The organism is Streptomyces sp. Wb2n-11 (assembly GCF_001049855.1).
Taxonomy (GTDB): Bacteria; Actinomycetota; Actinomycetes; order Streptomycetales; family Streptomycetaceae; genus Streptomyces; species Streptomyces altiplanensis.
Window position 1 is genome coordinate 1324656 of record NZ_CVPB01000001.1, and the last position, 56839, is coordinate 1381494.

52 protein-coding genes and 1 pseudogene (2 of these 53 only partly in view) are annotated in these 56839 nt (G+C 72.6%); 30 read left to right on the plus strand and 23 right to left on the minus strand.

The genetic code is table 11. From position 1 onward, the window contains the following. On the plus strand, positions 1-953 hold the 3' portion of the coding sequence (locus BN1555_RS05850; protein ID WP_093798389.1) for an ArsB/NhaD family transporter. 346 nt of this gene lie to the left of the window's left edge; only the last 953 of its 1299 coding nucleotides appear in the window; the start codon falls outside the window, past its left edge; the stop codon is at positions 951-953. Positions 954-1119: 166 nt separating this feature from the next. Continuing rightward, complete coding sequence (locus tag BN1555_RS05855) at positions 1120-1608, plus strand: CBS domain-containing protein (RefSeq protein ID WP_093798390.1); 489 nt, start codon at positions 1120-1122, stop codon at positions 1606-1608. 330 nt (positions 1609-1938) lie between these two features. Here the strand turns inward: BN1555_RS05855 and BN1555_RS41545 are convergent, their stop codons facing one another. The 9 genes from BN1555_RS41545 to BN1555_RS05905 all read right to left on the minus strand — a co-directional run bounded on the left by BN1555_RS41545 (position 1939) and on the right by BN1555_RS05905 (position 12500). Further along, the gene (locus tag BN1555_RS41545; RefSeq protein WP_176709966.1) at positions 1939-2949 is read right to left on the minus strand and encodes a helix-turn-helix transcriptional regulator; all 1011 of its coding nucleotides are present in this window, start codon (positions 2947-2949) and stop codon (positions 1939-1941) included. Between the two features lie 309 nt (positions 2950-3258). Continuing rightward, positions 3259-3438, minus strand: coding sequence for a hypothetical protein (locus BN1555_RS05870; RefSeq protein WP_093798392.1), 180 nt, complete (start codon positions 3436-3438; stop codon positions 3259-3261). Positions 3439-3946: 508 nt separating this feature from the next. Continuing rightward, positions 3947-5185, minus strand: a complete 1239-nt coding sequence (locus BN1555_RS05875; RefSeq protein WP_093798393.1) for a glycoside hydrolase family 6 protein — start codon at positions 5183-5185, stop codon at positions 3947-3949. A gap of 55 nt (positions 5186-5240) precedes the next feature. Further along, positions 5241-5651, minus strand: coding sequence for a ribosomal maturation YjgA family protein (locus BN1555_RS05880; protein WP_255305900.1), 411 nt, complete (start codon positions 5649-5651; stop codon positions 5241-5243). Between the two features lie 27 nt (positions 5652-5678). Continuing rightward, entirely contained in the window at positions 5679-6848 is a 1170-nt protein-coding gene (locus tag BN1555_RS05885) for an XdhC family protein (protein ID WP_093798394.1), read from the minus strand. A gap of 38 nt (positions 6849-6886) precedes the next feature. Then, positions 6887-8365 (minus strand): NCS2 family permease, encoded by a 1479-nt coding sequence (locus tag BN1555_RS05890; protein ID WP_093798395.1) that lies wholly within the window; start codon positions 8363-8365, stop codon positions 6887-6889. 258 nt (positions 8366-8623) lie between these two features. Beyond that, the gene (locus BN1555_RS05895; protein WP_093798396.1) at positions 8624-11008 is read right to left on the minus strand and encodes a xanthine dehydrogenase family protein molybdopterin-binding subunit; all 2385 of its coding nucleotides are present in this window, start codon (positions 11006-11008) and stop codon (positions 8624-8626) included. A 2-nt stretch (positions 11009-11010) separates the two neighbouring features. Next, entirely contained in the window at positions 11011-11607 is a 597-nt protein-coding gene (locus BN1555_RS05900; protein WP_093798397.1) for a (2Fe-2S)-binding protein, read from the minus strand. Positions 11608-11609: 2 nt separating this feature from the next. Next, positions 11610-12500, minus strand: coding sequence for an FAD binding domain-containing protein (locus BN1555_RS05905; protein WP_093798398.1), 891 nt, complete (start codon positions 12498-12500; stop codon positions 11610-11612). Between the two features lie 330 nt (positions 12501-12830). Between BN1555_RS05905 and BN1555_RS05910 the strand changes: the two genes are divergently transcribed. From BN1555_RS05910 to BN1555_RS05920, 3 genes are all read left to right on the plus strand, one after another. Next, complete coding sequence (locus BN1555_RS05910; protein ID WP_093798399.1) at positions 12831-14585, plus strand: PucR family transcriptional regulator ligand-binding domain-containing protein; 1755 nt, start codon at positions 12831-12833, stop codon at positions 14583-14585. Between the two features lie 277 nt (positions 14586-14862). Further along, entirely contained in the window at positions 14863-15636 is a 774-nt protein-coding gene (locus BN1555_RS05915) for a hypothetical protein (RefSeq protein WP_176709967.1), read from the plus strand. A gap of 167 nt (positions 15637-15803) precedes the next feature. Further along, entirely contained in the window at positions 15804-16847 is a 1044-nt protein-coding gene (locus tag BN1555_RS05920) for an NAD(P)-dependent alcohol dehydrogenase (RefSeq protein WP_093798400.1), read from the plus strand. Positions 16848-16860: 13 nt separating this feature from the next. On the opposite strand, the gene BN1555_RS05925 is transcribed toward BN1555_RS05920, so the two are convergent. After that, entirely contained in the window at positions 16861-17595 is a 735-nt protein-coding gene (locus BN1555_RS05925) for a GntR family transcriptional regulator (protein ID WP_093798401.1), read from the minus strand. Between the two features lie 122 nt (positions 17596-17717). Between BN1555_RS05925 and BN1555_RS05930 the strand changes: the two genes are divergently transcribed. Together BN1555_RS05930 and BN1555_RS05935 are read left to right on the plus strand one after the other, a co-directional pair. Next, a complete protein-coding gene (locus BN1555_RS05930) occupies positions 17718-18599 on the plus strand; it encodes a (2Fe-2S)-binding protein (RefSeq protein WP_093798402.1) in 882 nt (293 codons plus the stop codon). A 193-nt stretch (positions 18600-18792) separates the two neighbouring features. Next, positions 18793-19845 (plus strand): DUF2637 domain-containing protein, encoded by a 1053-nt coding sequence (locus BN1555_RS05935; RefSeq protein WP_093798403.1) that lies wholly within the window; start codon positions 18793-18795, stop codon positions 19843-19845. A gap of 22 nt (positions 19846-19867) precedes the next feature. Here BN1555_RS05935 and BN1555_RS05940 read toward each other — a convergent pair whose 3' ends face one another. The 4 genes from BN1555_RS05940 to BN1555_RS05950 all read right to left on the minus strand — a co-directional run bounded on the left by BN1555_RS05940 (position 19868) and on the right by BN1555_RS05950 (position 22948). Next, on the minus strand, positions 19868-20293 hold the full coding sequence (locus BN1555_RS05940; RefSeq protein ID WP_255306370.1) for an ATP-binding protein: 426 nt from the start codon (positions 20291-20293) through the stop codon (positions 19868-19870). A gap of 222 nt (positions 20294-20515) precedes the next feature. Then, on the minus strand, positions 20516-21385 hold the full coding sequence (locus BN1555_RS40165) for a protein phosphatase 2C domain-containing protein (protein WP_255305901.1): 870 nt from the start codon (positions 21383-21385) through the stop codon (positions 20516-20518). A 1201-nt stretch (positions 21386-22586) separates the two neighbouring features. After that, on the minus strand, positions 22587-22715 hold the full coding sequence (locus tag BN1555_RS40170; protein ID WP_255305902.1) for a hypothetical protein: 129 nt from the start codon (positions 22713-22715) through the stop codon (positions 22587-22589). Continuing rightward, on the minus strand, positions 22712-22948 hold the full coding sequence (locus tag BN1555_RS05950; protein ID WP_141662812.1) for a hypothetical protein: 237 nt from the start codon (positions 22946-22948) through the stop codon (positions 22712-22714). Before BN1555_RS05950 ends, BN1555_RS40170 begins: the two co-directional genes overlap by 4 nt. A 203-nt stretch (positions 22949-23151) precedes the next feature. Between BN1555_RS05950 and BN1555_RS05955 the strand changes: the two genes are divergently transcribed. From BN1555_RS05955 to BN1555_RS05970, 4 genes and pseudogenes are all read left to right on the plus strand, one after another. Beyond that, on the plus strand, positions 23152-24135 hold the full coding sequence (locus tag BN1555_RS05955) for a helix-turn-helix domain-containing protein (RefSeq protein ID WP_093798406.1): 984 nt from the start codon (positions 23152-23154) through the stop codon (positions 24133-24135). A 74-nt stretch (positions 24136-24209) separates the two neighbouring features. Then, a complete protein-coding gene (locus tag BN1555_RS05960; RefSeq protein WP_093798407.1) occupies positions 24210-24692 on the plus strand; it encodes a DUF456 domain-containing protein in 483 nt (160 codons plus the stop codon). Between the two features lie 408 nt (positions 24693-25100). Beyond that, a complete protein-coding gene (locus tag BN1555_RS05965) occupies positions 25101-25547 on the plus strand; it encodes a MarR family winged helix-turn-helix transcriptional regulator (protein WP_093798408.1) in 447 nt (148 codons plus the stop codon). Between the two features lie 42 nt (positions 25548-25589). Next, a pseudogene (locus BN1555_RS05970) lies at positions 25590-26836 on the plus strand (epoxide hydrolase family protein). A 207-nt stretch (positions 26837-27043) separates the two neighbouring features. Here the strand turns inward: BN1555_RS05970 and BN1555_RS05975 are convergent. From BN1555_RS05975 to BN1555_RS06000, 5 genes are all read right to left on the minus strand, one after another. Continuing rightward, positions 27044-28417: a DNA-3-methyladenine glycosylase 2 family protein gene (locus BN1555_RS05975; protein ID WP_093803219.1), complete on the minus strand. Its 1374-nt coding sequence runs from the start codon at positions 28415-28417 to the stop codon at positions 27044-27046. Between the two features lie 167 nt (positions 28418-28584). Further along, entirely contained in the window at positions 28585-29715 is a 1131-nt protein-coding gene (rsgA, locus tag BN1555_RS05980; RefSeq protein WP_093798409.1) for a ribosome small subunit-dependent GTPase A, read from the minus strand. Positions 29716-29972: 257 nt separating this feature from the next. Beyond that, entirely contained in the window at positions 29973-30695 is a 723-nt protein-coding gene (locus BN1555_RS05985; protein ID WP_093798410.1) for a class I SAM-dependent methyltransferase, read from the minus strand. A 128-nt stretch (positions 30696-30823) separates the two neighbouring features. After that, positions 30824-33292, minus strand: coding sequence for an ATP-binding SpoIIE family protein phosphatase (locus BN1555_RS05990; RefSeq protein WP_093798411.1), 2469 nt, complete (start codon positions 33290-33292; stop codon positions 30824-30826). Positions 33293-33883: 591 nt separating this feature from the next. Beyond that, positions 33884-34930, minus strand: a complete 1047-nt coding sequence (locus BN1555_RS06000) for an enoyl-CoA hydratase/isomerase family protein (protein ID WP_093803220.1) — start codon at positions 34928-34930, stop codon at positions 33884-33886. 243 nt (positions 34931-35173) lie between these two features. Here BN1555_RS06000 and tdh point away from each other — a divergent pair, with 243 nt between their 5' ends. The 3 genes from tdh (at position 35174) to BN1555_RS06015 (ending at position 38369) form a co-directional block, all read left to right on the plus strand. Then, positions 35174-36202, plus strand: coding sequence for an L-threonine 3-dehydrogenase (gene tdh, locus BN1555_RS06005; protein ID WP_093798412.1), 1029 nt, complete (start codon positions 35174-35176; stop codon positions 36200-36202). Between the two features lie 62 nt (positions 36203-36264). Further along, positions 36265-37446, plus strand: a complete 1182-nt coding sequence (locus BN1555_RS06010; RefSeq protein WP_093798413.1) for a glycine C-acetyltransferase — start codon at positions 36265-36267, stop codon at positions 37444-37446. After that, the gene (locus BN1555_RS06015; protein WP_093798414.1) at positions 37443-38369 is read left to right on the plus strand and encodes a LysR family transcriptional regulator; all 927 of its coding nucleotides are present in this window, start codon (positions 37443-37445) and stop codon (positions 38367-38369) included. Before BN1555_RS06010 ends, BN1555_RS06015 begins: the two co-directional genes overlap by 4 nt. 107 nt (positions 38370-38476) lie before the next feature. Here BN1555_RS06015 and BN1555_RS06020 read toward each other — a convergent pair whose 3' ends face one another. After that, positions 38477-39415 (minus strand): slipin family protein, encoded by a 939-nt coding sequence (locus BN1555_RS06020; protein ID WP_093803221.1) that lies wholly within the window; start codon positions 39413-39415, stop codon positions 38477-38479. Between the two features lie 166 nt (positions 39416-39581). Between BN1555_RS06020 and rpmF the strand changes: the two genes are divergently transcribed. Then, positions 39582-39752: a 50S ribosomal protein L32 gene (gene rpmF, locus BN1555_RS06025; protein ID WP_093798415.1), complete on the plus strand. Its 171-nt coding sequence runs from the start codon at positions 39582-39584 to the stop codon at positions 39750-39752. A gap of 250 nt (positions 39753-40002) precedes the next feature. Next, positions 40003-40398, plus strand: a complete 396-nt coding sequence (locus BN1555_RS06030; RefSeq protein WP_093803223.1) for a VOC family protein — start codon at positions 40003-40005, stop codon at positions 40396-40398. Here the strand turns inward: BN1555_RS06030 and BN1555_RS06035 are convergent. Together BN1555_RS06035 and BN1555_RS06040 are read right to left on the minus strand one after the other, a co-directional pair. Continuing rightward, positions 40338-41090, minus strand: a complete 753-nt coding sequence (locus BN1555_RS06035; protein ID WP_176709968.1) for a helix-turn-helix domain-containing protein — start codon at positions 41088-41090, stop codon at positions 40338-40340. The two genes, BN1555_RS06030 and BN1555_RS06035, sit on opposite strands and share 61 nt — an antisense overlap. Before the next feature lie 60 nt (positions 41091-41150). Continuing rightward, positions 41151-42401 carry a YihY/virulence factor BrkB family protein gene (locus BN1555_RS06040; protein ID WP_093798417.1) on the minus strand — a complete coding sequence of 417 codons (1251 nt, stop codon included), beginning with the start codon at positions 42399-42401 and terminating at the stop codon, positions 41151-41153. A gap of 17 nt (positions 42402-42418) precedes the next feature. Here BN1555_RS06040 and BN1555_RS06045 point away from each other — a divergent pair, with 17 nt between their 5' ends. The 14 genes from BN1555_RS06045 (at position 42419) to BN1555_RS06105 (ending at position 55937) form a co-directional block, all read left to right on the plus strand. Then, complete coding sequence (locus tag BN1555_RS06045; protein WP_093798418.1) at positions 42419-44053, plus strand: acyl-CoA dehydrogenase family protein; 1635 nt, start codon at positions 42419-42421, stop codon at positions 44051-44053. Positions 44054-44369: 316 nt separating this feature from the next. After that, a complete protein-coding gene (locus BN1555_RS06050) occupies positions 44370-45602 on the plus strand; it encodes a helix-turn-helix domain-containing protein (protein ID WP_255306372.1) in 1233 nt (410 codons plus the stop codon). A gap of 112 nt (positions 45603-45714) precedes the next feature. After that, positions 45715-46284, plus strand: coding sequence for a GNAT family N-acetyltransferase (locus BN1555_RS06055; RefSeq protein WP_093798420.1), 570 nt, complete (start codon positions 45715-45717; stop codon positions 46282-46284). A gap of 119 nt (positions 46285-46403) precedes the next feature. Then, a complete protein-coding gene (locus BN1555_RS41550) occupies positions 46404-46487 on the plus strand; it encodes a putative leader peptide (RefSeq protein WP_355250053.1) in 84 nt (27 codons plus the stop codon). A gap of 191 nt (positions 46488-46678) precedes the next feature. Beyond that, positions 46679-48376: a nitrite/sulfite reductase gene (locus BN1555_RS06060; RefSeq protein ID WP_093798421.1), complete on the plus strand. Its 1698-nt coding sequence runs from the start codon at positions 46679-46681 to the stop codon at positions 48374-48376. After that, the gene (locus tag BN1555_RS06065) at positions 48373-48552 is read left to right on the plus strand and encodes a hypothetical protein (protein ID WP_093798422.1); all 180 of its coding nucleotides are present in this window, start codon (positions 48373-48375) and stop codon (positions 48550-48552) included. The genes BN1555_RS06060 and BN1555_RS06065 overlap by 4 nt, the downstream gene beginning before the upstream one ends. Further along, on the plus strand, positions 48549-49244 hold the full coding sequence (locus BN1555_RS06070) for a phosphoadenylyl-sulfate reductase (RefSeq protein WP_093798423.1): 696 nt from the start codon (positions 48549-48551) through the stop codon (positions 49242-49244). Before BN1555_RS06065 ends, BN1555_RS06070 begins: the two co-directional genes overlap by 4 nt. Further along, on the plus strand, positions 49226-49807 hold the full coding sequence (gene cysC, locus BN1555_RS06075; RefSeq protein ID WP_176709969.1) for an adenylyl-sulfate kinase: 582 nt from the start codon (positions 49226-49228) through the stop codon (positions 49805-49807). Before BN1555_RS06070 ends, cysC begins: the two co-directional genes overlap by 19 nt. Further along, positions 49807-50745 carry a sulfate adenylyltransferase subunit CysD gene (gene cysD / locus BN1555_RS06080; protein WP_093798425.1) on the plus strand — a complete coding sequence of 313 codons (939 nt, stop codon included), beginning with the start codon at positions 49807-49809 and terminating at the stop codon, positions 50743-50745. Before cysC ends, cysD begins: the two co-directional genes overlap by 1 nt. Positions 50746-50747: 2 nt before the next feature. Continuing rightward, a complete protein-coding gene (locus BN1555_RS06085; RefSeq protein WP_093798426.1) occupies positions 50748-52085 on the plus strand; it encodes a sulfate adenylyltransferase subunit 1 in 1338 nt (445 codons plus the stop codon). Between the two features lie 233 nt (positions 52086-52318). Beyond that, positions 52319-53431, plus strand: a complete 1113-nt coding sequence (locus BN1555_RS06090) for an aliphatic sulfonate ABC transporter substrate-binding protein (RefSeq protein ID WP_093798427.1) — start codon at positions 52319-52321, stop codon at positions 53429-53431. A gap of 52 nt (positions 53432-53483) precedes the next feature. Next, positions 53484-54278 carry an ABC transporter ATP-binding protein gene (locus BN1555_RS06095; protein ID WP_093798428.1) on the plus strand — a complete coding sequence of 265 codons (795 nt, stop codon included), beginning with the start codon at positions 53484-53486 and terminating at the stop codon, positions 54276-54278. Further along, on the plus strand, positions 54265-55167 hold the full coding sequence (locus BN1555_RS06100) for an ABC transporter permease (RefSeq protein ID WP_093798429.1): 903 nt from the start codon (positions 54265-54267) through the stop codon (positions 55165-55167). The genes BN1555_RS06095 and BN1555_RS06100 overlap by 14 nt, the downstream gene beginning before the upstream one ends. Further along, complete coding sequence (locus BN1555_RS06105) at positions 55167-55937, plus strand: sirohydrochlorin chelatase (protein ID WP_093803225.1); 771 nt, start codon at positions 55167-55169, stop codon at positions 55935-55937. The genes BN1555_RS06100 and BN1555_RS06105 overlap by 1 nt, the downstream gene beginning before the upstream one ends. Positions 55938-56016: 79 nt before the next feature. Here the strand turns inward: BN1555_RS06105 and BN1555_RS06110 are convergent, their stop codons facing one another. Further along, on the minus strand, positions 56017-56839 hold the 3' portion of the coding sequence (locus BN1555_RS06110; protein ID WP_093798430.1) for a ketopantoate reductase family protein. It continues 182 nt past the right edge of the window; 823 of the gene's 1005 nt are visible here — the last part of the coding sequence; its start codon lies off the right edge, out of view; the stop codon is at positions 56017-56019.

Genomic DNA, 56839 nt, shown 5'->3' on the forward strand with positions numbered 1-56839 from the left:
ACGTCACCACCGTGCTGCTCGTCGCCCCGGTGACGCTGCTGGTCTGCGAGCGGCTCGGGCTGCCGGTGGCGCCCTTTCTGATCGCCGAGGTGCTGGCGTCCAACATCGGCGGCATGGCCACGCTGGTCGGTGATCCGCCGAACATCATCATCGCCAGCCGGGCCGGTCTGACCTTCAATGACTTCCTCGTCCATCTCGCCCCGCTGTCCGCGCTGTTGCTCCTGGTCCTGATCGCGCTGTGCCGGTGGCTGTTCCGCAGGTCGTTCGTGTACGACGAGGAGCGCGCGGCCGAGGTGATGTCGCTGGAGGAACGCGAGGCCATCCGCGACCCCCGCCTCCTCGTCCAGGGCCTGGCCGTCCTCGCGCTCGTCATGGCCGGGTTCGTCCTGCACCCCGTACTGCACTACGAGCCCAGCGTCGTCGCCCTGCTCGGCGCCGGGCTGCTCGTCGCCGTCTCCAGCGTGCGGACCGGTGACGTGCTCGGTGAGGTCGAGTGGCCCACGCTCGCCTTCTTCGCGGGGCTCTTCGTGATGATCGGCGGGCTGATCGAGACCGGTGTGATCGGCCAGGTGTCCAAGGCACTCGCGGACGCCATCGGCGGAAACGAACTGGGCGGCTCCATGCTGCTGCTGACGGCCTCCGCCGTGCTCTCCGGCATCGTCGACAACATCCCGTACGTCGCCACCATGGCGCCCATCACCAGCGACCTCGTCGAGTCGGTCGGCGGCTCCGGCGACCACGTCATGTGGTGGGCCCTGGCCATCGGGGCGGACCTCGGCGGCAACGCCACCGCGATCGGAGCCAGCGCCAACGTCGTCGTCCTCGGCATCGCCGAACGCAACCGCACTCCCATCTCGTTCTGGCAGTTCACCAAGTACGGGCTCGTGGTCACCTTCATCACCGTGGCGATCGCGGCGGCGTACGTCTGGCTGCGCTACTTCACCCTGGCCTGAGGGGCGCGTGGCGCGGCTGATGCGGCTGATACGACTGATGCGGTGATTTTCTCCGTATGTTTCGCATCAATGGCCTGGTCAGAATCCGGGATGTGAATGAGGCTGGGACCAAGAGGAAAAAAGGCACAAGAGCCTTGAGCCTTCTCCGAGAAGACGGGAGCCGGCCGTGCGCGCGCGTGACCTGGCAGAGGAGTACGAAGCCGTGAGCATCGACAGCGATGCTCTGGAGGCCGCCCGGCTGATGTCCGAGCACCGGCTTCCCGGGCTGCTGGTGCTCGACGGGCGGGGCGAGCCGAAGGCGATCCTCCCCGCCTCCCAGATGGTCAAGATCCTGGTCCCCTCCTACGTGATCGACGATCCGGCGCTCGCCGCGGTCATCGACGAGAAGCACGCCGACCGGCTCTGCGAGACCCTGGCCGGGCGCCGGGTCGGCGACTGCCTTCCCCGCACCACGGCCCCGCCGCCGATCGCCGCCCCCGACGACACCGCGCTGGAGGTGGCCGCGCTGATGGCACGGGTGCGCAGCCCGCTGGTCGCGGTGGCGGAGAAGGCCCGGGAGGGGACGCGCCTGTTCGGCGCGATCACGGCTTCGCACCTGTTGCACGAGCTTCTCGGCTCGGCAGCGGTCTCCGGTGGCGAGACCCACCACTCGTAGCCCTTCCCGTCAGCGGGTGTCCGTCTCGCCGCCGGTCACGGCGATGACCTCGCCCACCCGCGGGCACCTCGCCTCGAATCGGCGTCCGAGGCGAGGTGCACGCGGGTGGGTGCGATCTCTTCCGGCCGGGCCGGCTGCCCGGCGGGCGTTTCGCTGCCCACCCGGGCCGGACCGTCCAGCGGCACGTGCGCGTCGGCGACGTGCCGCTGGACGGTCCGGGTGGGGCCGGGGGTCCATGTCCGCTTCGAAGCCCGGGACACCTGTTTCCGTACGGGAGACTCCGGCCGGGTTCCGGGACGATCCGCGCAGGGGTGAAGGGGCGGCAGGGCCTCAGGGAGAGGACAGGGGGGTGCCGCACCGGCCGCAGTACCGGTCGCCGCGCTCCGGCGCGAGACGGCCGCAGTCGGGGCAGACCCGGTCCAGCAGACACGCCGCCTCGCCGCCCTCCTCCGCCACGGGTGACACGGGCGGGGCGTTGCGGATGGTGAGCCCCGGGCGGCGGCGGTGGACCGTGAGGTAGGCCAGGCCGTCGGGACCCGCCGAGACGGCGCGTTGGGCTCCGTGCGGCAGCCATGCCACGGCCCCCGGTGCGAGTTCGTGCCGTTCGCCGTCGCATTCCAGCAGGCCGGCGCCCTGTGCCACGTACACCAGGACGTCCAGGTCGGGCTCGACGTGCGGAGCGACTCGGGCGCGGGGCGCCAGCCGGATCACATTCGCGTCCAGCTGCCGGCCGCTCCCGCTCAGACGCCACAGCACACCGCCGGTCAGTGCCGCCAACCGGGCGAGGACGCCCGGCCCTTGCGCGCGGACCGGTGCTTTCGCCGCCCCGGCTCCTTCGGCTGTGACCTCTCGCAGCCAGGACCGCTCCGCGTGGTCGGCGGCCCGGGCGACGGCGAGCATCCCGCGACGGTACGGGTCGTCCGTGCCGTCGGCTTCGACGTCAGCATCATGGAAGGAGTGCCTCGGCTGTTCCAGGAACTCCAGCCGCCGGCGCAGCACCGCGCGGCGGTCGCCGGGGCCGGGGAGCCGGGAGAGGAACGCCAGGATCGTGAAGTACCGGGCGCTGTCGCTGATGTCCAGGTCGTCGGGGGCCCGGAGCCGCCGCAGCAGCTCGGCGTGGCCGGTGCCGGTCAGGCTCAGGGTGTGCTGCCGGGCCGTCGCGGCGCCCGGCTCGGTCCGCCGGTCCAGCAGGCCGGCCTCGACGAGGCGGTCGATCACCGGGCGGAGGCTGCCCTCACCGACCGGCCGGAAGCGGCTGGACAGGCGTGCCGTGCGGCGGCGCAACTCGTCTCCGTGCAGTGGCCCGTCGGCCAGGAATCCCAGGATCGCGAGCTCCAGCATGCCGCCACTCTGGCACATCGGAACGGGGCGCCTCGAACCGAGCGAGGCGCCCTCCGTCACGAGTGGGATTCGCGCTTCCTGCGCTCCGGTTCCTCTTGTGCCTCGTACGCGGAGCAGTCGGAGTTCTGACACGGCCCCGGACGCCAGACGGGCACGAAGACCCCCAGAGACTTGTGTCGTTTGATCACTGTCTGGACGGGTTGCTTGCAGACCGGGCACACGTGCCGGGCCCGCGCTTCGGTCTCATGCTCATTACTGCCCATATGTAAATTTTATGCCAATATTGCGCCGTGGGGCAGGTCGGAAAGGTCAAGTCGGCGCCCTGTCCCGCCGGCGGAAGAACAGTCTTTCCGCTTCGTCGCGGGGATGCTCGGCGAGCAGGTCGCGGGCGCCCTCCCAGCGGCCCCTCACCATGTCCTGGCAGCCCTCGGCGAGAACCCTGTCACCGAACGCCTGGTCGCCGGGCGGTGCTCCGGAGCGGCGGCGCACCCGGGCCGCCCTGGGCGGAGCTCCCCTCCGGGCGGGTGCGGGCTAGGTGTATTGCCCTGAGAGGTTGGGGACGCGGCTGGCGGGTGGTTGGCCTGCGAGCGGGGTCCACCCGGTAGCCGAGGGCGGCGTCCGTGGTCTCGGCGGCCGTGGCGGTACGTCCGGGTGGAGCGGTGGCGGCCTGGGGCGCGACGCCGGGCGCGGCCAGCAGGGCGGCGAGGGCGACGGCCGCGGTGACCGAGGCTCTGAGGCGTACGGAAGGTCTGTGGTGCATGATTCCCCTGGGAACACGGCCGCCTTTGCGGCGGCTTCCGCTGCGCTGGTACCCACCGCCCCCGGTCCCGTGCACCAAGTAGGCGTGTCCAGGGCCGGTTCGCGACCTCCCCCACGGTCGGCGGACCGACTCGCTGCTTCTGGAACGGACGTGGAACGGCAGCCGCCGCCCTTCTCGTACGTTCAGGAGAAGGGCGGCGGCTGCGCACACGGCCGAGGGGGTCCCACAGCCGCTTCCTCAGCGCGGCATGATGGCCGGGCTGGCGAGCCGCACCAGTTCCAGCGCCTGCTCGGGGAACCAGAGGCCCGCCTTCGGGTCGACCGTACGGCGCTCGGGGTCCTGGGGTCCGGCCGTACCGCGCAGGCACTCGCCGTCCGACTCCCCCGGCGTCTTGATCCACAGGTTGGCGTCGTTCAGCGGGTCCCCGGTGCGGGTGGTGGGACGGGCGCCGAGGCCGCGTCCCGGCGGGTTGCACCAGTCCTGCGCGTCGCTGTACTTGTCGGCGGGCGGGGTCCACGGGCCCTGGCCGTTGCGGCTGGTGTCGGTGACGAAGTGCTTCATACGGGCCGGGTCGGGGACGCCCACATGACGGTCGAGCCAGTTCTGGGCGTCGGCCCTCGGCCACGACTGGCTGGGGCAGTCGGACGCCTTGCCGCCCTTGTCGACGTAGGCCAGGCAGGAGGAGATGAGCTTGCCGTACCAGGCGTTCGTGCTGTCGGTGCTGTGGTTGGCGACGTTCACGGAGAAGCCCGCGGCACGTGCGACACCACCCTTGACCAGCCGGGGCACGATGCTGTCCACGGTGTGCCAGGAGGGGTGCCCGGCGTCGACGTACACCTTGGTGCGGGGCAGCGCGGCGAGGGTGGTGACGGCGTCGGTGATCTGGGCGTAGCGCGCGGCCGTCCTGGCCTCCTTCGCCCCCTCGGTGTCCTCGGCGCCGCCGTCGGGGCAGTCGGAGGGCACCAGGGCGAGCGCGTCGGGTTCGAGGACGACGAGCGCGCGGCTGTCGCCGATGCCCTTCGCCACACCGCCGATCCACTCCCGGTACTCGGCGCTGTCGCGCAGGCCGCCCGCCGAGTACAGGGAGCAGTCCCGGCCCGGGACGTGGTAGAGCACCAGCGTGGGCGTCGCCTTGTCCCGGGCGGCGTCGCGGACGACGTCGCGCGTCTCGTCCCTGACCTCCCCCGGGGTGCGGCCGGCCAGCCAGACGGCGTGCGGGGTGCGGGCCATGGCCCGGAGCCCGGCAGCCTCGCGCGACTGCTTGCCGCGGTCCAGTTCGTCGGCCTGGCGGTACGCCGCCGGGTTGGCGTCGGGGGCGTACAGACGGGTGGCGGCGGAACCGTCCGGGCCGGCCGGGTCGTCGGTCGCGCCGGCGGACAGCGCGCCCAGGAAAAGCGCCGCTGCCAGGCCGGTCAGGGTGAGGGGTACCGCGGTCAGGACGGTCAGGGACGGGAGGGTGGGTCTTCTGCTGCGCACGGGGTCGCTCCTGGCTCGCGAGAGGTGGGGACAGGGAGCGCTCCCGCGCCTCACGTCACGACGCGTGGCGCGGGCCGCTCGGCCGGGGCACCACGGCGCATATGAGCAGGAAGAGGCCCGCGCCGGCGGCGTACCAGAGCAGGTCGGGCGCGTTGAAGGTCGAGCCGAGCACCAGCCGGGCGGCCGTACTGCGTTCGGCCAGCTCCGCGGGTACTCCGGTGAGCTGGGCGCACTCGACCGCCCAGCTGAGCCCCAGTGCGACGGCGGCGGCCACCGGCGGGCGGGTCGCGGGCGCGAGGAGCAGGACGAGCGCGCACAGCAGGACGGTGTAGAGCGCGTCCCCCGCGTACTTGGCGATGTCGCCGTCCGCCACGGCCCGGACGCCGAGCCCCGCGCACAGGGTCAGGCCCGCGGCCACGGCCGCGCGTACGCGGGTCCGGACCCTGGCCCGGCGAAGATCACTCACGCCGGACACTCTATGCCCGTACCACGGTCAGGCGACGGAACCTATCCGCCCGGCCGGTTCCCGGGGGCCCTCGTGGTGGATCGGGGTGTGCGCGCCGGTGAGGGAGACGCCGGTGCCGCCGCGCCGGGACGCGACGATCTCCGCGGCGATGGACAGGGCGGTCTCCTCGGGCGTACGGGCGCCGAGGTCGAGGCCGACGGGGCTGCGCAGACGGGCCAGTTCGAGCTCGGTGACGCCGACCTCGCGCAGCCTCCTGTTGCGGTCCTCGTGGGTGCGGCGGGAGCCCATCGCGCCGACGTACGCGACCGGCAGGCGCAGCGCCAGTTCCAGCAGCGGGACGTCGAACTTGGCGTCGTGGGTGAGGACGCAGAGCACCGTACGGCCGTCGACCTCGGTCGACTCCAGGTAACGGTGCGGCCACTCGACGACGACCTCGTCGGCCTCGGGGAAGCGCGTGGCGGTGGCGAAGACGGGCCGGGCGTCGCACACGGTCACGTGGTAGTCCAGGAACTTGCCGACGCGCACCAGCGCGGCGGCGAAGTCGACGGCGCCGAAGACGATCATGCGGGGGGCCGGGACGCTCGACTCGACGAGGAGCGTCAGCGGCCGGCCGCAGCGCGAGCCGTCCTCGCCGATGAGGACGGTGCCGGTGCGTCCCGCGTCGAGCATGGCGCGGGCCTCGCCCGCCGCCGTACGGTCCAGCTCCGGGTGCCCGCCGAGGCTTCCTTCACAGGCGGACGAGCCGTCGTGCGAACCGTCGGGGCGTACGAGCAGGGCGCGGCCCATGACTTCGGCCGGCCCGTCCGTGATCCGCGCGACCGCCGCCGCGCCCCCACGCGCGGCGGTGGCCAGCGCGGCCGCGAACACCTCCCTGGCGGGAGAGTCCGCGCGTACCGGGGTGACGAGGATGTCGATCACGCCGCCGCAGGTCAGGCCCACGGCGAACGCGTCCTCGTCGCTGTAGCCGAAGCTCTCCAGGACGGCCCGGCCGTCCTGGAGAGCCTGTCGGCACAGCTCGTACACCGCGCCCTCCACACACCCGCCGGAGACGGAGCCGATCGCCGTGCCCTCGGAGTCGACCGCCAGGGCCGCTCCGGGCTCCCGGGGCGAGCTGCCGTTCGTCGCCACGACCGTGGCGACGGCGAAGTCGCGTCCTTGCTCGACCCACCGGTCGAGTTCTTCGGCGATGTCCAGCATGACTGTCTCCTTACGGGGTGTGTGGGAGGGGCGGGGCGCTACTTGACGCCCAGCCAGCCCTCGATGGGGTGGAGTGCGAAGTAGGCGAGGAAGACGGCGGCCAGTACCCACATCAGCCAGCCCACTTCCCGCACCCTGCCCTGCGCCGTCCTGATCAGCACGTGGGCGATGACACCGGCCGCGATGCCCGCGGTGATGGAGTACGTGAACGGCATCAGCACGGTGGTCAGGAAGACCGGGATGGAGGTCGCCGTGTCGTCCCAGTCGATGTGCTTGGCGTTGGTCAGCATCATCGCGCCGATGACGACCAGCGCGGCGGCGGCCACCTGGGTCGGGATGAGCTGGGCCAGCGGGGTGAAGAAGAGGCAGAGCGTGAAGGCGAGGCCGGTGACCACACTGGCGAAGCCGGTCCGCGCGCCGTCGCCGACGCCCGCGGTGGACTCGACGAACACCGTCTGCCCGGAGGCGCCGGCGAGACCGCCGATCGCGCCGCCCGCGCCGTCGACGGCCAGGGCCCTGTTGAGGCCGGGCATCCTGCCGTCCCTGTCGGCGAGGTTGGCCTGCTGGCCGATGCCGATGATGGTTCCCATGGCGTCGAAGAAGCCCGCCAGCACCAGGGTGAAGACGATGACGCCGACGGTGATGCCGCCGATGCTGCCGATGCCGTCGAAGGAGACGCTGCCGAAGAGGCCGAAGTCCGGCGTGCTGACGATGCCGCCGGCGAGCTCGGGGGCGTTCAGGCCCCAGGCCTTCTGGTCGAGGCCGGCGAGCTGGTGGACCAGCGCGGCGAGGACGGTGCCGCCGACGATGCCGATGAGGATCGCGCCGGGTACCTTGCGCACCTGGAGGAGGAAGATCAGCAGAACGGTGAAGGAGAAGCACAGCACCGGCCAGCCGGTGAGCATGTCGCTCGTGCCGAGCTGGATCGGCTTGGCGCCGGCGATGCCGCCCTCTCCGGGCATGGAGGTGACGAAGCCGGCCTGCACCAGGCCGATGAGGCAGACGAACAGGCCGATGCCCATGGTGATGGCGTGCTTCAGGGCCAGCGGGATGGCGTTCATAATGAGCTCCCGCAGGCCGGTGACGACGAGCAGGATGATCACGAGGCCGTAGATGACGCACATGGCCATCGCGTTGCCCCAGGTCATCTCCGGGGCGACCTGGAAGGCCATGACGGCGGAGACGCTGAGACCCGCCGCGAGCGCGAGCGGCACGTTGCCGACGAAGCCCATCACGATGGTGGTCACGGCGGCGGCGGCGACGGTCGCGGTGGTCAGCTGATTGCCGTCGAGCCTGTTGCCCGCAACATCGGGGACCGAGAGGATCACCGGGTTCAGCAGGATGATGTACGCCATCGCCATGAAGGTGGTGATGCCGCCGCGGACCTCACGGGCGACCGTGGACCCTCTGCGCGTTATGTGGAAGTAGCGGTCGAGCCACGACCGACCGGCGGGCTGGCGCGTTCCCGCGCCGGCGCCCTCCGCCGTGGTCGCCGGCTCTGTGGACTGCTGGGTCATGGTGCCTGTCTCCCAAGGTTCAAAGGGGCACCCGCATGAAGACTGGAAACGCGGGATTTGGGATGGTGCGAGGGCTGCACGACCCGGGGGACGGCCCGAGGCGAACTGGGGCAAAACCGGCTGAGTGAAAAAAGCGGGTAGTGCGAGGACCGCGAGCGATGCGGTACGTGGGGACCCCGGGCGGTGACAGGCGGGGAAGTGTGACGTTCCTTGGAGGCACGGCACCGCCCGGGGAGCTTTCCGGCGGAACTCGGGCGATCAGGTGCCCGTGAGGTGCTCGGGGCGCACCGGCGTCCTGTTGAGTTCCAGACCCGTCGCGTTCCGGATCGCCGCGAGGACGGCCGGGGTCGACGAGAGGGTGGGTGCCTCACCGATGCCGCGCAGGCCGTACGGCGCGTGCTCGTCGGCGAGCTCGAGCACGTCGACGGGGATGGTCGGCGTGTCGAGGATGGTGGGGATCAGGTAGTCCGTGAAGGAGGGGTTGCGCACCTTCGCGGTCTTCGGGTCGACGATGATCTCCTCCATGACCGCGACGCCCAGGCCCTGGGTGGTGCCACCCTGGATCTGGCCGACGACGGACAGCGGGTTGAGCGCCTTGCCGACGTCCTGCGCGCAGGCCAGCTCGACGACCTTCACCAGGCCGAGCTCGGTGTCCACCTCGACGACCGCGCGGTGCGCGGCGAACGAGTACTGGACGTGGCCGTTGCCCTGACCCGTGCGCAGGTCGAACGCCTCGGTGGGCCGGTGGCGCCACTCCAGCTCCAGGTCGACCGCCTCGTCCTCCAGTACGTCGACCAGGTCGGCCAGTACCTCGCCGCCGTCGGTGACGACCTTGCCGCCTTCGAGCAGCAGCTCGGCGGTGGCCCAGGCGGGGTGGTACGAGCCGAACTTGGCCCGTCCGATCTCCAGGACCTTCTCGCGGACGTTCTCGCAGGTGTTCTTGACCGCGCCGCCGGTGACGTACGTCTGGCGGGACGCGGACGTGGAGCCCGCCGAGCCGACCCGGGTGTCCGCCGGGTGGATCGTCACCCGGGCGACGCCCAGCTCGGTGCGGGCGATCTGCGCGTGGACGGTGACGCCGCCCTGGCCGACCTCCGCCATCGCGGTGTGCACGGTGGCGACCGGCTCGCCGTTGATGACCTCCATGCGCACCCGCGCGGTGGAGTAGTCGTCGAAGCCCTCGGAGAAGCCGACGTTCTTGATGCCGACCGCGTAGCCGATACCGCGTACGACGCCTTCGCCGTGCGTGGTGTTCGACAGACCGCCGGGCAGGGCGCGTACGTCGGCCTGCTCGCCGGCGGCCAGCCACTGCTGCTCGGGCGGCAGCGGCATGGCCTTGACGCGGCGCAGCAGCTCGGCGACGGGCGCCGGGGAGTCGCACGGCTGGCCGGTCGGCAGGAGCGTGCCCTGCTCCATGGCGTTGAGCCGGCGGAACTCCACCGGGTCCATGTCGAGCCTCGCCGCGAGCTTGTCCATCTGCGCCTCGTAGGCGAAGCACGCCTGGACCGCGCCGAAGCCGCGCATGGCACCGCAGGGCGGGTTGTTGGTGTAGAGCGCGATCGCCTCGATGTCGACGTCCTCGACGACGTACGGGCCGACGCTCAGCGACGAGGCGTTGCCGACGACCGCCGGGGAGGCGGACGCGTAGGCGCCGCCGTCCAGCACGATCCGGCACTTCATGTGCGTGAGTTTGCCGTCCTTGGTCGCGCCGTGCTCGTACCAGAGCTTCGCCGGGTGGCGGTGGACGTGGCCGAAGAAGGACTCGAACCGGTTGTAGACCATCTTGACCGGCTTGCCCGTACGGAGGGCGAGGAGGCAGGCGTGGATCTGCATCGAGATGTCCTCGCGGCCGCCGAAGGCGCCGCCGACGCCGGAGAGCGTCATGCGGACCTTCTCCTCGGGCAGGCCGAGGACGGGGGCGATCTGCTTGAGGTCCGAGTGCAGCCACTGGGTGGCGACGTACAGGTCGACGCCGCCGTCCTCACCGGGTACGGCCATGCCGGACTCGGGGCCGAGGAACGCCTGATCCTGCATGCCGAAGACGTACTCGCCGGAGACGATGACGTCGGCCCGCTCGGCGGCCTCGTCGGCGTTGCCGCGGACGATCGGCTGACGGTGCACGATGTTCGGGTGCGGGACGTGACCGATGTGGTGGTCGTCGCGGCCCTCGTGGATCAGCAGCGCGTCGGGCGCCGTCGCCGACGCCTCGTCGGTGATGACGGGGAGCTCGGCGTAGTCGATCCTGATCTTGGCGGCGGCGCGGCGGGCCGTCTCCGGGTGGTCGGCGGCGACGACGGCCACCGGCTCGCCGTGGTGGCGGACCTTGCCGTGGGCGAGGACGGGGGTGTCCTGGATCTCCAGGCCGTAGTTCTTCACCTCGGTGGGCAGGTCGTCGTACGTCAGCACGGCGTAGACGCCGGGCACGGCGAGCGCCTCGGACGTGTCGATCGACCGGATCTCGGCGTGCGCGGTGGTGGAGCGCAGCGTGTGGCCCCAGAGCATGTCCTCGTGCCACATGTCCGAGGAGTACGCGAACTCGCCGGTGACCTTGAGGGTGCCGTCGGGGCGGAGGGTGGACTCACCGATGCCGCCCCTGGTCTTCGACCCCTGGTTGATGCTGGTGGGGGTACCTGTGACGCCCATGATCAGACCCCGCTTCCCTGACGGTCCTGACGAGCCGCGGCAAGCCGCACCGCGTCCAGGATCTTCTCGTAACCGGTGCAGCGGCACAGGTTGCCCGAGAGCGCCTCGCGGATGTCCGCGTCGGACGGTTCGGCGTTGCGCTCCAGGAGCTCGTCGGCCGCGACCAGCAGACCCGGGGTGCAGAAACCGCACTGCACGGCGCCGGCCTCGATGAACGCCTGCTGGATCGGGGCGAGCTCCTCGCCCTCACCGGTCTGCGAGTCCGTTCCCTTGGCCTGCCACTGCCGGGCGGCCTGGAGCGACGTACCGCCGGAGCCGCAGGCACCGGCCGCACAGCCCTCTTCGCGCTGCTTGGCGAAGTCGGCGAGGCCCTCGACCGTGACGACCTCGCGGCCCTCGACCTGGCCGGCGGCGACGAGGCAGGCGCAGACGGGGACGCCGTCGAGGCGGACCGTACAGGAACCGCACTCGCCCTGCTCGCAGGCGTTCTTGGAACCGGGCAGACCCATGCGCTCACGCAGGACGTAGAGCAGGCTCTCGCCCTCCCAGACGTCGTCGGCTTCCTGCTTACGGCCGTTGACCGTGAAATTCACGCGCATTGCTATGCAGCTCCTTCAAGCGTGCGGGCGGTGCCGCGGTACTGCTCCCAGGTCCAGCCCAGCGTGCGGCGGGCCATGATGCCGACCGCGTGACGGCGGTACTTCGCGGTGCCGCGCACGTCGTCGATCGGGTTGCAGGCGCCGGAGGCGAGCTCCGCGAACTGCTTGGCGATCGACGGGGTGATGATCTTGCCGCTCTCCCAGAAGCCGCCCTCTTCGAGCGCGGCGTTCAGGAAGTCCTCGGCGGCGCGGGCCCGCAGCGGGGTGGGGGCGGCCGAACCGATGCCGGTCTTGACCGTGCGGGTCTGGGGGTGCAGCGCGATGCCGAAGGCGCAGACCGCGATGACCATGGCGTTGCGGGTGCCGACCTTGGAGAACTGCTGCGGCCCGTCGGCCTTCTTGACGTGGACGCGCTTGATCAGCTCGTCCGGCTCCAGCGCGTTGCGCTTCACACCGGTGTAGAACTCCTCGACCGGGATGAGGCGCGTACCGCGCACCGACTCGGCCTCGACCTCGGCGCCCGCCGACAGCAGGGCGGGGTGCGAGTCACCGGCGGGGGAAGCGGCACCGAGGTTTCCGCCGACCGAGCCGCGGTTGCGGATCTGGGGCGATCCGACGGTGTGGGCGGCGAGCGCGAGGCCCGGCAGCTCCGCCCGCAGGTGGTCCATGATCCGGGTGTACGGGACGGAGGCACCGAGCTGTACGGTCTCCTCGCCCACCTCCCACTCGCGCAGTTCGCCGATGCGGTTCAGGTCCAGGAGGTACTCGGGACGGCGGTGGTCGAAGTTGATCTCGACCATGACATCTGTGCCGCCCGCGATAGGCACAGCCGTGGGGTGCTCGGCCTTGGCGGCGAGCGCCTCCTCCCAGCTGGCGGGGCGAAGGAAGTCCATGAGGCTCTCTTCTTCTCAATCGGGTGGTTCGCGTGTCGCGGGGGCTGGAGACGGCCAACCGCCGGCTGTCGACCTGGTCGCTCCGAGCAGTTCCGGGCCGCTCTGGGGCGTTCATCTGCTGTTCACGTGGCTTGGCCCCAGTACACAAGCCGGGCCTCCGCCCGGTGCAGTCACCGAAACCATGAAGGAGTTGGCTGGTGGCCGCTCGCGTCTTGTAGATTCGAACGAAAGGCGGGGCCCGGTGGCCCCACGGTTTTCTTCGGGAAACCACAAACCCATCGGCACACACATCCCCACTGGCAACAACGAGAGACAGATCGGCGGCGACCCATGCGGCTGCGCTCACTGCTGGAGACCGACGCGCTGGGCCTGCGGCTCCTCGGCGGCGAGGACGAGCTCGACCGCACCGTGCGCGGTGTGATGACCACGGACCTGCGGGACCCCAGCCGCTATCTGTCCGGCGGCGAACTGGTGCTCACCGGTCTGGCGTGGCGGCGCTCCGCCGAGGACTCCGAGCCCTTCGTCCGCATCCTGGCGGGTGCCGGCGTCGTCGGCCTGGCGGCGGGCGAGGCCGAGCTCGGCGCCATCCCGAGCGATCTGGTCGAAGCGTGCGTGCGCCACCGGCTGCCGCTCTTCGCGGTCAGCGAGGCCGTCGCCTTCGCGACCATCACCGAGTACGTGGTGCGCCAGGTGTCCGGCGAGCGGGCCGGCGACCTGGCGGCCGTCGTCGACCGGCACCGCAGGCTGATGACGTCGGGCCCGACGGGCGGCGGTCCCGAGGTGGTGCTCGACCTGCTCACGTCCGACCTGGACCTGCGCGCCTGGGTGCTCTCGCCCACCGGCCGCCAGATCGCGGGCGCCGGCAACCCGCTGCCGCCGGCCGTGGGGGCCGCGCTCGCGGGCGAGCACCTGGCCGCGAGCCGCACCGGCCGCCGGGCGCCGCACCGGGCCGCCGTGCGGGGGACGACGTACTCGCTGTTCCCGGTCAGGGGCGGCGGCCGCGGCACCACCGCTGCCGCCGCGTCCCGCGACGTGCGCGAGAGCGTGCTCTCCGACTGGCTGCTGGCCGTGGAGGCGGACGCGGGCGACTGGCCCGCCGCCCGCCTCGACCTGCTCCAGGGAGTGACCCAGCTGATCGCCGTCGAACGCGACCGGCGTGACGCGGCCCGTACGGTACGGCGCCGCCTCGCCCAGGAGGTCCTGGAACTGGTCCAGGCGGGCGCGGCCCCGGCCGAGATCGCGGCACGCCTGCGGGTCGCCGCCCCGGTGCTGCTGCCGGGCCTCGGCTCGGCGCCGCACTGGCAGGTGGTCGTGGCACGGGTGGACTGGCAGGAAGGGGGGCCCGGCGGGGCGGGCGGTGCCGGCGGCCCGGCCGCGGCGATCCAGGCCGGGCCCGTCGCGCAGACACTGCTGGAGGAGATCCTGGTCGACCCGGCGGTGACGGGCTCCGACTCCTCGGACCGGATCGCGGTGGCGCACGCGGGCGACGAGGCGATCGCGCTCGTACCGCTGCCGGCCTCCGCGCCGGACGGGGACGGCGGCGCGGACAAGGACGGGGAGGGCGGCGAGGGCGCGCCCGGCTCCCGTACGGGCCTGCACGCCGACGTACTCCTCGAAGCGGTGCGCGAGCCGCTCTCGGGCGGTCTGGCCGAGGACGGGCGGCTGACACTGGGTGTCAGCGCGGCCGTGCACTCGGCGGAGGGGCTGCGAGGTGCGCTGGAGGAGGCCCGGCACGCCCGCCGGGTCGCGGCGGCGCGCCCCGGCCGGGTCTGCGCGGCGGGCCACCACGAGCTGGCGTCGCACGTGCTGCTGCTGCCGTTCGTGCCCGACGACGTGCGCAGGGCGTTCACGGCGCGGCTGCTGGATCCGCTGCGGGACTACGACCGGCGGCACCGGGCGGAACTGATCCCCACCCTCGAAGCGTTCCTCGACTGCGACGGTTCTTGGACGCGCTGTGCGGCCCGGCTGCATCTGCACGTGAACACCTTGCGCTACCGGGTGGGCCGGATCGAGCAACTGACGGGCCGTGACCTGTCGCGTCTCGAGGACAAGCTGGACTTCTTCCTCGCCCTGAGGATGAGCTAGCGCACCCGGGCGGGGGACTCCTCCGCCCTGACCGCGAGCGGGGGCCAGCGGACGGTCCCGGCCGATACCGAGTTGTCCGGGTACCCCGAACGGGTGAAGCCGGTGACGGCCGCCGCTCCCGGCCCACCGGCCGCCCCGGCCGGCCGATTGTGAATTCGTTCACCTGACCCCTTGGCCCGGGGTGCCATTCCGTGCTGAGATTCGCCCACTACCGCACGACCGGTACTCACAGCTCGATGACGTGCTGCTCGGGGAGGGCAATGTGGCGCATACCGCCATGTCTGGTTCCGGAACGACCGCAGATGACGGAAGCCCACTCCAGACCGCGGTATGGCGGCTGCGCTCGCGCGGCTGCTGGACCGACGCCGCGGCCCTGCTCGAACCACACGCGGGTGCCGCCGCGGCCCCTGCCGCCGCGCTCCAGCGGGCCTCGCTGCTCGTCGAGCGCTGCCTGTTCACCACGGAGGGCTGGGCGGAGGCGGAGGACGCCCTGCGTACCGCGGAGGCGGCGGCCCGGAGCGACGACGAGCGGGGTGCGGCGGCCTGCGAACGCGGTCACCTCGCGTACGCGTCGACGGTGCTCGGCGTCCGCGACCGCGCCGACGAGGCGCGTTCCGCGCTCGGCAGGGCGGCCGCGCTGCTCGCCCCCACGGCGCCGGGGCGTCCCCTGCTGGACTTCCGCCGCGGCCTGATCGCGGAGCACCTCTCCGACTCCCCGCAGTCGGCCCGTGCCGCCTACCGTCGCGCCCACGCGGGCGCCACGGCGCACGGCGAGACGCTGCTGCTGTCGTTCACCTGGCGCCACCTGGCCGGACTGTCCCTGCGCGAGGGCGAGTTGGCGGACGCGAGACACGGCTTCGCCGAGTCGCTGCGGATACGGGAGGAACTGGGCTACCTGGTGGGCACGGCCCCGGCCCTGGCCGCCCTGGCAGAAGCGGAACCGGAGCCCGAGGCGACACGCCTGCGGGCGGAGGCGGGCCGCCTGTTCCGGCTGCTGGACGGCGTACCGACCTGGCTGGCGGCGCAGCTCTCACCACCTGCGGCGGCGTAGAGCGGCGGGCCCCGGCCCGGTCGGCGGGCCGGGGTTCGCCCGGCCGGGCCGGTTCGCCCGGCCGGCCCGGTGAGGGGCCGGGAGCCCTCCGCTCGCGTCCCGCCCCCCGGCCTGCTGGACTGGCTGTACGACGAGGCGGAACCGGTCCAGCAGCCCGAGGAGCAGACATGAAGGCCGTCCAGTACCGCGCCATCGGCGCCGCTCCCGAGGTGGTCACCGTCCCCACGCCCGAGCCGGCCCCCGGCCAGGTGCTGCTGAAGGTCACCGCGGCGGGCGTCTGCCACTCCGACATCGCCGTGATGGGCATGCCCGCCGGCAGCCTGGGCTTCCCGCTGCCCCTCACCCTCGGCCACGAGGGCGCCGGCACCGTCGCCGCACTCGGCGACGGTGCCACCGGCCCGGCCGTGGGGGATCCGGTCGCCGTGTACGGCCCCTGGGGCTGCGGGACCTGCGCCAAGTGCGCCGAGGGCAAGGAGAACTACTGCCTGCGGGCGGCCCGGCTCGGCATCTTCCCGCCCGGACTCGGCGCCCCCGGCGCGATCGCCGAGTACATGATCGTCGACAGTCCGCGCCACCTGGTGCCGCTCGACGGCCTCGAACCGGTCACGTCGGTCCCGCTCACCGACGCGGGCCTGACGCCGTACCACGCGATCAAGCGCTCGCTGCCGAAGCTGGTGCCGGGTTCGACCGCCGTGGTCATCGGTACGGGCGGCCTCGGCCACGTGGCGATCCAGCTGCTGCGCGCCATGACGACGGCCCGCGTGATCGCCCTGGACGTCACCGAGGACAAGCTCTCCCTGGCCCGCGCGGTCGGCGCGCACGAGGCGGTGCTCTCGGACGCGAACGCGGCGGCGGAGGTCCGCGAGCTGACGGGCGGCCTGGGCGCGACGGCGGTCTTCGACTTCGTGGGGGCGGCCCCCACCCTGGCGACGGCGGGCGCGGTGGCGGGGACCGAGTCCGACGTGGCGATCGTGGGCATCGGCGGCGGCACGCTCCCGGTGGGGTTCGGCAGCCTCCCGTACGAGACCTCGGTGAGCTCCCCCTACTGGGGTTCGCGCTCCGAACTGATCGAGGTCCTGGACCTGGCCCGCGCGGGCGCGGTCGACGTGCACGTGGAGACGTACGGCATCGACGACGCCCCCCTGGCGTACGAACGCCTGCACGCCGGCGAGATCAACGGCCGGGCGGTCGTCGTCCCGGAAGCGGCCTGAAAGGGTCCGTACCTCAGCGGTCCGCGCCCGCGAAGTGTTCGCGGACCAGGGACTGGACCACCGTCAGGTCCTGCGCCGCCAGGGCGTCCAGCAGGGCCAGGTGTTCCGCGGCGTCCGCCAGGAGGTCCGCCCGGCGGCCCAGCGGGTCGCCCGTGAGCAGGGGCCACTGGGAACGGCGGTGGAGGTCGTCGGCGACGGTGACCAGCTGGTGGTTTCCGGAGAGGGAGAGGATCGCGCGGTGGAAGGCGCGGTCCGATTCGGCGTACGCCGCCCGGTTGCCCGTCGCCGCCGCCGCCGTGGTGGCTTCCGCCAGGGGGCGCAGCTCGCACCAGCGGCCGGCCGGGACCGTGAGGGCCAGGCGGAGCATGACCGGCACTTCGATCAGGGACCGCACTTCCGCCAGCTCGGCCAGTTCCACCGCGCTGCGGACCGTGACGCGGAAGCCGCGGTTCGGTACGACCTCCACCGCGCCCTCCAGCGCCAGCTGCTGCATCGCCTCGCGGACCGGGGTCGCCGAGACACCGAAGCGGGCGCCGAGCGCGGGGCCCGAGTAGACCTCGCCGGGGGCCAGCTCGCCGGTGACCAGGGCCGTGCGCAGGGCGTCGAGAATCTGGCCCCGGACCGAGTGGCGCCGGACGGGGCGGGGGGCCGGGGGCCCGCTGTGCGTGTGTGCGCCGCGGGCCTGCTCCGGGGCGCGGACGGCAGGTATCCGCCCGTACGCGGCCTCGCGCGGTCTGGCCTGCTCCATGGGGGTCCCTCCGGTGCGTGTCCCGTATGCACGATAAGCGGCCGGGGGGACAGTTCAAATACAGAGAAGATCGGGTAAGGTAAGGCTTACCTGCAAACGATCGCGATTCGGTGGTCCCCTGCATGACCGTTTACACGCTTGCCCCCGGCGTCACCGCTTCCCCCGTCGCGGTTTCGTACGCCCGCCTCACGGAGGTCTTCTCCGGACTGCGCGTCACCGAACTGGACGACGGCGAGCAGGCGCCCCGCGGGAGCGGCTGGGTGGGCTCGGCGGAGCTGGCGGCCGGCGGCGACGCGCTCGACGCCTTCCTCGCCTGGGACAACGCGCAGGTCCTGCGCGACTACGGACAGCAGGCCCGCCCCGACGTCGTCGCGAGCTTCGGTCTGCACCGGTACGCCTGGCCCGCCTGTCTGCTGGTCACCGTGCCGTGGTTCCTGGACCGCCGGGTGCCCCGCGTGCCCGTCGAGGACGTCGCCTTCCAGCGGTCCCTGGGCCGCATGACCGTACGCGTGCGGGAATTCGCCTGCCTGCCGGGCGACCCGGCCGCCGCTCTGCCCGGCGCCCGCGTCGTACCGGACGAGGAGGCCCTGCGCGCCGAGGTGCGGGACGCCGTCGCCGAACACCTCGGGCCGGTGCTCGACGGCTTCGGACCCCGGATGCGGCGCGGGAAGCGCGCACTGTGGGGCATGGCGACGGACGAGATCGTGGAAGGGCTCTGGTACATCGCGCACCTGCTCGGGGACGAGCGGCGCGCCATGCGGGAGCTGGAGGAGCTGCTGCCGGGCACGACCAAGCCGTACGCGGGCACGGCCGGCTTCCGCGAGCTGACCGGGCCGAACGGCGAAGCGCTGCCGACCCGCGACCGGGCGAGCTGCTGCCTCTTCTACACGCTGCGCCCCGAGGACACCTGCGTGACGTGCCCCCGTACGTGCGACGCCGAGCGCATACGGAAGCTGAGCGAGGAAGCCGCGGCGACAGCGGCGTCCGCGGTCGCCACCGCCTGACGGCACGCCACCCGGACGGGTGGCATAAATCGAACACAATTCGCCTCTTCAGCACGGCGGTTCGACCGGATCGCGCCTATTCGCATGCCCGGGAACCCCCTTGGCGTTCTCTTGCACCGAAAGCCTCTTCGGGGCACTTCGATTCCGCCAATATGGCGCCCGAAACGCCCTACCGCGATGCAAGGGACACCGCATGAGACTGACCGACATATCGCTGGACTGGCTGCTTCCGGGTGGCGTGATGCTCGCGGGGGTCCTGGCGGCGGTCGCGGTGCTCGCGCGCGGCAAGCGCGCCGGCGGCAGGGCCGCGGCCGACAACTCCTGGGAACGTACCGAGGAACGGCGCAGGCGCAAGGAAGCGGTCTACGGGATCGCTTCGTACCTGCTGCTCTTCTGCTGCGCGGCGGTCGCCGCCGCACTCTCCTTCCACGGCCTGGTCGGTTTCGGCCGGCAGAACCTCAACCTCTCCGGCGGCTGGGAGTACCTCGTCCCCTTCGGCCTCGACGGCGCCGCCATGTTCTGCTCGGTGCTCGCGGTGCGCGAGGCCAGCCACGGTGACGCGGCCCTCGGTTCGCGCCTGCTGGTGTGGACGTTCGCCGGTGCGGCCGCCTGGTTCAACTGGGTCCACGCGCCCCGGGGCCTGGGCCACGCGGGCGCCCCGCAGTTCTTCGCCGGGATGTCGCTGTCGGCCGCGGTGCTGTTCGACCGCGCGCTGAAGCAGACCCGCAGGGCCGCGCTGCGCGAACAGGGCCTGGTGCCGCGCCCGTTGCCGCAGATCCGGATCGTACGGTGGCTGAGGGCACCCAGGGAGACCTTCGGCGCCTGGTCGCTGATGCTCCTGGAAGGTGTGCGCACGCTGGACGAGGCGGTCGAGGAAGTACGCGAGGACGCACGCGAGAAGGAGCAGAACCGCATTCGCCGGCGCGACCACCAGAAGCTGGAACGCGCCCGGTTGAAGGCCATCAACCGGCAGCACAGGGCATGGCGCGGCCGTGGCGGCGGCCGGCAGGTCGAGATCCCGACCCTCGCACCCGCCCAGGGCTCCGCACCGCCGCAAGCGGTCGCGGAGCCTGCCATAGCAGAGCCCGGACAACTGCCGCTTCGACCAAGGCCCTCCCTTCAGGCCGTGAAAGGTGCTGAGGGCGTGACGACCGTCGACCTCACCGCCGAGGACGACACACAGGCTCTGCCGCGGCTCGACTCCCTCGAACGCAAGCTCAAGGACCTCGAACAGCAATTCGGCTGAACCGCGGCGGCGGGCCGGGCGGTCACACCGGCCCGCCGTCCAGTTCGAGTTCGAACCAGACCACTTTTCCCACGCCGTGCGCCCTTACGCCCCACGCGTCCGCGAGTGCCTGCACCAGGAAGAGGCCCCTGCCGTGCGTACCGTCGTCGGCGATCGGTACGTGCAGCTGCGGGTGGCGGGCGGCGAGGTCCCGCACCTCGACCCGGAGCCTGGAGGCGGCGACGGTGGCCGTGACCTCCGCGTCGTGTTCCGTGTGGACCAGGGCGTTGGTCACCAGCTCGGTGGTCAGAAGCTCGGCGACGTCCGTACAGTCCCGGTCGCACCGGTCGTCCCGGTCACCCCGGTGGTCTTCGTGGGCCTCCCGGTGCCGCAGCAGGTCGCGCAGAGCGTGCCGCACCTCCGGAACCGCTGTGAGATCCGCATGCCGCAATCTGCGCCGCAGATGAATGAGTGCCCCCTTTCCCTCCTCCGGTGCTTGCGACGGCCCTCGCGCGGCGGCACCGCGGCCGCCCGCCTGTTGCCCTGTCATAGCCCCCACCCGCACGTCGGATCGGCCCTTTCTCTCGAACAGGTTCACGGGATGCATGCCCCGCTCGCGCGATAGCACTCATGTCCGCTCCATTTGCCGGCCGGGCGGTGGCAGGCACATGCCGGGGGCCGGATGACGCCGTCACGCCTCCCAGACCGCCACCGCCGTCCGGTCGTCGGCGTACCCCTTCACCCTCAGGCAGGTGTCCATGAGGTACTCGGCGAGGCCGGGAGGTTCGGCGGGTGACCAGCGTTCGGCGAGTTCCCCGGCGAGGGCGGGCTCGCCGCGCAGGGGGCCGGCGAGGCCGTCGGTGCACAGGAGGAGGGTGTCGCCCGGGCGGGCCACCGAGGCCCGGAAGCGGAAGGGCTCGGCGGGCGGGAGCTTGCTTTCGGCGTACGGGGGCGGGGGCGTCGTAATGCCGAGGTCCACGGTGAGGCGGTCGCCCCCGGGGGTCTCGGGCGGGGCCGAGCCGAAGCCGAGGACGGGCCCGCCGGTGACGGCGGCGGGTTCGGGGACGGAGGGTTCGATGTCCTGCCAGGCGCCGCCGCGCAGCCGGAACAGACCTCCGTCACCGATCCCGAAGAAGACCCTGGTGCGGCACCGGGGGTCGGTGGGGAGGAGGAGACAGCGCAGGCTCGATGTGTACTCCTCGGGTTCCAGGCCGAGTTCGGACGCGCGGGCGCGCAGCTTGCCGTAGCTGCGGTCGGTGAGGCGGTGCAGGCCGGACTTGAGATCGCTCCTGCGGGCCGCCCGTATGTCGTCGGCGAGGCGGGTGTGGCTGCGGCCGACCGCTTCACCGATCCGGCGGCAGGCATCGGCGGCGGCCAGGTGCGCGCGCTCGGTGGCGCGGGCCCCGCCGGCCACCGCGACCAGGACGAGCCCGTCCTCGCCGCGGCCGAAGCGGGCGGTGAGCAGCGCGTCGCGGCGGGGTTCGCCGCGGTAGCGGGCGGAGTCGCCGCGGACGGAGGCGGCGCGCAGGGTGTACGTGCCGTACCGGGCACCGTCGAGCACGGTGTCCGCGACGAGGGTGTCGAGTGTGCGCGGGTCCGCGGCGGGCAGGGCGGTGGGGTCGGCGTCGTAGGTGGGCGGCCGGTCCCCGACGAAACCGGCACGGGGGCGGCCCCGGTCTCCCCCGCTGCCGGTCCGGGCGGTCTCGGTCGGTCCTCCGGCGTACGGGGCCGCAGGCCGCGACCCGGGCTGCGGAGACGTGGGGGACCCGGGCCGCCGGTCGTCCGGCGGAGCGTCGTTCGCGGACCGCGGCCGGTCCGGCTTCCGTGGGGCACGCGGTGCCCGGGGTGCGTCGGGCGGCTCCCAGGGGGCGCGCCGGCGGACCGTGGCGGGAGGCCCGGACAGGCGGGCGGGAGCGGGCGGCGCCGGTGGTTCCGGTACGGCTGCCGGTGAAGCGGGTGCCTGCGCCGGCCGCGATTCCGGCTGCCGTACCTCGGGCGGTCCCGAGGGCGGTCCCGAGGGCGGTCCCTCCACCGGCGGAAGCAGTGGCTCCGCCGGTGGAGGCTGCGGAGGCTGTGGAGGTGAGGGCGGGTCCGGGGCGGTGCGGGCAGAAGCGGCTGTTCCGCCGCCGGGGCCGGTTCGGGTTCCCGTACCTGCGGCGGACCCGGAGCCGGGTCCCGCACCGGTGGAGCCGGCGGGAGCGGAGGCCGGTCGTCCGCCGCGGGAGCCCGGCCCGGCCTCCACGAAGGCGGCAGCTCCGGAAGGCGCGGGGCCGGGAGCGACTGCGGCGGTGGCGCGGACGGGGGCGCCACCGTGCCCGCCGCGGAGTCGAAACGGTCGTCCAGGGTGTCGCCCGTGGGCGCGGGGCCCGTGTCCGGGGCGGTCCCGTCGCCGTACAGCCGGCTCCACCACTGGTCCTCGTCGGTGGTGCGCCTCTCCCCCTGCTGGCTCATGTCCCTTATTGTCCACCGCTCGGGCCGTACGAAAACGGGGCATCGGGAAAAAGAAGCCCGCCGGGCGTCCCCTCCCCCACGGGAAGGATGCCCGGTAGACGGCTTTCGGCAGACGCGCGGCCAACGCACCTCGTGGGCGCGCGCCACGACCTGGGCGACGGAACTCCCCTTCGCGTCCGTCAGTTCGGTCTTCAGCGTGACCGGCCGGCCCGACGCTCCCGCGTGGTTCACGGCCGCCGTCCAACTGCCCGACCGCCCGGCCACCTTGGCATCGGTCCGGATCTCACCGTCGTCGTACGAGTGCGACAGCTTCACGGCGGTGAGCCGCCGGACGTGTAGCCGGGCGGGGAGACGGCGCTCGGGGACGGGCCGGTGTTGCCCGCCGCGACGACGAACAACGTGCCTTTGTTCCGCGCGAGTTGCCCGGCGGCGACGCTCATCGGGTCGGTGCAGTCGGCGGCCCCGGTCCGTCCCTGCTCACCAGCACCTCGTCGCCGGTGACGAGGGTGACCGTGACCGTCCTGTCCCCCTTCTCCCCCGCGGCCTCGCTGCCGGTCAGCGGTCTCTTCCCCGCCACGTCCTCCTGCGGCCGGACCCCGGACGGCGCGATCACGGTGACGGCGGGGCCGGCGGCGGCCAACGCCCCCAGCACCGTACGCGATATCGGACACATCGCCCCACCCTGGCGAATCCTGCACAAAAGCGGTGTTGCCGGAGGCTGGTGGTGCTGTGGTGGCGCCCCATTGGCAGAGTGGCGAGGGGTGGGGGGATGATGCGTGCGGCGGGTTTACGCCGTGGCCGCTTCCCGCCACGAGCCAGTGGGCAAGATCGGGGAGATGGTGCGGAATCGAAGCGTCCGGGGAGGGGTGCGGAGGGGTGCTGGGAGCCATTGGTCTGGACGAGGCACAGGAGTCGACGTACCGCGCGCTCGTCGCGCTCGGCGCCGCGGAGGTCCCCGATCTCGCGCACCGGCTGACGCTTCCCGAGGCGGACACGGAGCGCGCGCTGCGCCGCCTGGAGCGCCAGGGGCTCGCCGCCCGGTCGTCGGCCCGTACGGGGCGCTGGGTGGCGGCGCCGCCCGGGGTCGCGCTGGGCGCGCTGCTCACCCGGCAGCGGCACGAGCTGGAGCAGGCGGAGCTGACGGCGGCGCTGCTCACGGAGGAGTACCGGGCGGAGGCGGCCGAGCCCGCGGTGCACGATCTGGTCGAGGTGGTGACCGGGACCAGCGCCGTGGCGCACCGCTTCGTGCAGCTCCGGCTCGGTGCGGCCGAGGAGGTGTGCGCGCTGGTGACCGGGAATCCGATCGCGATCACCGGTATGGACAACGAGGCGGAGGAGCGGGCGGCGACCCGCGGCGTGACGTACCGGGTGGTGATCGAGCGCGCGGTGCTCGCGCTGCCCACCGGGATCGCCGAGGTGTCGGCGGCGCTGGGGCGCGGGGAGCAGGTCCGGGTGGTGGAGGCGGTGCCGACCAAGCTGGTCGTCGCGGACCGCACCGTCGCGATGGTGCCGCTGACGGGGCGCGGCGCGGAACCCGCGGCTCTGGTCGTGCACGCGAGCGGGCTGCTGGAGTCCCTGACCGGGCTCTTCGAGGCGGTGTGGCGGGAAGCCCTGCCGCTGCGGCTCGGGGCGGACGGGGTGGTGTCGGAGCAGGGGCTGCCGAGCCCCGACGCCACGGATCTCCAGGTGCTGTCGCTGCTGCTCGCCGGGATGACGGACGCGAGCGTCGCCAAACAGCTGGAGCTGGGCCTGCGGACGGTGCAGCGCCGGGTGAAGGGGCTGATGGAACTGGCGGGCGTGACGACCAGGCTGCAGCTCGGCTGGCATGCGTACGAACGGGGCTGGGTGGCCAGGCACTGACCGGTCGGCGGGAGTGCTCTCCCGGGCGGGCTCTCGGGCCTGCGAAGACGGCCCGGGTCCCGCACTCTGGACAGATGGGCGTGTGGCAGCTCCTTCTGGTCGGCCTCGTCATGCTGCTCGGCCTGCTCGGTGTGCTGGCGCCGGGCGTGCCGGGGCAGGCGATCGTCTGGGCGGCCGTGCTCTGGTGGGCGCTGGACGAGAAGACCAGGCTCGCCTGGGGCGTACTGATCGGCGCGACCGTGCTGCTCCTGCTCAACCAGGCGCTCAAACCGCTGCTCCCCGCCCGCCGCCACCACGAGTCGGGCGCTCCGCCGCGGACGCTCGCGGTGGGAGGGATCGCCGGGATCGCCGGGTTCTTCCTGCTGCCGGTGGTGGGCGGGATCGTGGGGTTCGTCGGAGGGATCTACGGGGTGGAGCGGGCGCGGCTCGGCAGCCACGGCGGCGGCTGGGCCTCGACCCGCATGGTCATGCGCGCCGTCGGATACCCGGTGCTCGTGGAACTGTTCGCGTCCCTGCTGGTGGTCGGTGCCTGGGTGGGCGCGGTGCTCCGGGGCTGAAGAGCGCCCGGCCGAAGGCCGGCCCGAGGTCCGTTCCCGGCCCGGCGCCCGGCCGTCCGAAGTCCTGAGCCGTTGCGCCGATGTGCCGATGTGCGGGACACGGCAGGCGCGCGGGGCCGGCGCCATGACCGCGCGCAGCGGTGCCGGGCGCGCACGCCTACGGCGCGGCCTCCGGGCGAACCCGAAGGCCGCACTGGTGGTCGACGACCCCGCGGCCCGAAGCCGTGGCCGGTGCGCGGGGTGGGCATCCGGGGCGAGTCCGGGCCGCACTGGCCGGGCCGCACTTCGGCGAGGAGCTGATCCGGGGCCCTCCACAGAAGACCCACAGCCGGGGTCCGGGCCAGGAACCGCCCGCCCGGTCATGAATTGCATAAGCAGTTTAGATAAGTCCTTGATATATTCGGGCTCATGGCAGGACACCGCAGCCCGGACTTCGACGCCGCCGAACTCAACTCGGTCGTAGAGGAGTTCACCCGCAGCAACATCCGGCTCCCGGCCCGTGACAAGCACAGTTTCACCACGCTGTCCGTCCTGCACACCCTGACCCGCGAAGGCCCCATGCGGCTGACCGCACTGACAGCGACCGAGCAGATCACCCAGCCGGCCGTCACCCAGCTCGTCACCCGCCTGGAGCGCGAGGGACTGGTGGAACGCCGTCCCGACCCGGACGACCGCCGCGCCGTTCTGGTCCGGGTGACGGACGCCGGCGCGGAGGTCGTCCACGGCCGCCGCCGAGAACGGGTCCGCCGCTTCTCCCAGCTGGCAGGTCGCCTCGCCCCCGAGGAACGGCACGCCATCGCCGCCGCCCTTCCCGCGCTGGCCCGCATGGCCGCGCTGATGGACGACCGGCCCTGACGTACGGCGGTGCCGCCCCTCCCGTACCGGAAGGAATCCACCGTGACAGACACGCCGCGCTTCCCGCTGGACCCGACGCCCGTCCATGTGCCCGACGCCGTACTGGACGACCTCAGGCGGCGCCTGGAGCTCACCCGCCTGCCCGACGACGCCGGAAACAGCGACTGGTCCTACGGCGTCGGCCGCTCGTACCTCCAGGAACTGGCCGATTACTGGCTCCACCAGTACGACTGGCGCAAGGCCGAAGCCGCCATCAACGCCTACCAGCACTACCAGGTGCGCGTGAACGGCGTACCGGTCCACTTCATGCGCAGGCCCGGGACCGGCCCCGCCCCGGTCCCGCTCATCCTCACCCACGGCTGGCCCTGGACCTTCTGGCACTGGTCCAAGGTCGTCGACCCCCTCGCCGACCCCACCGCCTTCGGGGGCGACCCCGCCGACGCCTTCGACGTCGTCGTCCCCTCCCTGCCCGGTTTCGGCTTCTCCTCCCCGCTGCCCGACCACCCGGACATGAACTTCTGGAAGGTCGCCGACCTCTGGCACACCCTCATGACCGACACCCTCGGTCACACGCGGTACGCCGCCGGCGGCTGCGACATCGGCGCCCTGGTCACCGGTCAGCTCGGCCACAAGTACGCGGACGAACTCCACGGCATCCACATCGGCTCCGGCCAGAAGCTCACCTTCTTCAACGGCGACCGCGCCTGGGACTTCAGCGGCGGCCGGCCCCTCCCCGACGGTCTGCCCGACGACGTCCACGCCCGCGTCGTCGCCCTCGACCGCCGCTTCGCCGTCCATCTGGCCGCCCACGTCATCGCCCCCAGCACGCTCGCCCACGGCCTGAGCGACTCCCCCGTCGGCCTGCTCGCCTGGCTCCTGGAGCGGTGGGTCAACTGGAGCGACAACCACGGCGACATCGAGACCGTCTTCACCAAGGACGACCTCCTCACCCACGCCACGATCTTCTGGGCCACCAACACCATCGGCACCTCGATGCGCTACTACGCCAACGCCAACCGTTACCCCTGGACCCCCGCCCATCCCGCACCCCCGCCGTCGAAGCCCCCACCGGCATCACCTTCGTCGGCTACGAGAACCCGCCCGGCGTCACCACCGCGCAACGCGTCGAGCACTGGCTCGCCGGGGACCGCGCCGACTGGTACCACCACGTCAACCTCACCGCCCACGACGGAGGCGGCCACTTCATCCCCTGGGAAGCCCCCGACGCCTGGGTCGACGACCTGCGCCGGACTTTCCGCAAGGCCAGGGCAGCGGAGGACGGCGCATGAGCGGCGTCGCCGTCGGCCGGCCGGGCTGAGCCCGGGTCCGGTACGGCTCGTCCCGCCCGAGGCGTGCGTACGGGCGGAGTGGCGGCGCACCCGGCCGCGTTGCCGCAGCCGTCCGAGCCGCACCGGCGGCGCGTTCCGCCGCGCGTGCGGTCGGGGAAGAGCCACCGAGGCCGGGGCCCGCACGGCGCCGGACGCGTGCCGGGAGCGTCACGCCGTCCAGAGGTGGCGTACCGCGTACGACCGCCAGGGCCGCCACGCGTCGGACTCCGTCCCGGAGGGGAAGCCCTCGCCCTCCGGCGCCACGTCGGGATCGCCGAGCGCCCTCATCCGGATCAGCGCGGCCGTCCGCGCGCCGACACCGGGCAGGGCGCACAGTGCCCGCTCCGCCTCGTCGCGGTCCGCTCCCGGGCCGAGGCGTACGACGCCGTCGGCGAGCGCGGCCGCCAGCCCCCGCAGCGCCGGGTCCTCGGCCCCGGCGAGGGCGGCCGGCTCGGGGAAGACGTGGGTCAGCGCGCCGCACGGCTGGTCCAGGACCTTCCCGTACGCCTCGACGAGCCCGGCCGCGGCCTCCCGGCCCACCAGCGCCCGCAGCGCGAACTCGTCGGGGTCCGCCGCGCCCGGCGAGCGCAGTCCGGGGCGGGCGGCGACCAGCGGCGCCAGCGCCGGGTCGGCGGCGAGCCGCTCGTCGACGGCGTACGGGTCGGCGTCCAGGTCGAAGAGCCTGCGCAGCCGCTGGACGGCGGTGGTGAGGTCGCGCAGGTCGGTGAGGTGGATCCGGGCCTCGAGCCAGCCGCTGTGCGGCGCCTCGTCGACGGCGGCGATGCCCGTTCCGTACGGCAGGCGCAGGGTGCGCCGGTAGGTGCGGGCACCGGGCTCGCCGAGCATCTCCTCGACGCGGGGCACCGCCTCGCCGGCGAGCAGGTCGAAGACCGCTCCGGCGGCGTACGTCCCGCGGTAGGCCAGCCGCAGCGGAATCCCTCCGGCGAGGGCGGGGCCCGCGCCGGAGGGGCCCGCGGTCCCGGTTCCGGACTCCGCGCGCAGGAGGCTGGGGGTGCGGGCGTAGATCTGGCGGATCGTGTCGTTGAACTGCCGCACGCTCGCGAAGCCGGAGGCGAACGCGATCTCCGTGACGGGCAGTCCGGTGGTCTGGAGGAGCACCCGGGCGGTGTGCGCGCGTTGCGCGCGGGCGAGCGCGACGGGCCCGGCGCCCAGTTCGCCGGTCAGCTGCCGCTGGACCTGCCGGGTGCTGTAGCCGAGCCGGCCCGCGAGGCCGGGCACACCTTCGCGGTCCACGATCCCGTCGCCGATCATCCGCATGGCGCGGCCGACGACGTCGGCGCGCGCGTTCCAGTCGGCGGAGCCCGGTACGGCGTCGGGGCGGCAGCGGCGGCAGGCCCGGAAGCCGTTGCTCTGGGCGGCGGCCGCGGTCGGGTAGAAGCGCACGTTCTTGCGCTTGGGGGTGACGGCGGGGCAGCTCGGCCGGCAGTAGATGCCGGTGGTCACGACGGCGAAGAAGAACTCCCCGTCGAAACGCGCGTCGCGGCTGCTCACCGCCTCGTACTTGCTCTCTTCGTCCCTCACGCCATCCAGTGTGCGCCGGCCCCGCAGAGCCGACTGGCGGAATTCGGACACGGCCCCGGACGGACCGGGAGTGGCCGCGAGCGGCACGGTCACTCCCGGCCCGGGACCCGGGGACTGGGGTACGGGGCAGAACCGCAGACCCCGGAACCCCGGTCCCGGCACCGCCCCTACCGCCGCCTGCCGCCGCCGCCCCGCTTGGCTTCCATGCCGGCCCGCCCCTGCGCGGTCTTCAGCCGCCACTCGCGCCCGATCTCCGCGCGCAGCCTCGCGTCGGTCTTGGCGACGATGCGCCGGTTCTCCCGCAGCAGTTTGCGGTAGCTCTCCAGCCGGCGCTCCGGCAGCGCGCCCTCCTCCAGCGCGGCCAGCACGGCGCAGCCCGGCTCCGACTCGTGCGCGCAGTCGTGGAACCGGCACTGTGCCGCCAGCTCCTCGATCTCGGAGAAGACCTGCCCGACACCCGCCTCGGCGTCCCACAGCCCCACGCCGCGCAGACCGGGCGTGTCGATGAGGACTCCGCCGCCGGGCAGGGCGAGGAGGTTGCGGGTGGTGGTGGTGTGCCGGCCCTTGCCGTCGACGTCACGGATGGCCCGGACCTCCATGACGTCGGCGCCGAGCAGCGCGTTGGCCAGCGTCGACTTCCCCGCACCGGACACCCCGAGCAGCACGCTCGTACCGCCCGACACGACCGCGGTGAGCACGTCGATGCCGTCGCCCGTGGCGGAACTGACGGGCAGCACCCGCACGCCGGGCGCGGTGGTCTCCACGTCCTCGACGAGGTACGAGAGCCCGGTGGCGTCCGGCACCAGGTCGGACTTGGTGAGGACCACCAGCGGCTGGGCGCCGGACTCCCAGGCCAGCGCCAGGAAGCGCTCGATCCGCCCGAGGTCCAGCTCGACGGCGAGCGAGACCGCGATGATCGCGTGGTCGACGTTGGCCGCGAGGATCTGCCCCTCGGACCGGGCGGACGAGGTGGACCGTACGAACGCGGTGCGGCGCGGCAGGTACGCCCGTACGAACCGGGGATCGCCGACGGGGTCGACGGCGGCCCAGTCACCGGTGCAGACGACCCGCAGCGGATCGTGCGAAGTCACATAGGTGGTGTCGCCGCGGACGACGCCGTCGGCGGTGAGGACGTCGCACCGGCCCCGGTCGACCCGTACGACACGGCCGGGCAGCAGGCCCTGCGCGGCGTACGGGGCGAACTCCGCCTCCCACCCCTCGTCCCAGCCGTAGCGGGCGAGAGGGTGCGACGGAGAGGAGACCTCGGACGACGAGGCGAAAGAGGAAGACGAAGACAAGGGGTGACCCTTCACAAGGGCGGCCCCGGCACGCGCACACAGGCGCGGGAAGAGAGGAAGGTCAGCCGGTGGCCACGGGAGTGGAATTGATGAACTTCTGGATGAGGGCAGCGCCCATCGAAGAGACAGCCATCGGTCACACCTCCCGGATCACACACCACTGGCATACGGCGGCCACCGGCCACCGCGAGGAACGGTCACACCTTAGCCCGGCCCCCCGGAACCGCGCCAAGCGTTTTCGACGGCCTGACGACGGCTCAGCCGGTGCGGCCCACTATCAGCCACTGCGCGGGCAGGTCTATGCGGGTGCCGTCCGCCCGGAACTCCGTCTGGGCGAGGGCGGTACGGCCGGCCGCCAGGACGGTGAGCCCCGACGCACGCAGGAGATCCGGTACTTCGCGGTCCTCGGACCCGGCCGGTTTCAGCCCGTGTGCGAAGACCCGCGCCAGCTTCGGCGGCGGTCCGCCGGGCTCCCGCATGAGCTCCCGCAGCACGGTCTTCGCCTCGGCGGTCAGCTCCGCCACGAAGGCACGTCCCCGCTCCCCCACCAGCTCCGCGACCGCCGCCGCGATCAGTGGCCGGTCCGGCGGATCGCTCTGGTGGATGACGGCACGCAGGTAGACGTTGCTGTCGCCGAGCCGCTGGTGCAGCTCCCGCACGGCCGCCGTGTCGGTGGCGTTGAGCTGCCTGAACTCCACCGTGCCCGCGGAGTCCGCCCGTCGCGCGCGGGCTATCCCCGCGTGTGAGACGTCTATGCCCACGGCGCGGGGGAAGTGGCGTGCCAGGTAGCGGGTCTGCGTACCGTTCCCGCATCCGAGGTCGACCACGGGTAACGCCGGGTCGGCGTGCGGCGCGAACAGTTCCAGGTGGGGTGCGGCGGTCAGCGACGGATCGCTGTCCCAGATCGCTTCGCCGGGCACGTCCGGGGTGTCGCCCCAGTAGCTTTCCCATGCGTGTACGTAACGGTCGGTCAGGGTCATCGGATGCTCCCGGTGCGGATGGACGGACGGACGACGGATCGGAGGGCACGGTGGTGTCACCCGGCCCTGCTGCCCTTCGCCGCCCGGTTCCTACCCCGGCAGCGCCGTCCGGACCCTCCGGCCGGACGTCATCCGCTTCCCGTCCGGGAGCTTCCCGTCCCGGAGCGCGCTCCCGGCGGCAGTTCCTGCTCGAACCAGACCACCTTGCCCGCCCCTGAGTGGCTCGCTCCCCACCGGTGGGCGAGCCGGCTCACCAGCCGGAGACCGCGCCCGCACTCCTCCTCCGGCCCCGCCTCCCGCAGCACGGGCAGCGTGTGGTCCGCGTCCGACACCTCGCACAGCAGGGTGTCCGCGCGCACCAGACGCAGTTCCACGGGCCGCCCGCCCGCGTGCCGTACCGCGTTGGTGACGACCTCGCTCACCAGCAGCCGGGTGGTGTCGGCCAGCTCCGGCAGCCCCCAGCGCTCCAGTTGACCGTCCACCAGCCGCCGGGCCCGGCGCACGTCGGCCGTCGCGGGCTCCAGCTGCCACACCGCCATGTCCTCGGGCGGCATGCCGTTCAGCCGGGCCATCAGCAGCGCGATGTCGTCCTTGCGCCCGCCGGACTCCCCGGCCGTCGACACGGCCAGCGTCCGGATGATCGTGTCGCACGCCGCGTCCATGGAGGCGGCCGGGTGCGCCGCCGACTCGCACAACGCCGCCAGGCCGGTTCCGATGTCCTCGCCGCGCTCCTCGACCAGCCCGTCCGTGCACAGCACCAGCCGGTCGCCCGGTGACACAGGCACCCGTGCGGTGCCGAACGCCACACCTCCGAGGCCGATCAGCGCGCCACCGGGCACGTCGATCAGCTCCGAGCGGCCGGTCTCGGCCCGTACGAGCACGGGAGGCAGATGCCCGGCGCTGGAGATCAGCAGCTCGCCGGCGACCGGGTCGTAGACGGCGTACAGGCAGGTGGCGAGGTAGTGGTCGCCGAGCCGGTGCGCCAGATCGTCGAGGTTGCGCAGCAGCCGCGCCGGCGGGATGTCCAGGGCGGCCATGGTGTGCACGGCGGTGCGCAGCTGGCCCATCATGGCGGCCGCGTTCAGCCCGTGCCCCATCACGTCCCCGACGACCAGCGCCGTACGGGAACCGGGAAGCCGGACGGCGTCGAACCAGTCGCCGCCGACCCGGCCCAGCGCGGTGCCCGGCAGGTAGCGGGTGGCGAGGTCGCAGCCGGCCATGCGGGGGGCGACCTTCGGGAGCATGCTCTCCTGCAGCGTCTCGGCGACCTGCTGCTGGTAGGTGTACATGCGGGCGTTGTCCAGGACGAGTCCGGCCCGGGCGGCGAGCTCGGCGCCGGTCCTGCGGTCCATGTCGGTGAACGGCTCGCGGCCCGGGCGGCGCATCAGCACCATGAAGCCGAGCACCACCGTGCGCGCCACGAGCGGTACGACCAGCAGTGACCGGCCGCCGATCAGGGGGCGCAGGTCCCGCTTCTCGAACCGGGCGGAGATGCGTTCGCTCAGGTCGTTCCCGATGTGCGGGAGGAGCACGGGCTCCCCCGTCACCATGCACTGGAAGAACGGGGTGTCCTCGGGAAAGGTCAGCTCCTCCCCGACGGGGACGGTGTCGTCCCAGCGGCCCGGCTCGTCGTTGTGCTCCACCCATACCCGGCGCCAGTCGGTGGTCACGTCCGGCGGTCCGTCCGGGAACTCCTCGCCGTCGAGGACCCGCACCCGCAGGTGGGTGCCCGCGAAGTCCGCGAAGCGGGGTACGGCGGCACTGGTGACCTCACGGATCGTGCGGGCCAGGTCGAGCGAGCTGCCGATGCGGCCGCTCACCTCGTTGAGGAACTCCAGCCGCTCGCGCACCGCGGCGTATTCGAGGTCCTGGTCCGGGCCGACGTCCTGGACCGTACCCGTGGGCGGCCTTTCGGCGGCCGTGGGACCGCCGCCCGCCGTGGCGGTGCGTGCCCGGCGCTCACCGCGCTTCGGTACGCCCCAGTCGGGTGTGACCGGGACCCGCTCGTGCGTACTGATCTCCAGTACCGGATAACCCAGTTCGAGCATCTGCGACACGATCCGGCCGGCCGTGGCCGGACCCATCTGGGGGAGGATGTCGGGCAGCCGGTCGGCGAGCCGGTCCGCCCCCGGGAATTCGGTGTGCAGCGCGAAACCGGGGACGACACGCTCGTGCGGATCCCCGTCGCCGCCCAGCGGGGAGGCGTCGGCGGCCAGTACCAGCAGCCGCTCGGGCCCCGGTACGGCCAACGGGTACGCCCACCACAGCACGTCCAGAGAACCGGAACCGGTGTCCCGGTCGGAGCCGCCCGTCCGCGCGCACTTGGCACGCCCGGACGTGAGGTGGCCGGCGAGACCGCCACCGGGCGGCCTGCCGGCCCCCGGAACTAAGCCGTCGTACTCGTAGGAAGAGGTCAGGGCCCCGAAGACGGGCAGCAGGTCGGCGGCGGGGGCGCCCACGGCATCCTCCCTGCGGGGGCCGAAGAGCCGCTGCGCGCCGGAACTCCAGTGCGAGACGAGGCCGTCGCCGTCCACCACAGCGACGGCGAGCGGGATCCGGCCGGACACGGCACGCTGTCGCGGAACCACACCTTCCATGGTTTGCGTACCCTCCCGGCGGCAAGATCTCCGACAACGTCATCACGGTACGCCGGGCGGCGGACGGCACGTAGGCCAGGGCGGGAAATGCCTCCATCGGGTTCCGGAACGCCCGGAGTTGCCGGAGATCCGCGCTCCTGCCCGTGGCCCGCCGGGGGCGGGGTGGGAGGGCGGCGGGTGCCGCCGGAGCCGGGGTGCCACCGGCGATGCCGCGTCCGGCACGTGCTGGGGAGGGAAGACGCCGGACCCGGTGCCCGGCACGGGCTCGCGACGAGCCGGTCGAAGCCGGTCGGTACGAGCGCCGGTACAGCGGGGAGTTCGCACGTGCGAGGCCGCGGGGGGGCCGGGACACGGCCGTACAGACCGGGGCGGAGGAGCCCCCCGGCGTCGAGGACGAACAGGAAGACGTGCCGGCAGCGTTCGCCGTCGACGGCCTCCGAGCCGGTGTTGCCGTACGTTCCGCCGACCAGCGGGGCCGGCGCACGAGTGGCGCATCCGTCCGGAACACGGACACCGCAGCACCCGCCCGGCGCACGCCCTGCGGGCGTGACCGCGGGCCGGCCGGCCCGCCGCCGCCCGGACGCGCGCGGATTACGTACGGTCCCCCTCCTCCCCGAATTCCTTCCCGAGCGGGGCGAAGAAGCGGGCCACGTCTTCGGCCGTGACCTCCGCGAGGCCGGGCGGCAACCAGCGCGGGGCGCGGTCCTTGTCGATCACCTGGGCCCGGATGCCCTCGACCAGGTCGGGCGAGGACAGCGCCGCGCACGAGACGCGGTACTCCTGCTCCAGGACCTGCTCCAGCGTGGTGAGTTCCCCTGCCCTGCGCATCGCGGCCAGGGTGACCTTGAGCGCGACCGGAGACTTGGCGAGGATCGCCCCGGCGGTCTCCTTGGCCGCCGGTTCACCGCAGGTCAGGAGCCGCTCCACGATCTCCTCGACCGTGCCGGCCGCGTAGCAGTGGTCGATCCAGTCGCGGTGCGCTGCCAGTTCGGCCTCCGGCGCGTGGCGGGCGTACTTCGGCAGCGCGTCCCGCGCCGGGTCCGTCGCGAGGTCCGCGAGGAGGGCCGGCAGCCGCTCCGCCGGTACGAAGTGGTCGGCGAGCCCGCACAGCAACGCGTCCCCCGCGCCCACCGCCGCCCCGGTGAGCGCCAGGTGCGTACCGAGCAGACCGGGGGCCCGCGACAGCAGCCAGGTGCCGCCGACGTCCGGCACGAAGCCGATGCCGGTCTCGGGCATGGCCACCCGGGAGCGTTCCGTGACGACGCGGACGCTGCCGTGGGCGGAGACCCCGACGCCGCCGCCCATCACGATGCCGTCCATGATCGCGACGTACGGCTTGGGGAAGCGGGCGATGTACGCGTTGAGCCGGTACTCGTCGCGCCAGAACGCCGCCGAGGCGCCGCCGCCGGTACGGGCGTCCTCGTAGATCGACCGGATGTCCCCGCCCGCGCACAGGCCGCGCTCCCCCGCCCCGGTGATCACCACGGTCGCGACCTCCGGGTCCCGCTCCCAGGCCGCGAGGGCCCCGGCGATCCGGTTCACCATGGCGTGGTTCAGGGCGTTGATGGCCCCGGGGCGGTTGAGCGTGAGGTACCCGGCGTGCCCTTCCGTGCGCAGGAGTACGGGGTCGTCGGTCACGGTCATCGGGGTTCCTTCCTGGGATGGCGGGACCCGGGGGTCACGGACGGTCTTTTCTATACCCCGGCGGTTCCGGTCCGCCGGGCGGGCGGGTGACCGCCCATTCGGTGGGTTCGGCCCGCCCGCGTGAAGCTGCGCTGTTGGCCCGGTTAAGAAATCCTCGATGGACCGCGGGGGCCGCGGGACGTCAGATTGGTACGCGTTCACGATCGCCTCGCACCCGTCCCGCCTGGAGCCGCAGCCATGAAGGCACTTGTCAAGCAGTACGCCGAGCCCGGGCTGTGGCTCATGGACGTGCCGGAGCCGGAGACGGGCCCCGGTGATGTGCTGATCAAGGTGCTCCGTACCGGCATCTGCGGCACGGACCTGCACATCAGGTCCTGGGACGGCTGGGCCCGGCAGGCCGTCTCCACCCCGCTCGTCCTCGGCCACGAGTTCGTGGGCGAAGTCGCGGCCGTCGGCTCCGACGTCGCGGACATCGCGGTCGGCGACCTGGTGAGCGGCGAGGGACACCTGGTCTGCGGGAAGTGCCGCAACTGCCTCGCCGGCCGTCGGCACCTGTGCCGCTCCACCGTCGGGCTCGGTGTCGGACGCGACGGCGCCTTCGCCGAGTACGTCGCCCTGCCCGCGTCCAACGTGTGGGTGCACCGCACGAAGGTGGACCTGGACGTGGCCGCGATCTTCGACCCGTTCGGCAATGCCGTGCACACCGCGCTCTCGTTCCCGCTGGTCGGCGAGGACGTACTGATCACCGGCGCGGGCCCGATCGGCATCATGGCGGCGGCCGTCGCCCGGCACGCCGGTGCGCGCAACGTCGTGATCACCGATGTCAGCGAGCCCCGCCTGGAGATCGCCCGCAAGGCCGGTGCGACGCTCGCGCTCAATGTCGCGCAGTCGGACATCGCCGACGCGCAGCGGCAGCTGGGCCTCAGGGAGGGCTTCGACATCGGCCTGGAGATGTCGGGCCGGCCCGAGGCGATGCGCGACATGGTCGCCAACATGACGCACGGCGGGCGGATCGCGATGCTCGGCCTGCCGGCCGAGGAGTTCGCCGTCGACTGGTCGAAGATCGTCACGTCGATGATCACCGTCAAGGGGATCTACGGCCGTGAGATGTACGAGACGTGGTACGCCATGACGGTGCTGCTGGAGGGCGGCCTGGACCTCAGCCCCGTCATCACGGGCAGCTACGCCCACCAGGACTTCGACGCGGCCTTCGACGAGGCGGCGACGGCCCGCAGCGGCAAGATCATCCTCGACTGGACGACGTAACCCCTGGCGGGGCCTTCCCCCTGCCCGCCCACCACCCCACTCACCGCCAGGAGAGCCACCCCATGTACACCTCCGTCCGCGACGACCTCCGCACCACCCTCGACGAGATCCGCGCCGCCGGCCTCCACAAGCCCGAGCGCGTCATCGCCACTCCCCAGAGCGCCTCCGTCTCCGTCCCCTCCGGCGAGGTGCTCAACTTCTGCGCCAACAACTACCTCGGTCTCGCCGACCACCCCGAGGTCGTCGCCGCCGCCAAGGACGCCCTCGACCGCTGGGGCTACGGCATGGCGTCCGTACGCTTCATCTGCGGCACCCAGGAGATCCACAAGGAGCTGGAGCAGCGCCTCTCCGCCTTCCTGGGCCAGGAGGACACGATCCTCTACTCCTCCTGCTTCGACGCCAACGGCGGCGTCTTCGAGACCCTCCTCGGCCCCGAGGACGCGGTCATCTCCGACGCCCTCAACCACGCGTCGATCATCGACGGCATCCGCCTGTCCAAGGCCCGCCGCCACCGCTACGCCAACCGCGACCTCGCCGACCTGGAGCAGCAGCTCAAGAGCGCTCAGGACGCCCGCCGCCGCCTGATCGTCACCGACGGCGTCTTCTCGATGGACGGTTACGTCGCCCCGCTCGCCGAGATCTGCGACCTGGCCGACCGCTACGACGCCATGGTCATGGTCGACGACTCGCACGCCGTCGGCTTCGTCGGCCCCGACGGCCGCGGCACCCCCGAACTGCACGGCGTGATGGACCGCGTCGACATCATCACCGGCACCCTCGGCAAGGCGCTCGGCGGCGCGTCCGGCGGCTACGTCGCGGCCCGCGCCGAGATCGTGGAGCTGCTGCGCCAGCGTTCGCGCCCGTACCTCTTCTCCAACTCCCTCGCCCCGGTGATCGCCGCCGCGTCGGTCAAGGTCCTCGACCTGCTGGAGTCGGCGGGCGAGCTGCGCGAGCACCTCGCCGCCAACACCAAGCTCTTCCGTACGAAGATGACCGAGGCCGGCTTCGAGATCCTGCCCGGCGACCACGCCATCGCGCCCGTCATGATCGGCGACGCGGCGGAAGCGGGCCGGATGGCCGAGCTGCTGCTGGAGCGCGGGGTGTACGTGATCGGCTTCTCGTACCCCGTCGTCCCGATGGGCGCGGCCCGCATCCGGGTCCAGCTCTCGGCCGCGCACTCCACCGCCGACGTCGAGCGGGCCGTGGCCGCCTTCGTCGACGCGCGGGCGACAATGGCGGGGTGATCGACCCCAGACGACTGCGCATCCTGCGGGCCGTGGCGGACCACCGGACGGTGACCGCCGCAGCCGCCGCGCTGTATCTGACCCCCTCCGCCGTGTCCCAGCAGCTCGCCGCACTGGAGCAGGAGACCGGCCACACCCTGCTGACCCGCAGCGGCAGGGGCGTACGACTGACGGCGGCCGGCGACATCCTGCTGGCCCACACCCATGCCGTACTGGCGCAGCTGGAGCGGGCCGAGGCCGAGCTCGCGGCGTACGCGGGCGGGGCGGCCGGCGAGGTGCGGGTGGTGGGGTTCGCGACGGGGATCGCGGAGGTGCTCGCCCCGGCGATCGGCCGTCTCGCGGACCGCCACCCGGACGTTCGCGTACGGGTGCGGGACGCCGAGGGCGACGAGAGCCTGGCGCTGGTGCTGGACGGGGAGGTGGACGTAGCCCTGGCCGTCGAGTACCGGGGCGCACCGCACGAGGACGACCGGCGCCTCGCGCGCGTGCCGCTCTACGCGGAGCCCTTCGACGCCGTACTGCACGCTTCGCATCCACTGGGCCAGGCCCCCACGGTCTCGCTCGCGGAGCTGGCCGACAGCGACTGGATCGGCCCGTATCCCGGCAACCCCTGCCACGACGTGATGCTGCTGGCCTGCGAACTCGCCGGCTTCCAGCCGCGCCTCGTGCACTCCTCGGACGACTTCCGCGCGGTGGTGGCGCTGGCGGGCGCGGGGGCGGGGGTGGCGCTGGTACCGCGTTCGGCGCTGCGCGGGATGGAGCTGAAGGACACGGTGGTACGCCCGGTCTCGGGGCCGGCGGCGACCCGCCGCGTGTTCGCCGCGGTGCGGCGGGGGGCGGAGCACCACCCTCTGATCAGGCCGGTCCTGGACGCCCTTGCCGCGTCGGCGGCCGGCCTCTCCACCATCTCCGCCACGGCCTGACGTCCGACGCCTCCCTTTCGCCGGGCTCCGGACACCCGGCTCCGGGCTCCGGGCTCCGGCGATCGGGGACACGTCCGGAGGGCGCCCGGGGCCGGGGTGAAGCCCGGCTAGCCGGCGACCGCGGGCGGCCGCTCGGACAGGCCCGGCACCTCGTCCGCGAGCGGCAGCCGGGTCTCACGCTGCGCCTGGGGCTCGCGCTGCACCTCGTGCTCGCGCTCGGCGGGCCGGGTCCGGGGCTGCGTCTCGTCACGCGGCCGTCCCTGCTGCGACGGCGACGGCTCCCGCTGCTGCGCCGCCCGCTCCAAGAACCGGAGCAGCTCCACCGGGAAGGGCAGCACCAGCGTCGAGTTCTTCTCGGCCGCGACCGCCACCACGGTCTGCAGTAGCCGCAACTGCAGCGCCGCCGGCTGCTCGGACATGACCCCCGCCGCCTCCGACAGCTTCTTCGAAGCCTGGAGCTCCGCGTCCGCGTTGATGACCCGCGCCCGCCGCTCCCGGTCCGCCTCCGCCTGCCGGGCCATCGAGCGCTTCATCGTCTCCGGCAGCGAGACGTCCTTGATCTCCACCCGGTCGATCGACACGCCCCACCCGACCGCCGGGCTGTCGAGCATCAGCTCCAGGCCCTGGTTGAGCTTCTCCCGGTTCGACAGCAGATCGTCCAGTTCGCTCTTGCCGATGATCGACCGCAGCGAGGTCTGCGCCATCTGCGAGACCGCGAACCGGTAGTCCTCCACCCTCACGACGGCCTCGGCGGCGTCCACCACCTTGAAGTAGATCACCGCGTCCACCCGGACCGTGACGTTGTCCCTGGTGATGCCGTCCTGCGCGGGCACCGGCAGGGTCACGATCTGCATGTTCACCTTGTGCATCCGGTCCACGCCAGGAATGATCATGGTGAAGCCGGGCCCGCGGACGTTCCCCCGGAGCCGTCCCAGGCGGAAGACCACACCCCGCTCGTACTGCCGCACCACTCTGGCCGCCGCCATCGTGTAGAGCGCACCGGCAGACAGCACCGCCGCCCCCGCCATCACAAGCTCATCGAGCATCACGACCCCCATGGGTCCGACCCGCGTCGCATCTTGTTGTCACGATACGCCCGGATTTGCACGCCGGTCGAGCCCCCGCAACCAGAGCCACAATTGAACATGGGATCCATTTGCATATAGCGTTCGGTGGCCGCGACCCCGACCCCGTTCACCCCAGGAGGTACCCATGGCCGTACCCAAGCGGAAGATGTCCCGCAGCAACACTCGTCACCGGCGCGCCCAGTGGAAGGCCACCACGCCGCAGCTCGTCCCCGTCACCGTCGACGGCTCGGTGTACCGCGTGCCGCAGCGGCTGGCCAAGGCGTACGCGCGCGGGCTCCTGCGCCCCGAGGGCTGACCGGCGGACGATCCGCTCCCCGCCCGGGACACCTACGGGACCGGCGGCGCCGCCGGAAGCGTGACCCCGAAGCGGCAGCCGCCCTTCACGTTCCGTACGCCGGCCCGTCCCGCACGGGCCTCGCCGATCAGGCCGTGGGCGGAGACGCGTACCGGCGCCGACGGCCGTCCGGACCCTTACGGAGCGATGACGTCCGCCGGTGTCCGATTCCTTCAAGAGCGGGGCCCGGCCGTCCGCCTACGTTGGGTCCATGACTCCACGACTTGATGCCGTCGCGATCGTGACCGCCGACATGGCCGCCTCGCTCGCCTTCTACCGTCTCCTCGGACTGGACGTCCCCGCCGGGGCCGACACCGCCCCGCACGTCGAAGCGACCCTGCCCGGCGGGTTGCGCGTGCTGTGGGACACCGAGGAGACCGTCCGTTCCTTCGACCCGGACTGGACCAGGCCCGAGGGGGGCGGCGACCGGGTCGGCCTCGCCTTCCGGTGCGACGGCCCGGCCGAGGTCGACGCGGTGTACGAGGCCCTGGTCGCCGCCGGACACCGCGGGCACCTCAAGCCCTGGGACGCCGTCTGGGGACAGCGTTACGCGGTGGTGCTGGACCCCGACGGCTGCGGTGTCTCCCTGTTCGCCGACGCCGCGTAGGCGCCCAGCGTCGTCCCGGCCAGGTCGCGCATCTCGCGGGAGAGGTGCGCCTGGTCGGCGCAGCCCGCGGCGAGGGCGGCGTCGGCGAACGGCACGCCGCCGCGCACGAGGGTCAGGGCGCGCTGGAGCCGGAGGATCCTGGCCAGCGTCTTGGGGCCGTACCCGAAGGCCGCCAGTGAGCGGCGGTGCAGTTGCCGGGCGCCGATCCCGGCGGCGTCCGCGGCCGCGGCGACGGTACTGCCCGCGTCCAGCCGGCGGGCGACGGCGCGCAGCACCGGGTCGGGGGGCTCCGTGTCCGCCGCGTGCCGCAGGACCAGGTCCTCCAGCGCGGCCGCCGGGTCGGCCGCGCCCGTGACCGGGCCGGCCAGGGCGCGCACCCGGGCCGCGGACCACAGGTCGGTCAGGGGCACGCGCCGGTCGCGCAGCTCGTGCGCGGGTACACCGAAGAACGCGGGTCCGGCGCCGGGTGCGAACCGCACCCCGTCGTAGCGGGCGCCCGCGCCACCGGGGCCCTCGCCGGGTGAGTGGGCACGGGTGTCGGGCCCCGCGACGTACAGCTCGCCCTCGGTCCGGAGCAGGTCCATGCAGCCGTCCGGCAGGACGGGATGCGCGGGAACGGGAGCGGGGGCGGCGGGCATCGTGCGGGTCCAGACGACGGCGCCGTCGAGCCGGGATGCGCGTTGCGCGTACATGCTTCCCAGCTTAGGGAGTCCCCTTCCCCCGTCCGCCCCTTCCCGCGACCGGGGCTCCGCCTACGGGCGCGGCTGCCGGCTCTCCCTGGTCTCCCATGAGTCACGGGCGTCGTGGGGATCACGGGCGTCGTGGGGGTCACGGGCGTCGTGGGGGTCACGGGCGTCCCGCGCCTCCTGCGGCGGTTCCTTCGCGTCCTTGTCGCGGCCCGTGTGCAGGCGGGACTTCACGTCGTCCGGCGGCAGGAACCTCGACCAGCGCTCCGGGAATTCGGACGGCATGTCCGGGTCGGGTTCGCCCGCCTCGCCCGCCGCCGCGCGCGCCGCTTCCGCCCGCGCGACGACCAACGCCGCCTGGGCCGCACGTACGCGGTCGTTGGCCTCGCGGGCCGCGGCCGTGGCGACCGAGGGCCAGACCCGGTCTATGGCGGCGTTGACCGCCGCGCCCACCAGGACCGCGAAGGCGCAGATGCAGATCCACAGGAGGACGGCGATGGGGGCGGCGAGGGAGCCGTAGATGGTCGGGCCCTCGACGGTGCTGGTCAGGTAGATCCGGAGCAGGAAGCTGCCGAGGACGCACATCGCGAGGGCCATCAGCGCGCCGGGGACGTCCTCGACCCACGGCGAGCGGACGGGCACGGACACGTGGTAGAGCGTCGTGAGGAAGATGACGGACAGCACGATGACCACGGGCCAGTACAGGATGCTGACGACCTCCGTGCCGAACGGCACCAGGTCCACCACCCGGTCGGGGCCGACCACCATCAGCGGCAGCACCACCGCGCCGATCACCAGCGCGATGACGTACAGCAGGAAGGCGAGCAGCCGGGTCTTCACGATGCCGCGGTGGCCGTCGAGGCCGTACATCACCGTGATCGTGTCGATGAAGACGTTGACCGCGCGTGATCCCGACCAGAGCGCGATGCCGAAACCGATGGAGATGATGTCGGGCCTGGCGCCCTGGGTGACGTCGTCGATGAGCGGTTTGGCGAAGTCGTTGACGCCCCGGTCGGACAGGACCGTTTCGGCAGCGGTCAGGATGTTGCGCTCGATCGACGCGACCGTGTCGGTGTTGGTCCAGGCGTCGACGTAACCGAGCAGGCCGATCATGCCGAGCAGCAGGGGCGGCAGGGACAGCAGGGTGAAGAACGCCGCCTCGGCCGCGAGGCCGAGGATGCGGTACTCGATGCACGAGTTGACGGTGTCCTTCAGCAACAGCCAGGCCAGCTTGCGCATGGAGACGTTGCGGTAGAGGACCCTGGCCCGGTGAATCCGGCCGTGGGGCCGCTCGGGTGTTTCTTTTGCTGCCTGCACCTCCTTACCGTAGCGGCATGGCAGCGACCACACACACAGTGACCAACCAGGCTCCGCCGCTGGTGGAGTACGACGTCTTCACCGCCGACCGGGTTCTGTCCGAGGGTGTGGAGCGGCACGTCGCACCCGAACTCGCCGGGGAGGTACGGGAGGAGCTGTCGTGGCTCGGACGCACCGCGGGATCCGCCCGGGTCCAGGAATGGGGGGTGCAGGCCAATGAGAATCCACCGAAACTGCGGACGCACGACCGCTACGGCCACCGGATCGACGAGGTCGAGTTCCACCCGGCCTGGCACCGGCTGCTGGACGAGGCCGTCTCGGCGGGGCTCACGGATGCCTGGGGGCGGCCCGGCGGGCACGTGCGGCGCGCGGCCGGGTTCCTGGTGTGGACGCAGGCGGAGGCGGGACACGGCTGTCCGCTGTCCATGACGCACGCGGCGGTGCCGGCGCTGCGCACCGACCCGGAGCTGGCCGCCGAGTGGGAGCCGCGGCTCACCTCCCATGTGTACGAGGAGGGGCTGCGGGAGCCGTCGCTCAAGGCCGGGGCGCTCTTCGGGATGGGCATGACGGAGAAGCAGGGCGGCAGCGACGTCCGGGCCAACACGACGAGCGCGCAGCCGCTGGCCGGGGAGGGTGAGTACCTGCTCACCGGGCACAAGTGGTTCTGCTCGGCCCCGATGTGCGACGGCTTCCTGGTGCTGGCACAGGCACCGGGCGGGCTGAGCTGCTTCCTGGTGCCGCGGGTCCTGCCGGACGGGACGCGCAATGTGTTCCGGATCCAGCGCCTCAAGGACAAACTGGGCAACAGGTCCAACGCGTCGAGCGAGGTCGAGTTCGACGGGACGTGGGCGCGGCTGGTCGGTGAGGAGGGGCGCGGGGTGCGCACCATCATCGAGATGGTGGCCGCCACCCGGCTCGACTGCGTGGTCGGCTCGGCGGCGCTGATGCGCCAGTCCGTGGTCCAGGCCGCGCACCACGCGGCGTACCGCAGCGCGTTCGGCTCCAAGCTGATCGACAAGCCGCTGATGCGCAACGTACTGGCCGACCTGGCGCTGGAGTCGGAGGCGGCGACCACGCTCGCACTGCGGCTCGCCGCGGCGTACGACAGCGACACCGAGCAGGACCGGGCCTTCCTGCGGCTCGCGGTGCCCGCCGCCAAGTACTGGGTGACGAAACGGTGCACACCGGTCGCGGCGGAGGCGCTGGAGTGCCTGGGCGGCAATGGGTACGTCGAGGAGTCCGGCATGCCGCGGCTGCTCCGCGAGTCGCCGCTCAACTCGATCTGGGAGGGCTCGGGGAACGTGCAGGCCCTGGACGCCCTGCGGGCGCTCCAGCGCGAGCCGCGGGCGCTCGACGCCTTCCTCACCGAGATCGGGCGGGCGCGCGGCGCCGATCACCGCCTCGACGGGGCGATCAAGGACCTGCTGACCGAACTGGCCGACCTGGAGGGCCTGGAGGGGCGGGCGCGCCGCGTCGTCGAGCGGATGGCGCTGGTGCTCCAGGGCTCGCTGCTGGTGCGGTGGGCGCCGCCGGAGGTCGCGGACGCGTTCTGCGCGTCGCGGCTCGGCGGGGACTGGGGCACGGCGTTCGGCACGCTGCCGTACAGCCTCGGCCTCGCGTCGGTCGTGGAGCGGGCGAGAGCGGTGGTCTGACCCGGCGAGCCGCCGGGGGAACGACCCGCCGGGAGCGGGGACCGCCGGAGTGGTGCTGCGCCGACACGGCACCACCCCGGCTGAACTCCTCCACTTTCGTACAGGCAAAGTCCGCGTACGAGAGTTGCAGATCGTTGCAATGTTTGTCCGGACTCACGGACGCGCCCGCCGGCGGCGCGGCACGATGAGGGGTGACCACCTCACACCCAGTGACCCTCACGTGAGCTACGGGGTACGCCCAGTGAAGACCGAACCTCTCGTCCCTCCCGGCCCGGCGCGGCCGGGCGCCCCGCACACCACCGGCCCGGCGCGGCTGCTGCACCGGGGACGGGCCGCCGCTCCCGCCGGCGGGACGCCACGTGGCGCGCCGCGTCCCGTCATCGGCGCGTCCTGGCAGCGCGTGATGCGCATCGGGGTCGACCCGGACCGGGGCACCAGCAGCAAGCCCCTGCCGGCCGGCGAGCTGGAGCACCGGCGCCGGACCACCGTGCTCGGCGAGCTGCTGCCCTCGCTCAGCCAGGGGCTGGTTTCGGTCGCCCGGGCGTCGCAGCAGATCATGGTGGTCACCGACGAGGAGGGCCGGGTGCTGTGGCGCGACGGCGACCGTGCGGTGATGCGCGTGGCCGCCTCCATCTGTCTTGAGGAAGGCGCGGTCTGGAGCGAGGACACGGCGGGCACGAACGGCATCGGCACGGCACTGGAGCTGCGCAGGCCCGTCCAGGTGCACTCCGCCGAGCATTTCGTCCGTACGCTCCACAGCTGGACGTGCGCGGCGGCGCCCGTGCACGATCCGCGGGACGGACGGCTGCTCGGTGTCATCGATGTGAGCGGGGCCGACTCCACGTTCCACCCGGCCACGCTCGCCCTCGTGGAGTCCGTGGCCCGGCTCGCCGAGGCGGAGCTGCGCGAGCGGCACCTCAGGTCCGTCGAGCGCCTGCGGTCGGTGGCGGCGCCGGTCCTGTGCCGGGTGGGCGGCCGGGCGCTGGCGGTGGACCCGCACGGCTGGCTCGCGGCGGTGACCGGGATGCCGCCGGTCGACCGGCTTCCGCTGCCCAAGACGTTCCGGGCCGGGCGCAGGTGGCTGCCTTCGCTGGGGATGTGCGGGGTGGAGCCGTTGCCCGGCGGCTGGCTGGTACGGGTGGAGGAGGAGACGCCGGGGCCGGACGAGGGCGCGGTCAGCCGGGTCGTACTGGACCTGAGCGGCCGGCGGCGTTCCTCGGTGACCGTCTCGGGGGCGGCCGGGCGCTGGACCCACGAGCTCAGTCCCCGGCACGCGGAGCTGCTGTACGTGCTGAGCCTGCACCGGCAGGGGCGCAGCGCCGCCGAACTGGCGGCGGACCTGTTCGGCGACCGGACCCGGACGGTGACAGTACGGGCGGAAATGTCACGGTTGCGGCGGCACTTGGCGCAGGTCCTCGCGCACCGCCCGTACCGCTTCGTGGACGAGGTGGAGGTGGAGGTGGTCCACCCGGACCACCCGACGGACCTGCTGACGCACTCCACGGCGCCGGCGATCACGGCGGCGCGGCGGGTACGGGACCCGGAGTAGGCGCGCTCTGCGGGTGCGCCCTCCACCGCCGGGCGGCCCCGGGGGCGCGGCGCGGCCGTCCCGCGACGGCCCGGCTTCGGCCGGGGCGGAGGCGCGTGGTTCCCTGGGCCGCATGAGCACCGTCACTGTGACCACCTGGTCCCTGGAACAGACCTCGCCCGACGATCTGCGCCCGGCCCCGGCTCCCCCGGGAGACATCCGGATCGTCCGGGCGGAGATCCCCTCCCCCGAGTTCAGCCGCTTCCTCTACACCGCGGTGGGCGGCGACATCAGCTGGTCCGACCGGCTCGGGATGACGTACGGGCAGTGGCAGGCGCTCCTGGACCGGCCCGGGGCCGAGACCTGGGTCGCGTACGAGAACGGCACGCCGGCCGGTTACGTGGAACTGGACCCGCAGGACGAGGGCGTCGTCGAGATCATGTACTTCGGCCTGCTCCCGGCCTTCCGGGGCCGGCGGATCGGCGGGCATCTGCTGTCGTACGGGGCGGCGCGCGCGTGGGATCTCGCGCAGCGGTGGCCCGGCCGGCCGGAGACGAAGCGCGTGTGGCTGCACACGTGCAGCAAGGACGGGCCGCACGCCATGGACAACTACCTGCGCCGCGGGTTCCGGCTCTTCGAGACGAAGACCGCGGAGGAGGAGGAAGCGGACATGACCGGGGCGTGGGGTCCGGACCGCCCCTGAGCCCTCCCGGAGGGCCGGGCGGAGTGACCGACGACACACTGTCTCGTATTTCGGGACAGTGTTGTCCACATTCTGGGCAGTGGTGGACTGGCCCGAGACCCGCGTGACACGCTTCCGTCATGTCTTCAGCTGGAGTTGCCTTGGTGAGTCGGCGGCACGTCGACCTCGGCCGCATGTCCAGCGCCATCTGTCCGGTGGGCTGACAGCACAGCACCGCCGCAGTTTTCAGCCGTCCCCGCCGTCGCGGACGAACCGGCCACCCCGATACGCACGTGATCTCCGCCCACTCGGCGGAGCGCTCCGCTCTGCCGTGTCCGATCGCGTCTTCGCAGGTCAAGGGGTACGGTCGGCGCGATCCGCCACCCCTTGAGCCGCCAGAGAAGGACGAACAACCATGGCCGCCACGCCGGAAAAGCCCGCTGCCGCCACGCCTCGCCGCAAGGCCGGACGCCACCGTGGCGAGGGTCAGTGGGCCGTAGGTCACTTCACCCCCCTCAATGGCAACGAGCAGTTCAAGAAGGACGACGACGGTCTCAATGTGCGGACACGCATTGAGACGATCTACTCCAAGCGGGGATTCGACTCCATCGACCCCAACGACCTGCGCGGACGCATGCGTTGGTGGGGCCTCTACACCCAGCGCCGGCAAGGGATCGACGGCGGCAAGACCGCGATCCTGGAGCCGGAGGAACTGGACGACGAGTACTTCATGCTGCGCGTGCGCATCGACGGCGGGCGTCTGACGACCGAGCAGCTGCGCGTCATCGGTGAGATCTCGCAGGAGTTCGCGCGCGGGACGGCCGACCTCACCGACCGGCAGAACATCCAGTACCACTGGATCCGGATCGAGGACGTACCGGAGATCTGGCGGCGGCTGGAAGAGGTCGGGCTCTCGACGACCGAGGCATGCGGTGACACTCCCCGCGTGATCCTCGGCTCCCCGGTGGCGGGCGTCGCCGAGAACGAGATCATCGACGGCTCCCCCGCCATCGACGAGATCCAGCGCCGCTTCATCGGCAACCCGGACTTCTCGAACCTGCCGCGCAAGTTCAAGGCCGCGGTGTCCGGCTCCCCGCAGCTCGACGTGGCGCACGAGATCAACGACATCGCTTTCGTGGGCGTCAACCACCCCGAGCACGGTCCCGGCTTCGACCTGTGGGTCGGCGGCGGGCTCTCCACCAACCCCAAGCTCGGCGTCCGGCTCGGCGCGTGGGTGCCGGTCGACGAGGTGCCGGACGTGTTCGGCGGCGTCATCGGCATCTTCCGCGACTACGGCTACCGCCGCCTGCGCAACCGCGCCCGGCTGAAGTTCCTCGTCGCCGACTGGGGTCCGGAGAAGTTCCGCCAGGTCCTGGAGGACGAGTACCTCAAGTACAAGCTGGTCGACGGCCCCGCGCCCGAGCAGCCCGCCGGGACCTGGCGCGACCACCTCGGCGTGCACAGGCAGAAGGACGGCCGCTTCTACGTCGGCTTCGCCCCGCGCGTCGGCCGCGTGGACGGCGCCACGCTGACGAAGATCGCGGACCTGGCCGGCGCGCACGGTTCGGGCCGGCTGCGCACCACCGCCGAACAGAAGATGATCGTGCTCGACGTCGAGGAGGCTCAGGTCGAGTCGCTGGTCGCCGGGCTGGAGGCGCTGGACCTGCGGGTCACGCCGTCGCCCTTCCGGCGCGGCACGATGGCCTGCACCGGCATCGAGTTCTGCAAGCTGGCGATCGTCGAGACGAAGGCGCGCGGCGCCTCGCTCATCGACGAACTGGAGCGGCGCATCCCGGAGTTCGACGAGCCCATCACCATCAACATCAACGGCTGCCCGAACGCCTGCGCCCGTATCCAGGTGGCGGACATCGGTCTCAAGGGCCAGCTGGTCCTGGACGGCGAAGGCAACCAGGTCGAGGGCTTCCAGGTGCACCTGGGCGGCGCGCTGGGACTTGAGGCCGGTTTCGGCCGCAAGGTCCGCGGCCTGAAGGTCACCTCGGCCGAGCTGCCCGACTACGTCGAGCGCGTCCTGCTCCGCTTCCAGGAGCAGCGCGAAGACGGTGAGCGCTTCGCGACCTGGGCCGCGCGGGCGAGCGACGGAGACCTGTCGTGAGCGAGCGAGCGGCGCCCTTCTACTGCCCGTACTGCGGCGACGAGGACCTGCGGCCCAGCGAGACGGGGCACGGCGCGTGGGAATGCGCGGCGTGCAACCGCGCCTTCCAGTTGAAGTTCCTCGGGCTCCTCGCCCAGGGAGTTCAGCGCAACGACGGTGGAGGGGACGAGATATGACGATGGTTCAGGAAGACTTCAAAGCACTGGCGGAACAAGCCGGGCGGGACCTCGAAGAGGCCTCCGCCCTGGACATCCTCACGTGGGCCGCCGACACTTTCGGCGACCGCTTCTGCGTAACCTCCTCCATGGAGGACGCCGTCGTCGCCCACCTCGCCTCCCGCGCCAAGCCCGGTGTGGACGTCGTCTTCCTCGACACCGGCTACCACTTCCCGGAGACCATCGGGACGCGGGACGCCGTCGAGGCCGTCATGGACGTCAACGTCATCACCCTCCTGCCCTGGCAGTCCGTCGAGGAGCAGGACGCGGAGTACGGGCCGAAACTGCACGACCGCGACCCCGACCTGTGCTGCGCCCTGCGCAAGGTCAAGCCGCTCGAAGACGGCCTGAAGGGCTACCGCGCCTGGGCGACCGGCCTGCGCCGCGACGAGTCCCCGACCCGGGCGAACACCCCGGTCGTCGGCTGGGACGAGAAGCGCCGGAAGGTCAAGATCTCGCCGATCGCCCGCTGGACACAGGAGGACGTCGAAGCGTACGTCGCCGAGCACGGCGTCCTCACCAACCCACTGCTGATGGACGGTTACGCGTCCGTGGGCTGCGCTCCCTGCACCCGCAGGGTCGAGGCGGGCGAGGACGCCCGCGCCGGCCGCTGGGCGGGGCGCAACAAGACGGAATGCGGGCTGCACGGCTGATGGCAAACGATCAGGAGCAGGAGAAAGACGTGACTGGGGCCACCATCTGGCTCACGGGTCTGCCGAGTGCCGGCAAGACCACCATCGCCTACGAGCTGGCCGGACGGCTGAAGGCCGAGGGCCGCCGTGTCCAGGTGCTGGACGGCGACGAGATCCGCGAGTTCCTCTCGGCGGGCCTCGGCTTCAGCCGCGAGGACCGGTACACCAACGTCCAGCGGATCGGTTACGTCGCGGAACTGCTCGCCCGCAACGGCGTCACCGCCCTGGTGCCGGTGATCGCGCCGTACGCCGACAGCCGTGAGGCCGTCCGCAAGCGCCACCAGGGCAGTGACACGCCCTATCTGGAGGTGCATGTCGCCACGCCGGTGGAGGTGTGTTCCGTACGCGATGTGAAGGGTCTGTACGCCAGGCAGGCGGCCGGTGAGATCTCCGGGCTGACCGGGGTCGACGACCCCTACGAGGCGCCCGCCTCGCCCGACCTGCGCATCGAGTCGCACCGGCAGACCGTGCAGGAGTCCGCAGCCGCGCTGCACGCGCTGCTCACCGAGAGGGGCCTGGCCTGATGACGACGACCTCCGCAACCGTCGGCGAGGGCACCGACAGCCCGTACGCGCTCAGCCACCTGGACGCCCTGGAGTCCGAGGCGGTGCACATCTTCCGCGAGGTGGCGGGCGAGTTCGAGCGGCCGGTGATCCTCTTCTCCGGCGGCAAGGACTCCATCGTGATGCTGCACCTGGCGCTGAAGGCGTTCGCGCCGGCGCCGGTGCCCTTCTCGCTGCTGCACGTCGACACCGGGCACAACTTCCCCGAGGTGCTGGAGTACCGCGACCGCACGGTCGCCGAGCACGGGCTGCGGCTGCACGTGGCCTCGGTGCAGGAGTACATCGACGCCGGGAAGCTGCGCGAGCGGCCCGACGGGACCCGCAACCCGCTGCAGACGGTGCCACTGACCGAGGCCATCCAGCAGCACCGCTTCGACGCGGTGTTCGGCGGCGGGCGGCGCGACGAGGAGAAGGCCCGCGCCAAGGAGCGGGTGTTCTCGCTGCGCGACGAGTTCTCCGCCTGGGACCCGCGCCGCCAGCGCCCCGAGCTGTGGCAGCTCTACAACGGCCGCCACGCGCCCGGCGAGCACGTGCGCGTCTTCCCGCTGTCCAACTGGACCGAGCTGGACGTGTGGCAGTACATCGCCCGCGAGAAGATCGAGCTGCCGGGCATCTACTACGCCCACGAGCGCGAGGTCTTCGCCCGGGGCGGGATGTGGCTGACCGCGGGCGAGTGGGGCGGGCCCAAGGAGCACGAGCGGGTCGAGACACGGCTGATCCGCTACCGCACGGTCGGCGACATGTCCTGCACCGGCGCCGTGGACTCCGACGCCACGACGCTCGAAGCCGTGATCGCCGAGATCGCCGCCTCCCGGCTCACCGAGCGGGGCGCGACCCGCGCCGACGACAAGATGTCCGAGGCCGCCATGGAAGACCGCAAGCGCGAGGGGTACTTCTAACCATGACTGCCGTTACCGGGCTGACCGAGCAACTGTCAGCCACCACCCTGCTGCGCTTCGCGACGGCCGGCTCCGTCGACGACGGCAAGTCCACCCTCGTCGGCCGGCTGCTGCACGATTCGAAGTCCATCCTCACCGACCAGCTGGAGGCCGTCGAGGCGGCGTCCCTCAAGCGCGGCCAGGAGGCGCCGGACCTGGCGCTGCTGACCGACGGCCTGCGCGCCGAGCGCGAGCAGGGCATCACCATCGACGTCGCCTACCGCTACTTCGCCACCACGCGCCGCCGGTTCATCCTGGCCGACACCCCCGGCCACGTGCAGTACACCCGGAACATGGTCACCGGCGCCTCCACCGCCGAGCTGGCCGTCGTCCTGGTCGACGCCCGCAACGGCGTCGTCGAGCAGACCCGCCGGCACGCCGCCGTCGCCGCCCTGCTGCGCGTCCCGCACGTGGTGCTCGCCGTCAACAAGATGGACCTCGTCGACTACGCCGAGCCCGTCTTCGCCGCCATCGCCGAGGAGTTCACGGCGTACGCCGCTTCCCTCGGCGTCCCGGAGATCACCGCGATCCCGATCTCCGCACTGGCCGGCGACAACGTGGTGGAGCCGTCCGCGCACATGGACTGGTACGGCGGCCCCACCGTCCTGGAACACCTGGAGACCGTCCCGGTCAGCCATGACCTGGCCGGCTGCAAGGCCCGCTTCCCCGTCCAGTACGTCATCCGCCCGCAGACCGCGGAGCACCCCGACTACCGGGGTTACGCAGGCCAGATCGCGTCCGGCGCGCTGCGCGTGGGCGAAGCCGTGACGGTCCTCCCGTCGGGCCGTACATCGACGATCACCGGCATCGACGCGCTGGGCGAGCCGGTCGACATCGCGTGGGCGCCGCAGTCGGTGACGGTCACGCTCGCCGACGACCTGGACATCTCGCGCGGCGACCTGATCGCGCCGAGCGGCTCGGCGCCGCGCACCACCCAGGACGTCGAGGCGACGGTCTGCCACGTGGCCGACCAGCCGCTCACCGTCGGCCAGCGCGTGCTGCTCAAGCACACCACGCGCACGGTAAAGGCGATCGTCAAGGAGATTCCGTCCCGGCTGACGCTGGACGACCTGTCCCAGCACGCGGACCCGGGTCAGCTGGTCGCCAACGACATCGGCCGGGTGAAGGTCCGCACCGCCGAGCCGCTCGCGCTCGACGCGTACCGCGACTCGCGCCGCACCGGATCGTTCCTGCTGATCGACCCGGCGGACGGTACGACGCTGGCGGCCGGCATGGCGGGCGACTCGTTCGCCGCCGAGACGGCGAAGACCGTGGCCGACGACGAGGGCTGGGACTTCTGATCATGACTCTCGACATGTACGGACTGTTCGCCAAGGAAGGCGGCCGCGTCGGCAGCGGTTCCCTCGGTGCGGGTATGGGCGGCGTCGCGCGATGTGCCCGGTAGCGTACGCGCCCTGCCTGCGCGCCCTGCCGCACCACTTTCCGCTGTACCGACGAAGACCTGCCGTCTTCCCGGACACGTCCCGCCACAGGTGAGGGACGTGTCTCCGGGCCACCGAGAGGAACACCTCCCGTGCATGCCGCGCGTATCATCCTTCGCCGCAGCCTCGCCGCTGCCGCCGCCCTGCCGCTGCTGATCGGCGCGCTGGGCGCCTGCGGTTACGGCTCGCAGGCCGAGAAGGACGACAAGACCGCGCCCATCGCCAAGGGCGAGAAGATCGGCGGCGTCGACGAGGTCCGGATCGGCTACTTCGCGAACGTCACCCACGCCACCGCCCTGGTCGGCCTGGAGAAGGGCCTCTTCCAGAAGGAACTGGGCGGCACTCAGGTCAAGCCGCAGGTGTTCAACGCGGGGCCCTCGGAGATCGAGGCCCTCAACGCCGGCGCCATCGACATCGGCTGGATCGGCCCCTCCCCCGCGATCAACGGATTCACCAAGTCCCAGGGGCAGAACCTGAGGATCATCTCCGGTTCGGCCTCCGGCGGCGTCTCGTTCGTCGTGAACCCCGAGAAGATCAAGTCCCTGGACGACCTCAAGGGCAAGCGCATCGCCACCCCGCAGCTCGGCAACACCCAGGACGTGGCGCTGCTGAACTACCTGTCGGGCAAGGGGCTGAAGGTCGACCCCAGCACCGGCAAGGGCGACGTCAGCGTCGTGCGCCAGGACAACAAGGAGATCCCGGCCTCCTTCGAGTCCGGCGCGCTGGACGGCGCATGGGTGCCCGAGCCCACCGCGTCCAAGCTCGTCGCGGGCGGCGGCGAGGTGCTGCTCGACGAGAAGAAGCTCTGGAAGGACGGCGAGTTCGTCATCACGAACGTGATCGTCTCCCAGAAGTTCCTCAAGGAGCACCCGGACGTCGTCGAGGCGGTGCTGCGCGGCTCGGTGAAGACCAACGAGTGGATCAAGGCCAACCCGGACGAGGCGAAGGCCGCCGTCAACGCGAAGCTCAAGGCCGACTCCGGCAAGGAACTGCCCGCCGAGGTGCTCGACCCCGCGTTCGAGAACGTCGAGACGACCGACGACCCGCTCGCCACGACGCTGCGGGAAGAGGCCGACCACGCGGTGAAGACCGGTCTCCTCAAGGACCCGGTGCTCGACGGCATCTACGACCTGAGGCTCCTCGACAAGGTGCTGAAGGCCGAGAAGCGGCCGGCCGTCGCGGACGCCGGACTCGGCGCCAAGTAACCGTCCCGTCTGACTCCTTCCGTATCCGGAACGCCCTCAGGAGGTGAGGCTCATGGCCACCACACTCGTCAAGCAGGCCGCCGCGCCCGTAGACACGGCGCAGTACGCCGCACGGATCGACCACGTGTCGAAGTCGTTCGGCCGGCCCGGCGCGCAGCAGCTCGTACTGGACGACATCAGCATCGACGTCGCGCCGGGCGAGTTCGTGACCCTGCTGGGGGCTTCCGGCTGCGGCAAGTCGACCCTGCTCAACCTGGTCGCGGGACTCGACCGCCCGTCCGCCGGCACCATCGACGTGCCGGGCGGCCGGCCCGCCCTGATGTTCCAGGAGCACGCGCTCTTCCCGTGGCTGACCGCGGGGAAGAACATCGAACTGGCCCTGAAGTTGCGGGGCATGGTGAAGTCCGAACGCCGCGACGAGGCCGAGCGGCTGCTCCAGCTGGTGCGGCTCGGCGGGGCGTACGGCAAGCGCGTGCACGAGCTGTCGGGCGGCATGCGCCAGCGGGTCGCGCTGGCCCGTGCGCTCGCGCAGGACAGCAAGCTCCTGCTGATGGACGAGCCGTTCGCGGCACTGGACGCCATCACCCGTGACGTCCTGCACGAAGAGCTCACCCGCATCTGGTCCGAGACCAGCGTCTCGGTCCTCTTCGTCACCCACAACGTCCGCGAGGCCGTCCGCCTCGCCGAGCGCGTGGTGCTGCTGTCGTCCCGGCCGGGACGCATCGCGCGCGAGTGGCGGGTCGGCATCCCGCAACCGCGCCGGATCGAGGATTCCGCGGTCGCCGACCTGTCCGTAGAGATCACCGAACAGCTGCGGGGGGAGATCCGTCGACATGGCCAGCACTGAAACGACCGGCACGCGGGAGACGGCTCCCCAGAACGACCTCGCCGGACTGGAGGCCGGCCTGGACGCGCTGGAGACGAAGCAGTCCGCCGAGCGCGTCGGCCTCGGGCGGATCCTGCTGTCCAAGGTGGTGCCGCCGCTGGTGGCCATCACCCTGGTCGTCACCCTGTGGCAGCTCACCGCGGCCTCCGACCTCAAGCCGGACTACGTGCTGCCGGGCCCGTTGGACGTGTGGCACTCGGTCGAGCAGATGTGGCTCGACGGGACGCTGCTCGGCTACATCTGGACCAGCATCTCGCGCGGCGCCCTCGGTTTCGCCGTCTCCGTCGCCATCGGCACGCCGCTGGGCCTGCTGGTGGCGCGGGTGAAGGTGGTGCGGGCGGCGATCGGGCCGATCCTGTCCGGCCTCCAGTCGCTGCCCTCGGTGGCCTGGGTGCCCGCCGCGATCATCTGGTTCGGGCTGACCGACGCGACCATCTACGCGGTGGTGCTGCTGGGCGCCGTACCGTCGATCGCCAACGGCCTGGTCGCCGGCGTCGACCAGATCCCGCCGCTGTACCTGCGGGCCGGCCGCACCATCGGGGCCACCGGCGTCAACGGCATCCGGCACGTCCTGCTGCCCGCCGCGCTGCCGGGGTACCTGGCCGGTCTCAAGCAGGGGTGGGCGTTCTCGTGGCGCTCGCTGATGGCCGCCGAGCTGATCGCCAACTCGCCGGACCTGGGCACGGGTCTGGGACAGCTGATGGAGAACTTCCGCACGTACAGCGACATGTCCGGCGTGCTGGCGACCATCATCCTGATCCTGATCGTCGGCATCGGCATCGACCTGCTGTTCTTCTCCCCGCTGGAGCGCCGCGTGCTGCGCAGCCGTGGCCTGCTGACCAAGGGCTGATCGCCGTGTCCCGTCGTCCGGTCCTCCTCGTCATAGCCCACGGCAGCCGCGACCCGCGGCACGCCGCGACCGTGCACGCGCTCGTGGCACGCGTGCGGGCGCAGCGGCCTGGGCTGCGTGTGGAGACCGGGTTCCTGGACTTCAACGCCCCGGCGGTACCGCAGGCGCTGGAGCGTCTCGCGGCCGAGGGCGTACAGGACGTGGTGGCCCTGCCCCTCCTCCTGACCCGCGCCTTCCACGCGAAGGCCGACATCCCCGCCGTGCTCCACGAGGCGTCGGCGCGGCTGCCGCGGCTGCGGATCCACCAGGCGGAGGTCCTCGGCCCCTCGCCGCTCCTGCTGACCGCCCTGGAGCGGCGGCTGTACGAAGCCGGGCTCACCCCCGGCGACAGAAGCTCGACCGGGCTCGTCCTGGCCTCGGCGGGCTCCACGGACCCGGAGGCGATCGCAGTGATCGCTGAAATCGCGCGGGAGCTGCGGCACACCGGTTGGTGCGCCGTGCGGCCTGCGTTCGCCTCCGCATCTCTTCCGCGTACCCCGGACGCGGTCCGGCTGCTGCGGGCCGCGCCCGGGGTGCGCCGCGTCGCCGTCGCCCCGTACGTCGTCGCCCCCGGCTTCCTGCCGGACCGGATCGCCCGTGGCGCGCGGGAGTCGGGCGCGGACGTGCTGGGCGAGGTCCTGGGCGCGTCCCCGGAGCTGGCCCGGCTGCTGCTGGCCCGCTACGACGAGGCGCGGGCGCCGGTGCGACGGCTGGCGGCGGTCGGCGCGTGAGGGGGGCAGCCCGCCCTGCGGGCGTGTCCTCCCACGCCGGGCGGGCTGCGTCCGTCCGCTGAGCGGGAGACCCGCCCGCTCAGTCCCCGTCCACCAGCGCCGCCAGTTCCCCGGCCCCCAGCGAGCCCGCCGGCCTGCGCTCGCGCGCGAACGTGTTGGCGATGCGCTGCAACGCCTCGTTCACCGGAGTCGGCACGCCGTGTGCCCTGCCCAGCAGCACGATCTCCCCGTTCAGGTAGTCCGCTTCGATCGTGCCCGTCCCCCGGCTGAGGCTCTGCCAGGACGATCCGCCCCCGCGCTCCGCCCCGTCGAGGGGCTCGAAGGTCATCCGGCCGTCGCGGGCCGCCGCCTGTTCCGCCGGGGGCGCCGCTTCGATGCCCGCGGCTGTCAGCGCCGCCCGCCCCTCCGCGAGGGCGCGCTGGAGGAGCGCCCTCGCCTCGTCGCTCGCGATGACCCCCGAGACCGCCTCGATCGCGTTCGCGAGGTTGCTCAGCAGTTTGGCGTACTTCCACCGCATCACGTCCGTCGCGACCGGTGCCAGGAACCGTGACTTCTCCAGGTCGGCGGCGATCCCCCGGGCCGTGCCGTCGGCGCCCGACGGGTAGCGGCCGAGGTGCAGCACGCCGGAGACCGGCGTGCCGGCGGCGGAGACGGAACCGGGCTCGGTGTGGGTGGCGGGCAGCCAGACGCACATGCCGTAGACGTGGCGGAAGCGGCGCAGCGCGAGGCGTTCGCTCTCGACACCGTTCTGCGCGCAGACGAGCGGCAGCACCTCACCCGCCGTGCCGCCGCCGGCCACCGGGCGCGCGCTCCATGCGTCGAGGGCGTCCGTGCTGTCCTGGGTCTTGACGGAGAGGATCAGCACGTCGTCGGTCCGCAGGAGCGGACCGAGGCCGTCCGGC

Bases quoted from the DNA above. Each gene is read 5' to 3' on its own strand.
- BN1555_RS41545 (WP_176709966.1), bottom strand. From the start codon at position 2,949: ATGCTGGAGCTCGCGATCCTGGGATTCCTGGCCGACGGGCCACTGCAC.
- BN1555_RS05885 (WP_093798394.1), bottom strand. From the start codon at position 6,848: ATGCTGGACATCGCCGAAGAACTCGACCGGTGGGTCGAGCAAGGACGC.
- BN1555_RS05890 (WP_093798395.1), bottom strand. From the start codon at position 8,365: ATGACCCAGCAGTCCACAGAGCCGGCGACCACGGCGGAGGGCGCCGGC.
- BN1555_RS05895 (WP_093798396.1), bottom strand. From the start codon at position 11,008: ATGGGCGTCACAGGTACCCCCACCAGCATCAACCAGGGGTCGAAGACC.
- BN1555_RS05900 (WP_093798397.1), bottom strand. From the start codon at position 11,607: ATGCGCGTGAATTTCACGGTCAACGGCCGTAAGCAGGAAGCCGACGAC.
- BN1555_RS05905 (WP_093798398.1), bottom strand. From the start codon at position 12,500: ATGGACTTCCTTCGCCCCGCCAGCTGGGAGGAGGCGCTCGCCGCCAAG.
- BN1555_RS05910 (WP_093798399.1), top strand. From the start codon at position 12,831: ATGCGGCTGCGCTCACTGCTGGAGACCGACGCGCTGGGCCTGCGGCTC.
- BN1555_RS05915 (WP_176709967.1), top strand. From the start codon at position 14,863: ATGTCTGGTTCCGGAACGACCGCAGATGACGGAAGCCCACTCCAGACC.
- BN1555_RS05920 (WP_093798400.1), top strand. From the start codon at position 15,804: ATGAAGGCCGTCCAGTACCGCGCCATCGGCGCCGCTCCCGAGGTGGTC.
- BN1555_RS05925 (WP_093798401.1), bottom strand. From the start codon at position 17,595: ATGGAGCAGGCCAGACCGCGCGAGGCCGCGTACGGGCGGATACCTGCC.
- BN1555_RS05930 (WP_093798402.1), top strand. From the start codon at position 17,718: ATGACCGTTTACACGCTTGCCCCCGGCGTCACCGCTTCCCCCGTCGCG.
- BN1555_RS05935 (WP_093798403.1), top strand. From the start codon at position 18,793: ATGAGACTGACCGACATATCGCTGGACTGGCTGCTTCCGGGTGGCGTG.
- BN1555_RS40170 (WP_255305902.1), bottom strand. From the start codon at position 22,715: ATGAGCGTCGCCGCCGGGCAACTCGCGCGGAACAAAGGCACGTTGTTC.
- BN1555_RS05950 (WP_141662812.1), bottom strand. From the start codon at position 22,948: ATGTGTCCGATATCGCGTACGGTGCTGGGGGCGTTGGCCGCCGCCGGC.
- BN1555_RS05960 (WP_093798407.1), top strand. From the start codon at position 24,210: ATGGGCGTGTGGCAGCTCCTTCTGGTCGGCCTCGTCATGCTGCTCGGC.
- BN1555_RS05965 (WP_093798408.1), top strand. From the start codon at position 25,101: ATGGCAGGACACCGCAGCCCGGACTTCGACGCCGCCGAACTCAACTCG.
- BN1555_RS05985 (WP_093798410.1), bottom strand. From the start codon at position 30,695: ATGACCCTGACCGACCGTTACGTACACGCATGGGAAAGCTACTGGGGC.
- BN1555_RS05990 (WP_093798411.1), bottom strand. From the start codon at position 33,292: ATGGAAGGTGTGGTTCCGCGACAGCGTGCCGTGTCCGGCCGGATCCCG.
- tdh (WP_093798412.1), top strand. From the start codon at position 35,174: ATGAAGGCACTTGTCAAGCAGTACGCCGAGCCCGGGCTGTGGCTCATG.
- BN1555_RS06010 (WP_093798413.1), top strand. From the start codon at position 36,265: ATGTACACCTCCGTCCGCGACGACCTCCGCACCACCCTCGACGAGATC.
- BN1555_RS06020 (WP_093803221.1), bottom strand. From the start codon at position 39,415: ATGCTCGATGAGCTTGTGATGGCGGGGGCGGCGGTGCTGTCTGCCGGT.
- rpmF (WP_093798415.1), top strand. From the start codon at position 39,582: ATGGCCGTACCCAAGCGGAAGATGTCCCGCAGCAACACTCGTCACCGG.
- BN1555_RS06030 (WP_093803223.1), top strand. From the start codon at position 40,003: ATGACTCCACGACTTGATGCCGTCGCGATCGTGACCGCCGACATGGCC.
- BN1555_RS06035 (WP_176709968.1), bottom strand. From the start codon at position 41,090: ATGTACGCGCAACGCGCATCCCGGCTCGACGGCGCCGTCGTCTGGACC.
- BN1555_RS06045 (WP_093798418.1), top strand. From the start codon at position 42,419: ATGGCAGCGACCACACACACAGTGACCAACCAGGCTCCGCCGCTGGTG.
- BN1555_RS06055 (WP_093798420.1), top strand. From the start codon at position 45,715: ATGAGCACCGTCACTGTGACCACCTGGTCCCTGGAACAGACCTCGCCC.
- BN1555_RS41550 (WP_355250053.1), top strand. From the start codon at position 46,404: ATGTCTTCAGCTGGAGTTGCCTTGGTGAGTCGGCGGCACGTCGACCTC.
- BN1555_RS06060 (WP_093798421.1), top strand. From the start codon at position 46,679: ATGGCCGCCACGCCGGAAAAGCCCGCTGCCGCCACGCCTCGCCGCAAG.
- BN1555_RS06070 (WP_093798423.1), top strand. From the start codon at position 48,549: ATGACGATGGTTCAGGAAGACTTCAAAGCACTGGCGGAACAAGCCGGG.
- cysC (WP_176709969.1), top strand. From the start codon at position 49,226: ATGCGGGCTGCACGGCTGATGGCAAACGATCAGGAGCAGGAGAAAGAC.
- cysD (WP_093798425.1), top strand. From the start codon at position 49,807: ATGACGACGACCTCCGCAACCGTCGGCGAGGGCACCGACAGCCCGTAC.
- BN1555_RS06085 (WP_093798426.1), top strand. From the start codon at position 50,748: ATGACTGCCGTTACCGGGCTGACCGAGCAACTGTCAGCCACCACCCTG.
- BN1555_RS06095 (WP_093798428.1), top strand. From the start codon at position 53,484: ATGGCCACCACACTCGTCAAGCAGGCCGCCGCGCCCGTAGACACGGCG.
- BN1555_RS06100 (WP_093798429.1), top strand. From the start codon at position 54,265: ATGGCCAGCACTGAAACGACCGGCACGCGGGAGACGGCTCCCCAGAAC.